The 57,157-nt window shown below is 62.2% G+C and carries 51 protein-coding genes (1 of these 51 cut by a window edge); 34 read left to right on the forward strand and 17 right to left on the reverse strand.

Features of this window, described 5'->3' with window-relative positions; translation table 11 throughout:
• Positions 1-93: 93 nt before the first annotated feature.
• Entirely contained in the window at positions 94-981 is an 888-nt protein-coding gene (locus ACO6VM_RS13425; RefSeq protein ID WP_153786817.1) for a LysR family transcriptional regulator, read from the forward strand.
• Here the strand turns inward: ACO6VM_RS13425 and ACO6VM_RS13430 are convergent.
• From ACO6VM_RS13430 to ACO6VM_RS13440, 3 genes are read right to left on the reverse strand one after another with little or no spacing between them, the layout of a single operon-like run.
• Positions 970-1,788 carry a sulfite exporter TauE/SafE family protein gene (locus ACO6VM_RS13430; RefSeq protein ID WP_422403414.1) on the reverse strand — a complete coding sequence of 273 codons (819 nt, stop codon included), beginning with the start codon at positions 1,786-1,788 and terminating at the stop codon, positions 970-972. The two genes, ACO6VM_RS13425 and ACO6VM_RS13430, sit on opposite strands and share 12 nt — an antisense overlap.
• Complete coding sequence (locus tag ACO6VM_RS13435) at positions 1,785-3,065, reverse strand: NAD(P)/FAD-dependent oxidoreductase (protein WP_422403415.1); 1,281 nt, start codon at positions 3,063-3,065, stop codon at positions 1,785-1,787. The genes ACO6VM_RS13430 and ACO6VM_RS13435 overlap by 4 nt, the downstream gene beginning before the upstream one ends.
• Positions 3,066-3,105: 40 nt before the next feature.
• Entirely contained in the window at positions 3,106-3,990 is an 885-nt protein-coding gene (locus tag ACO6VM_RS13440) for an MBL fold metallo-hydrolase (protein WP_422403416.1), read from the reverse strand.
• 246 nt (positions 3,991-4,236) lie between these two features.
• Here ACO6VM_RS13440 and ACO6VM_RS13445 point away from each other — a divergent pair, with 246 nt between their 5' ends.
• Positions 4,237-5,535, forward strand: coding sequence for a sigma-54 interaction domain-containing protein (locus tag ACO6VM_RS13445; protein WP_422403417.1), 1,299 nt, complete (start codon positions 4,237-4,239; stop codon positions 5,533-5,535).
• Between the two features lie 116 nt (positions 5,536-5,651).
• Here the strand turns inward: ACO6VM_RS13445 and gyrB are convergent, their stop codons facing one another.
• Genes gyrB through dnaA form a run of 4 tightly spaced genes read right to left on the reverse strand, consistent with a single transcriptional unit; the run spans position 5,652 to position 11,872 of the window.
• Positions 5,652-8,072, reverse strand: a complete 2,421-nt coding sequence (gyrB, locus tag ACO6VM_RS13450; RefSeq protein ID WP_422403418.1) for a DNA topoisomerase (ATP-hydrolyzing) subunit B — start codon at positions 8,070-8,072, stop codon at positions 5,652-5,654.
• Positions 8,073-8,076: 4 nt separating this feature from the next.
• Positions 8,077-9,180, reverse strand: coding sequence for a DNA replication/repair protein RecF (gene recF / locus ACO6VM_RS13455; RefSeq protein ID WP_110994061.1), 1,104 nt, complete (start codon positions 9,178-9,180; stop codon positions 8,077-8,079).
• Positions 9,181-9,195: 15 nt separating this feature from the next.
• Positions 9,196-10,299: a DNA polymerase III subunit beta gene (gene dnaN, locus ACO6VM_RS13460; RefSeq protein WP_153786809.1), complete on the reverse strand. Its 1,104-nt coding sequence runs from the start codon at positions 10,297-10,299 to the stop codon at positions 9,196-9,198.
• A gap of 40 nt (positions 10,300-10,339) precedes the next feature.
• Positions 10,340-11,872 (reverse strand): chromosomal replication initiator protein DnaA, encoded by a 1,533-nt coding sequence (dnaA, locus tag ACO6VM_RS13465; protein ID WP_347150385.1) that lies wholly within the window; start codon positions 11,870-11,872, stop codon positions 10,340-10,342.
• Positions 11,873-12,456: 584 nt separating this feature from the next.
• Here dnaA and rpmH point away from each other — a divergent pair.
• The 24 genes from rpmH (at position 12,457) to hcnC (ending at position 35,937) form a co-directional block, all read left to right on the forward strand.
• Positions 12,457-12,591: a 50S ribosomal protein L34 gene (gene rpmH, locus ACO6VM_RS13470; RefSeq protein WP_003253163.1), complete on the forward strand. Its 135-nt coding sequence runs from the start codon at positions 12,457-12,459 to the stop codon at positions 12,589-12,591.
• A 13-nt stretch (positions 12,592-12,604) separates the two neighbouring features.
• The gene (gene rnpA, locus ACO6VM_RS13475; RefSeq protein ID WP_110994058.1) at positions 12,605-13,009 is read left to right on the forward strand and encodes a ribonuclease P protein component; all 405 of its coding nucleotides are present in this window, start codon (positions 12,605-12,607) and stop codon (positions 13,007-13,009) included.
• Positions 13,002-13,247: a membrane protein insertion efficiency factor YidD gene (gene yidD, locus ACO6VM_RS13480; protein ID WP_101322785.1), complete on the forward strand. Its 246-nt coding sequence runs from the start codon at positions 13,002-13,004 to the stop codon at positions 13,245-13,247. Before rnpA ends, yidD begins: the two co-directional genes overlap by 8 nt.
• Before the next feature lie 2 nt (positions 13,248-13,249).
• Positions 13,250-14,932: a membrane protein insertase YidC gene (gene yidC, locus ACO6VM_RS13485; protein ID WP_401055958.1), complete on the forward strand. Its 1,683-nt coding sequence runs from the start codon at positions 13,250-13,252 to the stop codon at positions 14,930-14,932.
• Positions 14,933-15,022: 90 nt separating this feature from the next.
• Positions 15,023-16,393 carry a tRNA uridine-5-carboxymethylaminomethyl(34) synthesis GTPase MnmE gene (mnmE, locus tag ACO6VM_RS13490; protein ID WP_390970126.1) on the forward strand — a complete coding sequence of 457 codons (1,371 nt, stop codon included), beginning with the start codon at positions 15,023-15,025 and terminating at the stop codon, positions 16,391-16,393.
• A gap of 519 nt (positions 16,394-16,912) precedes the next feature.
• Entirely contained in the window at positions 16,913-18,805 is a 1,893-nt protein-coding gene (mnmG, locus tag ACO6VM_RS13495) for a tRNA uridine-5-carboxymethylaminomethyl(34) synthesis enzyme MnmG (protein WP_401055954.1), read from the forward strand.
• Positions 18,802-19,452, forward strand: coding sequence for a 16S rRNA (guanine(527)-N(7))-methyltransferase RsmG (gene rsmG, locus ACO6VM_RS13500; RefSeq protein ID WP_110994054.1), 651 nt, complete (start codon positions 18,802-18,804; stop codon positions 19,450-19,452). Before mnmG ends, rsmG begins: the two co-directional genes overlap by 4 nt.
• An 18-nt stretch (positions 19,453-19,470) precedes the next feature.
• Positions 19,471-20,262 (forward strand): ParA family protein, encoded by a 792-nt coding sequence (locus ACO6VM_RS13505; protein ID WP_110994053.1) that lies wholly within the window; start codon positions 19,471-19,473, stop codon positions 20,260-20,262.
• A gap of 9 nt (positions 20,263-20,271) precedes the next feature.
• A complete protein-coding gene (locus ACO6VM_RS13510) occupies positions 20,272-21,144 on the forward strand; it encodes a ParB/RepB/Spo0J family partition protein (RefSeq protein WP_125466131.1) in 873 nt (290 codons plus the stop codon).
• 149 nt (positions 21,145-21,293) lie between these two features.
• Positions 21,294-21,701, forward strand: a complete 408-nt coding sequence (locus ACO6VM_RS13515) for a F0F1 ATP synthase subunit I (RefSeq protein WP_110994051.1) — start codon at positions 21,294-21,296, stop codon at positions 21,699-21,701.
• Between the two features lie 16 nt (positions 21,702-21,717).
• On the forward strand, positions 21,718-22,587 hold the full coding sequence (gene atpB, locus ACO6VM_RS13520) for a F0F1 ATP synthase subunit A (protein WP_232885467.1): 870 nt from the start codon (positions 21,718-21,720) through the stop codon (positions 22,585-22,587).
• Positions 22,588-22,731: 144 nt separating this feature from the next.
• Entirely contained in the window at positions 22,732-22,989 is a 258-nt protein-coding gene (gene atpE, locus ACO6VM_RS13525; protein WP_003097235.1) for a F0F1 ATP synthase subunit C, read from the forward strand.
• Positions 22,990-23,047: 58 nt separating this feature from the next.
• Positions 23,048-23,518 carry a F0F1 ATP synthase subunit B gene (locus ACO6VM_RS13530; protein WP_110994049.1) on the forward strand — a complete coding sequence of 157 codons (471 nt, stop codon included), beginning with the start codon at positions 23,048-23,050 and terminating at the stop codon, positions 23,516-23,518.
• Positions 23,519-23,530: 12 nt separating this feature from the next.
• Positions 23,531-24,067: a F0F1 ATP synthase subunit delta gene (locus tag ACO6VM_RS13535; RefSeq protein ID WP_110994048.1), complete on the forward strand. Its 537-nt coding sequence runs from the start codon at positions 23,531-23,533 to the stop codon at positions 24,065-24,067.
• A 21-nt stretch (positions 24,068-24,088) separates the two neighbouring features.
• The gene (gene atpA / locus ACO6VM_RS13540) at positions 24,089-25,633 is read left to right on the forward strand and encodes a F0F1 ATP synthase subunit alpha (RefSeq protein ID WP_401055950.1); all 1,545 of its coding nucleotides are present in this window, start codon (positions 24,089-24,091) and stop codon (positions 25,631-25,633) included.
• Positions 25,634-25,681: 48 nt separating this feature from the next.
• On the forward strand, positions 25,682-26,542 hold the full coding sequence (gene atpG, locus ACO6VM_RS13545) for a F0F1 ATP synthase subunit gamma (RefSeq protein ID WP_401055948.1): 861 nt from the start codon (positions 25,682-25,684) through the stop codon (positions 26,540-26,542).
• 27 nt (positions 26,543-26,569) lie between these two features.
• Entirely contained in the window at positions 26,570-27,946 is a 1,377-nt protein-coding gene (gene atpD, locus ACO6VM_RS13550) for a F0F1 ATP synthase subunit beta (protein ID WP_016489910.1), read from the forward strand.
• A 43-nt stretch (positions 27,947-27,989) separates the two neighbouring features.
• Positions 27,990-28,409: a F0F1 ATP synthase subunit epsilon gene (locus ACO6VM_RS13555; protein WP_110994045.1), complete on the forward strand. Its 420-nt coding sequence runs from the start codon at positions 27,990-27,992 to the stop codon at positions 28,407-28,409.
• 123 nt (positions 28,410-28,532) lie between these two features.
• Positions 28,533-29,900 carry a bifunctional UDP-N-acetylglucosamine diphosphorylase/glucosamine-1-phosphate N-acetyltransferase GlmU gene (gene glmU, locus ACO6VM_RS13560; protein WP_401055946.1) on the forward strand — a complete coding sequence of 456 codons (1,368 nt, stop codon included), beginning with the start codon at positions 28,533-28,535 and terminating at the stop codon, positions 29,898-29,900.
• 223 nt (positions 29,901-30,123) lie between these two features.
• Positions 30,124-30,891 carry a DeoR/GlpR family DNA-binding transcription regulator gene (locus ACO6VM_RS13565; RefSeq protein ID WP_401055944.1) on the forward strand — a complete coding sequence of 256 codons (768 nt, stop codon included), beginning with the start codon at positions 30,124-30,126 and terminating at the stop codon, positions 30,889-30,891.
• Between the two features lie 12 nt (positions 30,892-30,903).
• On the forward strand, positions 30,904-32,739 hold the full coding sequence (gene glmS / locus ACO6VM_RS13570) for a glutamine--fructose-6-phosphate transaminase (isomerizing) (RefSeq protein ID WP_401055942.1): 1,836 nt from the start codon (positions 30,904-30,906) through the stop codon (positions 32,737-32,739).
• Between the two features lie 239 nt (positions 32,740-32,978).
• The gene (hcnA, locus tag ACO6VM_RS13575; RefSeq protein WP_110995060.1) at positions 32,979-33,293 is read left to right on the forward strand and encodes a cyanide-forming glycine dehydrogenase subunit HcnA; all 315 of its coding nucleotides are present in this window, start codon (positions 32,979-32,981) and stop codon (positions 33,291-33,293) included.
• Positions 33,290-34,684, forward strand: a complete 1,395-nt coding sequence (gene hcnB / locus ACO6VM_RS13580; RefSeq protein WP_401055940.1) for a cyanide-forming glycine dehydrogenase subunit HcnB — start codon at positions 33,290-33,292, stop codon at positions 34,682-34,684. Before hcnA ends, hcnB begins: the two co-directional genes overlap by 4 nt.
• Positions 34,685-34,686: 2 nt before the next feature.
• On the forward strand, positions 34,687-35,937 hold the full coding sequence (hcnC, locus tag ACO6VM_RS13585; RefSeq protein WP_401055938.1) for a cyanide-forming glycine dehydrogenase subunit HcnC: 1,251 nt from the start codon (positions 34,687-34,689) through the stop codon (positions 35,935-35,937).
• A 161-nt stretch (positions 35,938-36,098) separates the two neighbouring features.
• Here the strand turns inward: hcnC and lpdA are convergent, their stop codons facing one another.
• Positions 36,099-37,499, reverse strand: coding sequence for a dihydrolipoyl dehydrogenase (gene lpdA, locus ACO6VM_RS13590; protein ID WP_401055936.1), 1,401 nt, complete (start codon positions 37,497-37,499; stop codon positions 36,099-36,101).
• A 213-nt stretch (positions 37,500-37,712) separates the two neighbouring features.
• On the opposite strand from lpdA, the gene cfaB reads away from it, so the two are divergent.
• Complete coding sequence (gene cfaB, locus ACO6VM_RS13595; protein ID WP_390969644.1) at positions 37,713-38,897, forward strand: C17 cyclopropane fatty acid synthase CfaB; 1,185 nt, start codon at positions 37,713-37,715, stop codon at positions 38,895-38,897.
• 39 nt (positions 38,898-38,936) lie between these two features.
• On the opposite strand, the gene cls is transcribed toward cfaB, so the two are convergent.
• A complete protein-coding gene (gene cls, locus ACO6VM_RS13600) occupies positions 38,937-40,376 on the reverse strand; it encodes a cardiolipin synthase (RefSeq protein WP_401055932.1) in 1,440 nt (479 codons plus the stop codon).
• Positions 40,377-40,505: 129 nt separating this feature from the next.
• Between cls and ACO6VM_RS13605 the strand changes: the two genes are divergently transcribed.
• Positions 40,506-41,033, forward strand: coding sequence for a DUF3617 domain-containing protein (locus tag ACO6VM_RS13605; RefSeq protein WP_125466115.1), 528 nt, complete (start codon positions 40,506-40,508; stop codon positions 41,031-41,033).
• Here the strand turns inward: ACO6VM_RS13605 and folE2 are convergent, their stop codons facing one another.
• Entirely contained in the window at positions 41,034-41,921 is an 888-nt protein-coding gene (gene folE2 / locus ACO6VM_RS13610) for a GTP cyclohydrolase FolE2 (protein ID WP_401055930.1), read from the reverse strand.
• A 25-nt stretch (positions 41,922-41,946) separates the two neighbouring features.
• Positions 41,947-42,324 (reverse strand): glutamine synthetase, encoded by a 378-nt coding sequence (locus ACO6VM_RS13615; RefSeq protein WP_390969638.1) that lies wholly within the window; start codon positions 42,322-42,324, stop codon positions 41,947-41,949.
• A 114-nt stretch (positions 42,325-42,438) separates the two neighbouring features.
• Here ACO6VM_RS13615 and zigA point away from each other — a divergent pair, with 114 nt between their 5' ends.
• From zigA to ACO6VM_RS13630, 3 genes are read left to right on the forward strand one after another with little or no spacing between them, the layout of a single operon-like run.
• The gene (zigA, locus tag ACO6VM_RS13620) at positions 42,439-43,647 is read left to right on the forward strand and encodes a zinc metallochaperone GTPase ZigA (RefSeq protein ID WP_401055928.1); all 1,209 of its coding nucleotides are present in this window, start codon (positions 42,439-42,441) and stop codon (positions 43,645-43,647) included.
• On the forward strand, positions 43,644-44,276 hold the full coding sequence (locus ACO6VM_RS13625) for a DUF1826 domain-containing protein (protein WP_422403419.1): 633 nt from the start codon (positions 43,644-43,646) through the stop codon (positions 44,274-44,276). The genes zigA and ACO6VM_RS13625 overlap by 4 nt, the downstream gene beginning before the upstream one ends.
• Before the next feature lie 39 nt (positions 44,277-44,315).
• Positions 44,316-45,290 carry a CobW family GTP-binding protein gene (locus ACO6VM_RS13630; protein WP_422403420.1) on the forward strand — a complete coding sequence of 325 codons (975 nt, stop codon included), beginning with the start codon at positions 44,316-44,318 and terminating at the stop codon, positions 45,288-45,290.
• Here ACO6VM_RS13630 and ACO6VM_RS13635 read toward each other — a convergent pair whose 3' ends face one another.
• Entirely contained in the window at positions 45,291-45,683 is a 393-nt protein-coding gene (locus ACO6VM_RS13635; RefSeq protein WP_125466109.1) for a DUF3301 domain-containing protein, read from the reverse strand.
• 120 nt (positions 45,684-45,803) lie between these two features.
• Between ACO6VM_RS13635 and pdxY the strand changes: the two genes are divergently transcribed.
• Positions 45,804-46,676, forward strand: coding sequence for a pyridoxal kinase PdxY (gene pdxY, locus ACO6VM_RS13640; RefSeq protein WP_401055922.1), 873 nt, complete (start codon positions 45,804-45,806; stop codon positions 46,674-46,676).
• Here pdxY and ACO6VM_RS13645 read toward each other — a convergent pair.
• Positions 46,673-47,158, reverse strand: a complete 486-nt coding sequence (locus ACO6VM_RS13645; protein ID WP_125861185.1) for an acyl-CoA thioesterase — start codon at positions 47,156-47,158, stop codon at positions 46,673-46,675. The genes pdxY and ACO6VM_RS13645 overlap by 4 nt on opposite strands.
• A gap of 325 nt (positions 47,159-47,483) precedes the next feature.
• Between ACO6VM_RS13645 and ACO6VM_RS13650 the strand changes: the two genes are divergently transcribed.
• Positions 47,484-49,244, forward strand: a complete 1,761-nt coding sequence (locus ACO6VM_RS13650; protein ID WP_401055920.1) for a cation:proton antiporter — start codon at positions 47,484-47,486, stop codon at positions 49,242-49,244.
• Between the two features lie 140 nt (positions 49,245-49,384).
• Here ACO6VM_RS13650 and ACO6VM_RS13655 read toward each other — a convergent pair whose 3' ends face one another.
• The 3 genes from ACO6VM_RS13655 to uvrD all read right to left on the reverse strand — a co-directional run bounded on the left by ACO6VM_RS13655 (position 49,385) and on the right by uvrD (position 53,154).
• Entirely contained in the window at positions 49,385-49,792 is a 408-nt protein-coding gene (locus ACO6VM_RS13655) for an SMI1/KNR4 family protein (protein ID WP_390969628.1), read from the reverse strand.
• Positions 49,793-49,906: 114 nt separating this feature from the next.
• Complete coding sequence (locus ACO6VM_RS13660; protein ID WP_401055918.1) at positions 49,907-50,758, reverse strand: Tim44 domain-containing protein; 852 nt, start codon at positions 50,756-50,758, stop codon at positions 49,907-49,909.
• 212 nt (positions 50,759-50,970) lie between these two features.
• Positions 50,971-53,154 (reverse strand): DNA helicase II, encoded by a 2,184-nt coding sequence (gene uvrD / locus ACO6VM_RS13665; RefSeq protein ID WP_401055916.1) that lies wholly within the window; start codon positions 53,152-53,154, stop codon positions 50,971-50,973.
• A 240-nt stretch (positions 53,155-53,394) separates the two neighbouring features.
• Here uvrD and ACO6VM_RS13670 point away from each other — a divergent pair, with 240 nt between their 5' ends.
• Entirely contained in the window at positions 53,395-56,271 is a 2,877-nt protein-coding gene (locus ACO6VM_RS13670) for a putative bifunctional diguanylate cyclase/phosphodiesterase (RefSeq protein ID WP_401055914.1), read from the forward strand.
• 43 nt (positions 56,272-56,314) lie between these two features.
• Here the strand turns inward: ACO6VM_RS13670 and zwf are convergent, their stop codons facing one another.
• Positions 56,315-57,157 carry the 3' portion of a glucose-6-phosphate dehydrogenase gene (gene zwf, locus ACO6VM_RS13675; RefSeq protein ID WP_125466104.1) on the reverse strand. Its footprint extends 600 nt past the window's final position, so 843 of the gene's 1,443 nt are visible here — the last part of the coding sequence; the start codon falls outside the window, past its right edge — the gene reads right to left on this strand; the stop codon is at positions 56,315-56,317.

The following is a 57,157-nucleotide window of genomic DNA, read 5'->3' on the forward strand; positions in this document are numbered from 1 at the left end:
GAAGCCCCCCACCCTCCCCCGGGGGGGCGAGCAGAGCGTGGGATCGGGCTTGCCCCGCGATAGGGCCTCAGAATGCATGTACAAGGATGCTCGATGTTCGACTGGAACGATCTGCGGTTTTTCCTCGAGTTGCAGCGCAGCGGCCGGCTGCTGACCGCCGCCAAGCGCCTCAACACCACCCACAGCACCGTGGCCCGGCATATCGAGAGCATCGAGAAAAGCCTGGGCACGGCGCTGTTCGTCCAGCACGCCCAAGGCTACGACCTCACCCCCTCCGGCCAGGCACTGCTCAAGCACGCCGAGGCCATGGAGAACGTCGCCCTGCTGGCGCAGGAGGAAATCACCCAGGCCATCACCCCCCTGGGCAAGATTCGCCTGGGGGTCACCGAAGGCATCGGCATCATGTTCTTCACCCCGCGCATGAACGCGTTGTTCGAGCGCTACCCGGGGCTGGAAGTGGAGCTGGTGGCAGTGCCGCGCTTCGTCAGCATCCTCAATCGCGAGGCCGAAATCAGCATCCACCTGGAGCGCCCCAACGCCGACCTGCTGATCACCCGCAAGCTCACCGACTACCGCCTGGCGCTGTACGCCAGCCAAGCCTACCTGGACCGCGCACCGCCCTTGCGCAACCGCGAAGACCTGGCCCGGCACAGCTGGATCGGTTACGTCGACGACTTGTTGTTCAGCCAGGAACTGCTGTTCCTCAACAGCTTCTGCCGCACACCCAGCGTAGCGTTTCGCAGCACCAGCGTGATCGCCCAGCAGCATGCCGCCCAGGCCGGGCTGGGCATCGCCGTGCTGCCCAACTACATGGCCCGCCACGACCCGAAGCTGGTGCGGGTGCTGCCCAGCGAAACCATCCAGCGCAGCTACTGGATCTGCACCCGCCGCGAACTGCACAAGTCGGTGCGCCTGCGGGTGGTGTGGGATTACCTGCTGGCGCTGTGCGCCGCCGAGCAGGATGAGCTGCTAGCCGAGTAGCGCCTTGCCGGCCAGTAGCAGCGCAGCCGCCCAGCCCGCCACGGCGAAAAGCTGCTGCAGGCGTGGGCCGGCGATGCGGGCGGCGAGCGGCCGCGCCAGCAGCAGGCCGATGACCGCACCGATGGCGAAGGGCACACCCACCTGCCAGTGCATCACACCGGCCACGCTGGCGCTCACCACGCTACCGGTGGACACCAGGGCGATCACCGCCAGCGAGGTGGCGACGATGCTGGTCATGCGCAGGTTGGTGTAGCGGTTCAACGCCGGGATGATCACGAAACCACCGCCCACGCCCAGCAGGCCGGACAGCAACCCCGACATCAGCCCAGTAAAGGCCAGGGCCCTGGCGCAGGGCAGGGTCCAGCGCAAGCGGCCTTGCAAGGGGTTGAGCACGCAGGGCTCGATGAAACGATGGGCGTCATTGGCGTCGCCGCGCAGTTGCCTGGCCGCCTTGCGCCAGATGCGCAGGCAGGCGTAAACCAGCACCCCGGCGAACACCAGGGCCAAGGGTGTATTGGGCAATTGATGGGCGAGCATCAGGCCAAAGGGTGCGGCGGCGATGCCGATCAGGGCGATGAACAGGGCGGCGCGATAACGTACCAGCCCTTCGCGCAAGCCGAGCAGGGCGCCCACCGCCGCCGCCAGGCCAACGGCGAGCAGGCCGATCGGCGCCGCCTCGACCATGCTCAGGCCCAAGCCGAACACCAGCAGCGGCACCGCGAGGATGCCACCACCGGCGCCGGTCAGTGCCAGCACCGCGCCAATGATTGCGCCGAGCCCGGCGCCCAGCAGCTGCTGTTCGATCACTGCTGCGCCTCGACCACCAGCGGCTGCGGCCGCGCCATCCATTCACGGCCCTTGAGCATGGCCTTCCAGTACAGCGGCGGCAGGATCTGCGCTTTCAACAGCCAGGCCAGCCGGGTCGGCTTGCGCCCGTCGAGCAACCAGCGCGGGAAGCTCGGCGCCACTTTGCCGCCATAGGTGAACTCGGCCAGGACGATCTTGCCGCGCTCCACCGTCAGCGGGCAGGAACCATAGCCGTCGTATTGCGCCAAGGCCGGCAAGCGACCAAGGGCCACCAGCACGTTGTTGGCCACCACCGGTGCCTGCTTGCGGGCAGCGGCGGCAGTCTTGGCATTACTGGTGTTGGCCACGTCGCCCAAGGCGTGGATATTGCCGAACTGGCGGTGGCGCAGGGTGTTCGGGTCGACATCCACCCAGCCAGTGGCATCGGCCAGCGGGCTCTGGCGGATGAAGTCCGGCGCCACTTGCGGCGGCACCACGTGCAACATGTCGAAGGCTTCGACGCGGGTTTCGCTGCTGCCATCCGGCAGTGTGCGCACGAACGTGGCGCGCTTGTTCGGGCCATCTACCGCTGTCAGGCGATGCTGATAGTTGAGGTCGACGCCGTACTTGTCGATGTAGCTCATCAAGGCCGGCACGTAGTCCGGCACGCCGAACAGCACGGCGCCGGCGTTGAAGAAGCTGGCCCTGACATTGCCGAGCCGGCCATTGCGCAACCAGTGATCGCACGACAGGTACAGGGCCTTCTGTGGCGCACCCGCGCATTTGATCGGCATCGGCGGCTGGGTGAACAGGGCACGGCCTTGCTTGAGCGTCTGCACCAGCTCCCAGGTGTAGGGCGCCAGGTCGTAGCGGTAGTTGGACGTAACACCGTTGCGGCCGAGCGTCTCGCTCAGGCCTTCGATGGCGCTCCAGTCGAGCTTGAGGCCTGGGCACACCACCAGCTGTTCGTAACTGACGGCTCGACCACCTTCGAGCATGACCAGTTGCCCATGCGGGTCGAAGCCTTCGACCCGCGCCTTGATCCAGCGCACTCCACGGGGCAGGGTGGCGGCCATGGTGTGGGCGGTGCTCGGTGCCTTGAACACACCGGCGCCGACCATGGTCCAGCCAGGCTGGTAGTAGTGCACATCGGCAGGGTCGATCAAGGCGATATCCAGTGACGGGTCGCGGGCGATCAAGCTCGAGGCGGTGGCGATACCGGCGGCACCGGCACCGACGATCACCACTTTGTGATGGTCGGCAGGGGATGAATCAGCAGGGGACAGCAAGGCAGGCATGGCGGTGTTCCTTTGAATCTCGTTATGTAGGTGATGCGCTTTACAGTTTGTTCAGCGGGATCTTCAAGTAGCTCACGCCGTTTTCCTCGGGCTCGGGATACTGGCCGCTGCGCATGTTGATCTGTACCGATGGCAGGATCAGCACGGGCATGTCGAGGGTCTTGTCACGGGCTTCGCGCATCGCCACGAAGCTGTCCTTGCTGACGCCTTCATGAATATGAATGTTGTCGGCACGTTGCTCGGCCACCGTGGTGACGTAGCGCAGCTCACGGCCGCCCGGCAGGTAGTCGTGGCACATGAACAACTGCGTCTGGTCAGGGAAGGCCAGCAGCCGACGGATCGACTGGTACAAGGTGGTCGCGCTGGCGCCGGGGAAGTCGCAACGGGCAGTGCCGTAGTCGGGCGTGAACAGAGTGTCGCCAACGAACACGGCGGTCTCGCCGGCGTCCTGGACCATGTAGCTCATGCAGGCCGGCGTATGCCCGGGGGTGTGCAAGGCGCGGGCATGCAGGTTGCCGATGCGAAAGCCTTCCTCATCGACGAACAGCACATCGAACTGGCTGCCGTCGCGGGCGAACCCGGGCTCGGCGTTGAACAGGGTGCCGAACACTTTCTGCACCTGGGTGATCAGCGCACCGATGCCGGTATGGCCGCCAAGTTTTTCCTTGAGGTAGGCCGCCGCAGACAAGTGGTCGGCATGCACGTGGGTTTCCAGGATCCACTGAACCTTGGCGCCCAGCTCATTCACGCGGGCAATCAATTGGTCCGCGGACGCCGTGCAGGTGCGCCCGGACTTTGGGTCGTAGTCGAGCACGCTGTCGATCAACGCACACTGACGCGTCTCGCCGTCCATCACCAGGTAACTGATGGTCGAGGTGGTCTTGTCGAAGAATGCTTCAACATGAAGGTTGTTGCCGATGATCATTGCGCTCTCCAGTTATCCACCGTGCCTCCTTGAAGGCTTAGGCAGTGAACGGTGCTTTATCAAGATGCATGCCATGCCTTTCTGATAGGCGCGCTGCCCCGTAACTGCGGCGTTGCGTCGGGACAGCCTGCGCGAAAGCGGCGCGCCCCGCAGGCAAAGGTGACAGTTGCTGGCAGTCGACTGTCAGCCAATGGCAGTGATTGGCAGTCCTTGCTACGCTCGGCGGGTCTTTTATCTGGTGCTGTCATGCTTGCCGCTTCCCATCCCGCGATTCTCGCGCTGGTGTCCTACCTCGAACACGATGTGCTCCCTAGCATCATCCTGGACACCGACTACAACATCCTTGCCGCCAATGCTGCTTACCGACGTCAGTTCGGCAGCGACGATCATGCGCCTGTGGGCGAGAAATGCCACCGAGTCTCGCACCACTACGCAGTGCCCTGCGACCAGGCCGGTGAGCACTGCCCGCTGCGCAAATCGCTGGACAGCAAAGTCCCCGAGCGTGTGCTGCATATCCACCACACGCCTCGCGGACCGGAACATGTGGATGTGGAGCTGAGGCCGATCCTCGACGATCAGGGTAGGGTGGTGGCCTTCGTCGAGCGACTGACCAGCGTAACCCTGGCGTCGGCACAACCGCAGGAGCAGGGCCTGGTGGGTCGCGCAGCGGCTTTCAAAGCGGCGGTCGCCAGCTTGCAACGGGCGGCGCCGGCGCAGATCCCGGTGTTGCTGCAGGGTGAGTCTGGTACCGGCAAGGAGCTGTTCGCCCGCGCGTTACACCTGGGAAGCCCGCGAGCCAACGGGCCGTTGGTAGTGGTGGACTGTACGGGTTTGACCGAGTCTTTGTTCGAGAGCGAATTGTTCGGCTATGAGAAGGGCGCCTTCACAGGCGCTACTCAACGCAAGATCGGCCTGGCTGAAGCGGCCCATGGCGGCACCCTGTTCCTTGACGAAATCGGCGAAGTGCCGCTGGCCATGCAGGTGAAACTGCTGCGGTTGATCGAGTCCGGCAGTTTCCGCCCGGTCGGCAGCACGCGCACGGTGCATTCGGATTTTCGTCTGGTCTCGGCAACCCACAAGCCACTCAAGGAAATGGCTGCTAGTGGCACATTCCGGGAAGACCTGTATTACCGCATCAGCGGTTTCCCGATCCGGTTACCGGCCTTGCGCGAGCGGGCTGAAGACTTGCCTTTGCTCTGTGAAAGCCTGTTGCAAAGGATGGCGGGCAAGCAGTCGCCCAAGGTAACCGATGAAGCACTTGAACGACTCAGCCTGCATAGCTTCCCCGGTAATATTCGCGAGCTGCGAAATATCCTGGAGCGGGCTCGCCTGTTCGCCGATGACGGCCTGATCCGCCCCGAACATCTTCCCGAGGGCCTCCACCCGGTGGTTGATCACCAGGCTTTGCGTGGCCGCGGGAAACATGAAATGCCGCAGTTGGCCCATGCGCTGGAAACCTTCAGAGGGTCTCGAAGCGAGCTCGCAGCGCATCTGGGCATGAGCGAACGCACGCTTTATCGGCGTCTCAAAGCCTTGGGACTTTGAAGCGTTCCACGTGGAACACTGTCCAGGGATCAGAGCCGTAGGATCCTGTTCCACGGGGAACGAAAAAGGCCAACCCAAATGGGTTGGCCTTTTCGGATATCGCGCAGTCAGCTGGATCAGAAGTCCAGGTTGGACACCGACAGCGCGTTGCTCTCAATGAACTCACGACGCGGTTCGACCGCATCACCCATCAAGGTGTTGAACAGCTGGTCAGCGGCGATCGCATCTTCAATGGTGACCTTGAGCATGCGGCGCACGGTCGGGTCCATGGTGGTTTCCCACAGCTGGTCAGGGTTCATCTCACCCAGCCCTTTGTATCGCTGGATGGTGTGGCGCTTGGTGCTTTCGTTCATCAGCCAGTCGAGCGCTTCCTTGAACTCGGTGATCGACTTGCGACGCTCGCCACGTTTGACGTAGGCACCCTCACCCAACAAGGTACTGAGGTTTTCACCGAGGGTGACGACACTGCGGTAGTCATTGCTGCCGAAGAAATCACGGTTGAAGGTCACGTAGCTGGCCAGGCCGTGGGAGGTGGTTTCCACCACCGGCAGCCAGATATTACGTTCCTTGTCTTCGTGCAAGGCAGCCTTGTACGCCAAACCGGAACGCTGGCTGTTGTCCAGGCGCAGCTGGAATGCGTTCAACCACTCGTCCATCTGTGCCTTGTCAGCCAGTTGCTCGAGGGTGACTTTTGGCAGGTAGATGAAGTGCTCGGTCAGCTCTTCCGGGTACAGGCGCGACAGGCGCTTGAGTGTCTTCATCACGGCGCGGAATTCGTTCACCAGCGATTCGAGCTGTACGCCCGAAACGGCAGGTGCCGACTCGTCCAGGTGCAGGCTGGCATCTTCCAGGGCCGACTGGGTCATGTACTCTTCCATGGCCTCGTCGTCCTTGATGTACTGCTCCTGCTTGCCTTTCTTCACCTTGTACAGCGGCGGCTGGGCGATGTAGATGTAGCCACGCTCCACCAGCTCTGGCAGCTGACGGAAGAAGAAGGTCAGCAGCAGGGTACGGATGTGCGAACCGTCGACGTCAGCATCGGTCATGATGATGATGTTGTGATAGCGCAACTTGTCGATGTTGTACTCTTCGCGGCCGATGCCACAGCCCAGGGCGGTGATCAAGGTACCGACCTCTTGCGACGAGATCATCTTGTCGAAGCGAGCTTTCTCGACGTTGAGGATCTTGCCCTTGAGCGGCAGGATCGCCTGGGTGCGACGGTTGCGGCCTTGCTTGGCCGAACCACCTGCGGAGTCACCCTCCACCAGGTACAGTTCGGAGAGGGCAGGGTCCTTCTCCTGGCAGTCGGCCAGTTTGCCCGGCAGGCCGGCGATGTCCAGCGCGCCTTTGCGGCGGGTCATCTCACGGGCCTTGCGCGCGGCTTCACGGGCACGGGCAGCGTCGATCATCTTGCCGACAACGGCCTTGGCTTCGTTGGGGTTCTCCAACAGGAAGTCAGCGAAGTACTTGTTCATCTCTTGCTCCACGGCGGTTTTCACCTCCGAGGAAACCAGCTTGTCCTTGGTCTGCGAGCTGAACTTGGGGTCCGGCACCTTGACCGAGATGATCGCGGTCAGGCCTTCGCGGGCGTCGTCACCGGTGGTGGCGACCTTGTTCTTCTTGGCCAGGCCTTCCTGCTCGATGTAGCTGTTGAGGCTACGGGTGAGCGAGGAGCGGAAGCCGACCAGGTGGGTACCACCATCGCGCTGCGGGATGTTGTTGGTGAAGCACAGCAGGTTTTCGTTGAAGCTGTCGTTCCACTGCAGGGCGACTTCGACACCGACACCATCTTCACGCTGGACGTTGAAGTGGAAGACCTGGGAGTTGACCGGGGTCTTGTTGGTGTTCAGGTACTCGACGAATGCGCGCAGGCCGCCTTCGTATTTGAAGAACTCTTCCTTGCCGCTGCGTTCATCCTTGAGCAGGATGCCAACGCCGGAGTTCAGGAAGGACAGTTCGCGAATACGCTTGGCGAGAATGTCCCAGCTGAAGTGGATGTTCTTGAAGGTTTCAGCCGAAGGCTTGAAGTGGATGTGGGTACCGGTGGATTCGCTTTCACCGACCACGGCCATCGGTGCCTGTGGCACACCATGAACGTAGGTCTGTTCCCAGATCTTGCCGCTGCGGCGAACGGTGAGCACCAGTTTCTCGGACAGCGCGTTCACCACGGAAACACCTACACCGTGCAGACCGCCGGAGACCTTATAGGAGTTGTCGTCGAACTTACCGCCAGCGTGCAGCACGGTCATGATGACCTCGGCTGCCGACACGCCTTCTTCTTTGTGCACGTCGACCGGGATACCACGGCCGTTGTCGCGGACACTGATGGATTCGTCGGTGTGAATGATGACGGTGATGTCATCGCAGTGCCCGGCCAGGGCCTCGTCGATGGAGTTGTCGACCACCTCGAACACCATGTGGTGCAGGCCGCTGCCGTCATCGGTGTCGCCAATGTACATGCCGGGACGCTTGCGTACGGCATCCAGCCCTTTCAGCACTTTAATGCTGGAGGAGTCGTACGTTTGATTTTCGCTCATGCCTTCACTCCCGATGGTCGTGGGTCTGGGTGATACGGCCCTGTTCCACGTGGAACAAAGCGACTGGCGTTTCCGTTTGCCAGCCTTCCCTCAGAAATTCGTGGTCTACACAGGTGATGAACACCTGGCAGTTCAATTCTTCAAGCAAGCGGCACAGTGCGCGGCGGTGCTGCTCGTCCAGTTCGGACGGCAAGTCATCCACCAGATAAATACACTGACCGCGACGAGCCTGGCTAACCAGATGGCCCTGGGCAATTCGCAGGGCGCAGACAACCAGCTTCTGCTGCCCGCGCGAAAGGATGTCGGCAGCGTTGTTTGCCCCCAATCGAAGGCGCAGATCAGCACGCTGTGGCCCGGCCTGGGTATGGCCCATCTGCTGATCACGAAGGAGAGAGGTAGCGAGGACTTCGTTGAGTTCCCGGTCCTTGTCCCAGCCTCGGTAGTAGCTCAGGGTCAACCCTTCCAGCTCGACCAGTTCGCTCAGGGTTCGCTCGAAGACGGGCTTCAAGGCCTTGATATAGTTGCGACGGTATTCATCTATCTCCGCACTGGCGAGACACAACTCTCGATCCCAGGCGGCTTGCGAAACGGCGTCAAGTGTACCATGCCGCAGCCATGAGTTCCGCTGCCGCAGGGCCTTCTGCAGGCGTTGCCAGGTGGCCATGAAGCGTGGTTCCACGTGGAACACGCCCCAGTCGAGGAACTGCCGGCGTACCTTGGGAGCACCTTCGAGCAACCTGAAACTGTCGGGGTTGATCAACTGCAGGGGCAGCATTTCGGCAAGCTGCGCAGCGCTGCGTGCGTTCTGCCCGTCAATGCGGATGGTGAAATCACCTTGGCGTTCACGAGAAACACCCAGGTTGCTTGTGCCACCTTCAGCCAGTTCTACCTGGCCAAAGACCGTGCAGGTGGGCTGTTCGTATTGAATGACCGGGTTCAGCCGCGTGCTACGGAACGAGCGCGCCAGCCCAAGCAAGTGCACGGCTTCGAGCACGCTGGTTTTACCGCTGCCATTGTCGCCGTACAGGATGTTGATGCGGGGGGAGGGTGAGAGGGTCACCGGGTGCAGGTTGCGCACCGCGGTGACCGAAAGACGTAGAAGGGACATTTCGCCTGCTACGAGTTACAGACGCATCGGCATGACAACGTAGGACGAGTCATCATTGCCGGCTTCCTGTACCAGGGCGCTGCTGTTGGAGTCCGACAGAATCAGGCGCACCTGTTCAGTGGTCATGACACCCAGCACGTCCAGCAGGTAGCTGACGTTGAAACCGATCTCCAACGAGCTGCCGTTGTAGTCGACGCTGATCTCTTCTTCCGCTTCTTCCTGCTCAGGGTTGTTGGCCTGGATCTTCAACTGGCCAGCCGCCAGTTGCAGGCGAATACCACGGTACTTCTCGTTCGACAGGATCGCGGTGCGGCTGAACGCCTCGCGCAGAGCCTGACGATCGCCGACCACCAGCTTGTCGCCGCCTTTTGGCAACACGCGCTCGTAGTCCGGGAACTTGCCGTCGACCAGCTTGGAGGTGAAGGTGAACTCACCGGTGGTCGCGCGAATGTGGTGCTGGCCAAGGACGATGCTGACCATGCCTTCCGGGTCGGTGAGCAGGCGCGCCAGCTCAAGGATACCTTTGCGAGGCACGATGACCTGGTGACGCTCGGCCTGGCCGATCGGCGCCTGCATGGCGCACAGGGCCAGGCGGTGGCCATCGGTGGCTACCGCGCGCAGGGTGTCGGTCGACACTTCCAGCAGCATGCCGTTGAGGTAGTAGCGCACATCTTGCTGGGCCATGGCGAAGCTGGTGCGCTCGATGAGGCGACGCAGCTTGCTCTGTTCCAGGTTGCAGGTCAGCGAGCCCGGGCCTTCTTCCACGGTCGGGAAGTCATTGGCGGGCAGGGTGGACAGGGTGAAGCGGCTACGGCCGGCCTTGACCAGCAGCTTCTGCTCGTCGACCTTGATGTCGATCAGCGCATCGCTGGGCAGGCTCTTGCAGATGTCCATCAGCTTGCGCGCCGGGACAGTGATCTCGCCCGGCTCGGCAGGCTCTTCCAGCTGAACGCGGCCAACCAGTTCGACTTCCAGGTCGGTACCGGTCAACGACAGCTGCTGGCCTTGTACGACCAGCAGGACGTTGGACAGGACCGGCAAGGTCTGGCGGCGCTCGACGACGCCTGCGACCAGTTGCAGGGGTTTCAACAGGGCTTCGCGTTGAATGGTGAAATGCATGGTCTAGTCCCTTGCCTTCAATTAGCTACGCAGACGGTCATCAGGTCGTCAGTGTACGCAGCAGGTTCTTGTAGTCCTCGCGGATGTCCGCGTCGGATTCCTTCAATTCGTTGATCTTGCGGCAGGCGTGCAGCACGGTGGTATGGTCGCGGCCGCCAAACATGTCGCCGATTTCCGGCAAGCTGTGGTTGGTCAGCTCCTTCGACAGGGCCATGGCCACCTGGCGCGGGCGCGCTACCGAGCGCGAACGGCGCTTGGACAGCAGATCGGAGATTTTGATCTTGTAGTACTCGGCCACGGTGCGCTGGATGTTATCCACACTCACCAGTTTGTCCTGCAGCGCCAGCAGATCCTTGAGCGATTCACGAATCAGCTCGATGGTGATATCGCGGCCCATGAAGTGCGAGTGAGCGATCACCCGCTTCAAGGCGCCTTCGAGTTCACGCACGTTGGAACGGATGCGCTGGGCGATGAAGAACGCGGCATCATGCGGCAGCTCGACCTTGGCCTGGTCGGCCTTCTTCATCAGGATCGCCACACGGGTTTCCAGCTCTGGCGGCTCGACAGCCACCGTCAGGCCCCAACCGAAGCGCGATTTCAGGCGCTCTTCCAGGCCTTCGATCTCTTTAGGGTAGCGGTCGCTGGTGAGAATCACCTGCTGACCGCCCTCGAGCAGGGCATTGAAGGTGTGGAAAAACTCTTCCTGCGAACGCTCCTTGCGGGCGAAGAACTGGATGTCGTCGATCAGCAGCGCATCGACCGAACGGTAGAAGCGCTTGAATTCGTTGATCGCGTTCAGCTGCAAGGCCTTGACCATGTCGGCGACGAAGCGCTCGGAATGCAGGTAGACGACCTTGGCATTCGGGTTCTTCTTCAGCAGGTGGTTACCCACAGCATGCATCAAGTGCGTTTTACCCAGGCCGACACCGCCATACAGGAACAGTGGGTTGTAGCCGTGCTTGGGGTTGTCCGCGACCTGCCAGGCAGCCGCACGGGCCAACTGGTTCGACTTACCTTCCACGAAGGTTTCGAAGGTGAAGGTGCGGTTCAGGTAGCTGGTGTGCTTGAGCGCGCCTTCGACCTGCACCGTACGTTGCTCGGTGCGGCCCGTTGCAGCAGGCGCCGCGCTGGGCTCAGCCATGCTGTCGAAGCTGTTGCGCGAAGCGGACTCTTCAATACCGCTGGCAACCGGCTCGGCCACCTGCGCCATGACCGGCTCGCTCGGCAGCACGATCGGTGCGGCAGGCTGAACCTGAGCCTGCTGCGCCAAGGTTGCGGCGACGGCAGCGCTCACCGGCGCATTCGGGGCAGCCCGCGCAGCAGAACTACGACGGCTACCTATTAACAAGGAAAGCGCCGGCGCAATGCCGTTGCCGTGTTCGCCCAACAGCTCGAGCAGACGACCCAGGTACTTTTCATTGACCCAATCGAGCACGAAGCGGTTGGGCGCGTAGACGCGCAACTCGTCGCCTTCGGCTTCGACCTGTAGCGGACGGATCCAGGTGTTGAATTGCTGGGCAGGCAGTTCATCGCGCAGAAGCTCCACGCACTGCTGCCAAAGTTCCACTGACACGGATATCCCCTGAGTTGAAAGCCGGATGAGGCAAAACAAACCGCCATTGTACCGGGCGGGCGGTCAGTTATCCACATATGAGGCCCTATGCAGACCCGGTGAATAAGCCAAAATCCGACCAAAACATCATCTTGCGGTGTGAATAAGCCCTGTGGATAACGCTGCATGAGGGCTATGCACAACCCTGGGTCCTGCCCTGTGGATAATTCACCTGTGGATAAATGGTCTTTTGCTGCACAGGTTGTACGCAGGCCAGGCACAGACAAGACACCTGTTACCGACAAGGTTTCAAATCTCTGTACAGCTTGAAAATATTGGGCTGTGACGTGTTATCCACAGAAGGTTATCCACTTAAGATCTATAAGTTCTTCAGAAAAGCTTTTTATATGCCTTTCTTTTTTTTTACATTTTGAGCGTTGGTAGGAAGCCCTTCCTTTAACCTGGTCTGACCGCTGACCACTGGGCACCCTTCATAAGGAATGACTGGTTGGAAATTGACCTATGGGCTTGCTTTCTCTAGAATCGCCGATCTCTTAAAAAGGGGGCCCTTCCGGCCCGTTGTCGACCAACCCAGGTAACACGCCATGAAACGTACTTTCCAACCAAGCACCATCAAGCGCGCACGCACCCACGGTTTCCGTGCCCGTATGGCCACCAAGAACGGCCGCGCCGTTCTGTCGCGTCGTCGTGCCAAAGGCCGTAAGCGTCTGGCCATTTGATTTTTCGGCACAGGTGGTGAGTCAGGACTTCAGTCGGGAAAAGCGACTGCTTACACCCCGACACTTCAAAGCGGTCTTCGACTCCCCAACCGGCAAGGTTCCAGGGAAAAACCTGCTTATCCTTGCCCGCGAGAACGGCCTCGATCACCCACGCCTCGGCCTGGTGATCGGCAAAAAGAGCGTCAAGCTCGCCGTTCAACGCAATCGCCTGAAACGCCTGATGCGCGATTCGTTCCGCCTGAACCAGCAGCTGTTGGCGGGTTTGGATATCGTGATCGTCGCGCGCAAGGGGTTGGGCGAAGTGGAAAACCCAGAATTGCACCAACACTTTGGCAAGCTCTGGAAGCGACTGGCTCGCAGTCGGCCCTCTCCAGCGGTCAACGCCAATCCCGCAGGGGTAGACAGTCACAATGCGTAAACTGGCCCTCGTTCCGATCCAGTTCTACCGTTACGCCATCAGCCCCCTGATGGCCAGTCACTGTCGTTTCTATCCCAGCTGTTCCTGTTACGCATACGAAGCCATCGAAAACCATGGCCTGTTGCGTGGTGGGTGGCTGGCCGTTCGTCGCCTGGGGCGTTGTAATCCGTGGAACGACGGCGGTTTCGATCCCGTTCCACCAGCTCCTTCCTCCCGAACTTCTTCGATAGCCGAGTAATCATGGATATTAAACGCACGATCCTGATCGTCGCCCTGGCAATCGTGTCCTACGTCATGGTCCTGAAATGGAACCAGGACTATGGCCAGGCTGCCCTGCCGACTCAGAATACTGCTGCCAGCACTGCTGCCCCGGCCCTGCCGGATACCGTCCCGGCCGGAACCGCCGGCGCCAGCGCCGATGTGCCGAGCGCCAATGCTGAATCCAGCCCTGCGGAACTTGCTCCGGTTGCACTGAGCAAGGACCTGATCCGGATCAAGACCGACGTCCTGGACCTGGCTATCGACCCGGTCGGTGGTGACATCGTCCAGCTGACCCTGCCGAAATACCCACGCCGCCAGGACCATCCGGACATTCCGTTCCAGCTGTTCGACAACGGTGGCGAGCGTGTCTACCTGGCGCAAAGCGGCCTGACCGGCGCCAACGGCCCGGATGCCCGTGCCACCGGTCGCCCGCTGTATGCCGCGGAGCAGAAGAGCTTCCAGCTGGCCGACGGCCAGGATCAACTGGTAGTCGACCTGAAGTTCAGCGAGAACGGCGTCAACTACATCAAGCGCTTCAGCCTCAAGCGCGGTGAGTACGACCTGACCGTCAGCTACCTGATCGACAACCAGAGCGGCCAGGCGTGGAACGGCAACCTGTTTGCCCAGCTCAAGCGCGATGCCAGCGGCGACCCGTCGTCGAGCACTGCCACCGGCACCGCTACCTACCTGGGCGCCGCCCTGTGGACAGCTGCCGAGCCGTACAAGAAAGTGTCGATGAAAGACATCGACAAGGGCAGTTTGAAAGAAAATGTGACCGGCGGCTGGGTAGCCTGGCTGCAGCACTACTTCGTGACCGCCTGGATCCCGGCCAAGGGCGACAACAACGCCGTCCAGACCCGCAAGGACAGCCAGGGCAACTACATCATCGGTTACACCGGCCCGGCACTCAGCGTTCCTGCTGGCGGCAAGGTCGAAACCAGCGCCATGCTGTACGCCGGCCCGAAGATCCAGTCCAAGCTCAAAGAGTTGTCCCCAGGCCTGGAACTGACCGTCGACTACGGCTTCCTGTGGTTCATTGCCCAGCCGATCTTCTGGCTGCTGCAACATATCCACAGCCTGCTGGGTAACTGGGGCTGGTCGATCATCGTCCTGACCATGCTCATCAAGGGCCTGTTCTTCCCGCTGTCGGCTGCCAGCTATCGCTCGATGGCGCGCATGCGTGCCGTGGCGCCGAAGCTTGCCGCACTGAAGGAACGCTTCGGTGACGATCGCCAGAAGATGTCCCAGGCGATGATGGAGCTGTACAAGAAAGAGAAGATCAACCCGCTGGGCGGCTGCCTGCCGATCCTGGTGCAGATGCCGGTGTTCCTGGCCCTGTACTGGGTACTGCTGGAAAGCGTCGAGATGCGCCAGGCCCCATGGCTGCTGTGGATCACCGACCTGTCGATCAAGGATCCGTTCTTCATCCTGCCGATCATCATGGGCGCGACCATGTTCATCCAGCAGCGCCTGAACCCGACGCCGCCGGATCCGATGCAGGCCAAGGTGATGAAAATGATGCCGATCATCTTCACCTTCTTCTTCCTGTGGTTCCCGGCTGGCCTGGTGCTGTACTGGGTTGTGAACAACTGCCTGTCGATCAGCCAGCAGTGGTACATCACTCGCCGTATCGAGGCCGCGGCCAAAAACGCAGCCGCTTGACAGGCCGCTACGCTAGCCTGTGAATAAAAACGCCCCCTCGTGGGGCGTTTTTGCTATCTGTCATTCGAATTCGTTGTAGAGGCTTCGAGCATGAATACTGTGCGTGAAACCATCGCCGCCATCGCCACTGCCCAGGGCCGCGGCGGTGTCGGTATCGTCCGCTTGTCCGGCCCGTTGGCCAGCCAGGCCGGGCAGACCATCACCGGCCGCAGCCTGACCCCGCGCCACGCCCACTACGGCCCGTTCCGCGATGCCGATGGCCTGGTGCTGGACGAGGGCATCGCGTTGTTCTTCCCCGGGCCGAATTCGTTCACCGGCGAGGATGTGCTGGAGCTGCAGGGCCATGGCGGCCCCGTGGTAATGGACATGCTGCTGCAGCGCTGCCTGCAACTGGGCTGCCGCCTGGCGCGGCCGGGCGAGTTCAGCGAGCGTGCTTTCCTCAATGACAAGCTCGACCTGGCCCAGGCCGAGGCCATTGCCGACCTGATCGAGGCGAGCTCTACCCAGGCCGCGCGCAACGCCTTGCGCTCGCTGCAGGGGGCGTTCTCCAAGCGTGTGCATGGGCTGACCGAGGCGCTGATTGCCTTGCGTATCTATGTCGAAGCCGCCATCGACTTTCCGGAAGAGGAAATCGACTTCCTCGCCGATGGCCATGTGTTGCGCATGCTCGATGATGTGCGCAGCGAGTTGTCCACAGTGCAGCGCGAAGCCGGGCAGGGCGCCTTGCTGCGCGATGGCATGACCGTGGTCATCGCTGGCCGGCCGAACGCCGGCAAGTCCAGCCTGCTCAACCAGCTGGCCGGCCGTGAAGCGGCGATCGTCACCGATATCGCCGGCACCACCCGGGACATCCTGCGTGAACATATCCACATCGACGGCATGCCGCTGCACGTGGTCGACACCGCAGGCCTGCGCGATACCGATGACCATGTGGAAAAGATCGGTGTAGAGAGGGCGTTGAAGGCCATCAACGAGGCCGATCGGGTGCTGTTGGTGGTCGACTCCACGGCGCCTGAAGCCAGCGATCCTTTTGCCCTGTGGCCAGAATTCCTCGATCAGCGCCCGGATCCATCCAAGGTCACGCTGATCCGCAACAAGGCCGACCTCAGTGGCGAGCAGGTTGGCCTGGAGCTGAGCGACGACGGGCATGCAACCATCACCCTGAGTGCCAATGACAGCGACATGGGCCTGGACTTGCTGCGTGATCATCTCAAGGCCTGCATGGGCTACGAACAGACTGCGGAAAGCAGCTTCAGCGCACGCCGTCGCCACCTGGAAGCGCTGCGCCACGCCAGTAGCCATCTTGAACATGGCCGTGCTCAGCTGACCCTTGCCGGCGCTGGTGAGTTGCTGGCCGAAGATCTGCGTCAGGCTCAGCAAGCCCTGGGTGAAATCACCGGGGCATTCAGCTCGGACGATCTGCTGGGGCGAATCTTCTCCAGCTTCTGCATCGGCAAGTAATCCCTTCCCGGCTCCCCCGGCAAGCGCTGCCTGGCGCTTGTTGCGGGGGACCCTGCGGTAATCCCCCTTCCTCATCCCTCGCTGTACGACCGTTCGTCGCCTGAACTTTTCATCAACAGGCAGGCGAACGCTCGCCTGTGCTCTGTGGAAAACTCGCCTTCAGCTCCGTTGATAACCGCGCTTTTTTGTTGAGGAAAACGCGGCCTGTGGGTAACCACTACTTTAATCCACAGGTTAAACAACCTTGTCCAGACCCCACAGGGCTACTTAGACCCAGGGTTATGAATCGCTGTACAGTACGTAGTTAAAGGCCTACAGGTAGTTATCAACAGACAGGTAGGCCCCTAAACATAAACATAAAAACAAAGCTTTTATAAATTTTTCTTCTTTGATTTCTATTGCCTGCCACTCATCCACAGCCTGGTCAAAATTTGCTCAGACGGTTTCTTTGAAGGGGGGTAAGTCCCTATACTTGTCCGCTTACCTTCTCTATTCGTAAAAACAGGCACGAGGTGCGTGGTGGATTTCCCTTCCCGTTTTGAAGTGATCGTCATCGGCGGCGGCCATGCCGGTACCGAGGCTGCGCTTGCGTCTGCACGCATGGGTGTGAAAACCCTGCTGTTGACCCATAACGTGGAAACCCTCGGTCACATGAGCTGCAACCCGGCCATCGGTGGCATCGGTAAAAGCCATCTGGTCAAAGAGATCGACGCGCTCGGCGGCGCCATGGCGCTGGCCACCGACAAGAGCGGCATCCAGTTCCGCATCCTGAACAACCGCAAGGGCCCGGCCGTACGCGCCACTCGGGCACAGGCCGACCGCGCCATCTACAAGGCGGTGGTGCGCGAAATCCTGGAAAACCAGCCGAACCTGTGGATATTCCAGCAGTCCTGCGATGACCTGATCGTCGAGCAGGACCAGGTGAAGGGCGTGGTCACGCAAATGGGCCTGCGTTTCTTCGCCGAGAGCGTGGTACTGACCACCGGTACTTTCCTAGGTGGACTTATCCACATCGGCCTGCAGAATCATTCCGGCGGTCGCGCCGGCGACCCGCCTTCGATTGCCCTGGCCCATCGCATGCGCGAATTGCCGCTGCGCGTCGGCCGGCTGAAAACCGGCACACCGCCGCGCATCGATGGCCGCTCCGTGGATTTCTCGGTAATGACCGAGCAGCCCGGCGACACGCCGATCCCGGTGATGTCGTTCATGGGCAATGCCCAGATGCACCCGCGCCAGGTGAGCTGCTGGATTACCCACACCAATGCGCGCACCCACGAAATCATTGCCTCGAACCTCGACCGCTCGCCGATGTACTCGGGTGTGATCGAAGGCATCGGCCCGCGCTATTGCCCGTCGATCGAAGACAAGATCCACCGCTTCGCCGACAAGGAAAGCCACCAGGTGTTCATCGAGCCGGAAGGCCTGACCACCCATGAGCTGTACCCCAACGGCATCTCGACTTCGCTGCCGTTCGACGTGCAGCTGGAGCTGGTGCGCTCGATCCGCGGCATGGAAAACGCCCACATCGTTCGCCCGGGCTACGCCATCGAGTACGACTACTTCGACCCGCGCGACCTCAAGTACAGCCTCGAGACCAAGGTCATCGGCGGCCTGTTCTTCGCGGGCCAGATCAACGGCACCACCGGTTACGAAGAGGCCGGCGCCCAGGGCCTGTTGGCCGGGACCAACGCCGCGTTGCGCGCGCAGGGCCGCGAAAGCTGGTGCCCGCGCCGTGATGAGGCCTACATCGGTGTGCTGGTCGACGACCTGATCACCCTCGGTACCCAAGAGCCCTACCGCATGTTCACTTCGCGCGCCGAATACCGGCTGATCCTGCGCGAAGACAACGCCGACCTGCGCCTGACCGAGAAAGGCCGCGAGCTGGGTTTGATCGACGACGAGCGCTGGGCCGCCTTCAGCGCCAAGCGCGAAGGCATCGAGCGCGAAGAGCAGCGCCTGAAAAGCACCTGGGTACGCCCGGGCACGCCACAAGGCCAGGCCATTGTGGATAAGTTCGCGACCCCACTGACCCATGAGTACAGCCTGCTCAACCTGCTGGCTCGCCCGGAAGTCGACTACGCTGGCCTGATCGAAGCCACCGGCGGCGAAGTGATCGATCCACAGGTTGCCGAGCAGGTCGAGATCAAGACCAAGTACGCCGGCTACATCGACCGTCAGCAGGACGAGATCGCCCGGCTGCGTGCCAGCGAAGACACCCGCCTGCCTGTGGATATCGACTACACCTCGATTTCCGGCTTGTCCAAGGAGATCCAGGGCAAGCTTGGCGAAACCCGTCCAGAAACGCTTGGCCAGGCTTCACGTATCCCGGGTGTCACGCCTGCGGCGATTTCCCTGTTGCTGATTCACTTGAAAAAACGCGGCGCAGGCCGCGAATTGGAGCAAAGCGCTTGAGTTCCCTGGTCACCCCGCAACACGCCGAAGAGTTGTCCACAGGTGCGCGCCAGCTCGGTGTCGAGCTGAGCGCGCAGCAGCACGAACTGCTGTTGGGCTACCTGGCCCTGTTGATCAAATGGAACAAGGCCTACAACCTCACCGCTGTGCGTAACCCGGACGAGATGGTGTCGCGCCACCTGCTCGACAGCCTCAGCGTCATGCCGTTTATCCACAATGACACCCAGCGTTGGCTGGATGTCGGCAGCGGTGGCGGCATGCCCGGCATCCCGTTGGCTATCCTGCATCCGCACAAGCAAGTGACGGTGCTCGACAGCAACGGCAAGAAGACCCGCTTCCTGACCCAGGTGAAAATGGAGCTGAAGCTGGACAACCTCACGGTTATCCACAGCCGGGTCGAAGAGGTTCAGCCCGAGCAGCCGTTCTGCGGGATCGTCTCGCGCGCTTTCAGCAGCATGGAAAATTTCACCAACTGGACCCGCCACCTGGGTGACGCCCGCACGCAATGGCTTGCAATGAAAGGGCTGCATCCTGCCGATGAACTGGTAGCATTGCCCGCAGACTTCACAGTGGAAAGCGAGCAGGCCCTGACCGTTCCAGGTTGCCAGGGCCAGCGCCATCTGCTGATACTGCGCCGCAAGGCATGACTGGGAACACACGCAACAATGGCTAAGGTATTCGCAATCGCGAACCAGAAAGGTGGTGTGGGCAAGACCACCACCTGTATCAATCTCGCCGCATCGCTGGCCGCGACCAAGCGCCGCGTGCTGCTGATCGACCTCGATCCGCAGGGCAACGCCACCATGGGCAGCGGTGTGGATAAACACGAGCTCGAACATTCGGTGTACGACCTGCTGATCGGGGAGTGCGACCTGACCCAGGCCATGCACTACTCCGAGCACGGTGGTTACCAGCTGCTGCCGGCCAACCGCGACCTGACCGCCGCCGAGGTGGTACTGCTCGAGATGCAGATGAAGGAAAGCCGCCTGCGCAACGCCCTGGCGCCGATCCGCGAGAGCTACGACTACATCCTCATCGACTGCCCGCCGTCGCTGTCGATGCTGACCCTCAACGCCCTGGTCGCCTCCGATGGCGTGATCATCCCCATGCAGTGCGAGTACTACGCACTGGAAGGTCTCAGCGACCTTGTGGATAACATCAAGCGCATCGCCGCACGGTTGAACCCGGCGCTGAAGATCGAAGGCCTGTTGCGGACGATGTATGACCCGCGCCTGAGCCTGAACAACGATGTTTCGGCGCAGCTCAAGGAGCACTTCGGCGACCAGCTGTACGACACGGTGATCCCTCGCAACATCCGCCTGGCCGAGGCGCCGAGCTTCGGCATGCCGGCGCTGGCCTACGACAAGCAATCCCGTGGCGCGCTCGCCTATCTTGCGCTTGCCGGGGAACTGGTTCGCCGTCAGCGCCGTCCATCACGCACTGCACAAACAACTTAAGGAATCCGCATGGCCATCAAGAAACGAGGTCTCGGACGTGGGTTGGATGCACTGCTCAGTGGTCCTTCCGTCAGCGCGCTCGAAGAGCAGGCTGTCAAGATCGACCAGAAAGAACTGCAACATCTGCCGGTCGAGCTGATCCAGCGCGGCAAGTACCAGCCTCGCCGTGACATGGATCCCGAAGCGCTGGAAGAACTGGCGCACTCGATCCGCAACCACGGCGTCATGCAACCGATCGTGGTCCGCCCGATCGGCGACAACCGTTACGAGATCATCGCCGGTGAGCGCCGCTGGCGCGCCACCCAGCAGGCCGGCCTGGACAGCATCCCGGCCATGGTCCGCGAGGTGCCCGACGAAGCCGCCATCGCCATGGCGCTGATCGAGAACATCCAGCGTGAAGACCTCAACCCGCTGGAGGAGGCGATTGCCCTGCAGCGCCTGCAGCACGAGTTCGAACTCACCCAGCAGCAAGTGGCCGATGCCGTCGGCAAGTCGCGGGTGACCGTGGCCAACTTGCTGCGCCTGATCTCGCTGCCCGAGGCGATCAAGACCATGCTCGCCCATGGCGATCTGGAGATGGGCCATGCCCGTGCCTTGCTCGGCCTGGACGAAGCCCGTCAGGAAGAAGGGGCGCGTCATGTTGTCGCACGTGGCCTTACCGTGCGCCAAACCGAGGCACTGGTGCGCCAGTGGCTCAACGGCAAACCTGATCCGGTCGAACCGAGCAAACCTGATCCGGATATCGCTCGCCTCGAACAGCGTCTGGCAGAGCGCCTGGGCTCGGCGGTGCAAATCCGCCATGGCAACAAGGGCAAGGGCCAGTTGGTCATCCGTTACAACTCGCTTGATGAGTTGCAAGGTGTGCTTGCTCACATCCGCTGAAACAATTCCCGTTGTAGCGCGCAGTCGGAAATCACTACCCAATAGTTGAATAGGGGTTAATCCGCCCCTATACTCTGCGCGCATTTTGTCGGCACAAATTATGCCAAGTCATTGCTGACCAGGTAGTCGACTTCCGAGGAGCAGTTGTGATGGAAATCCGCACGCCAAACCGCCTGCCTTTCCATCGCTGGGCGGTTTTTCCGGTACTGCTGGCTCAATTTGTTGTACTGCTGCTGGCAACATTGGTGTTGTGGCAGTGGAAAGGGGGAGTCAGTGGATATTCAGGCCTCTGCGGGGGACTGATTGCCTGGCTGCCCAATATGTATTTCGCCTGGAAGGCTTTTCGCTTCAGCGGAGCCCGAGCGGCGCAGGCCATCGTCAAGTCGTTTTACGCTGGCGAGGCAGGCAAGATGATTTTGACGGCAGTGCTGTTCGCACTGACCTTCGCAGGAGTGAAGCCATTGGCGCCGTTGGCAGTATTCGGCGTCTTCGTGCTGACCCTTATGGTCAGCTGGTTCGCGCCCCTGCTGATGAATAAAAGACTTTCGAGACCTTAGGGCGTTTGAGGCAACCATGGCAGCAGAAACCGCTTCGGGCTATATCCAGCACCACTTGCAGAACCTGACCTACGGTCAACTACCAGACGGCAGCTGGGGCTTCGCCCATTCGGCTGCAGAAGCCAAGGCAATGGGCTTCTGGGCGTTCCACGTGGACACCCTTGGCTGGTCCGTTGCGCTGGGTCTGATCTTCCTGTTCATCTTCCGCATGGCGGCGAAGAAGGCGACCTCCGGCCAGCCTGGCGGACTGCAGAACTTCGTCGAAGTGATGGTCGATTTCGTTCACGGCAGCGTGAAGGACTCCTTCCACGGCCGCAGCCCGGTGATCGCACCGCTGGCGCTGACCATTTTCGTCTGGGTATTCCTGATGAACGCCGTCGACCTGGTACCGGTCGACTGGATTCCTCAGCTGGCGATCCTGATCTCCGGTGATCCGCACATTCCGTTCCGCGCGGTTTCGACCACCGACCCGAACGCCACGCTGGCCATGGCCTTCAGCGTGTTCGCCCTGATCATCTTCTACAGCATCAAGGTCAAGGGCCTCGGCGGCTTCATCGGCGAGCTGACCCTGCACCCGTTCGGCAGCAAGAACATCTTCGTTCAGATCCTGCTGATCCCGGTGAACTTCCTGCTCGAATTCGTCACCCTGATCGCCAAGCCGATCTCGCTGGCACTGCGTCTGTTCGGCAACATGTACGCCGGCGAACTGGTGTTCATCCTGATCGCGGTGATGTTCGGTTCCGGCCTGCTGTGGCTGTCCGGCCTGGGTGTGGTGCTGCAATGGGCGTGGGCGGTGTTCCACATCCTGATCATCACCCTGCAAGCCTTCATCTTCATGATGCTGACCATCGTCTACCTGTCGATGGCGCACGAAGATAACCATTAAGACCGCCTGGCGTGTCTGATAGCCTTCCCCGCAAGCGTTGGGGGAGGGCTTAAAAAGTCCGCAAGGGCATGCTGTACCAAACGATTTGTTTTACCGCTTCAAACTAAAAACCTAACCAATACGACGTAAAAGTCGGGAGGAAAGATGGAAACTGTAGTTGGTCTGACCGCTATCGCTGTTGCTCTGCTGATCGGCCTGGGTGCTCTGGGTACCGCCATTGGTTTCGGCCTGCTGGGCGGCAAATTCCTGGAAGGCGCTGCTCGCCAGCCAGAAATGGTTCCAATGCTGCAGGTCAAAATGTTCATCGTTGCCGGTCTGCTCGACGCCGTAACCATGATCGGTGTTGGTATCGCTCTGTTCTTCACCTTCGCAAACCCCTTCGTTGGTCAGATCGCCGGCTAATCACTCGTTTTTTACGAGTTGATTGCTGTGATGAACAAAGACCGAGCGAGGTGTTGGCGTGAACATTAATGCAACCCTGATTGGCCAATCCGTTGCTTTCCTGATTTTTGTACTCTTCTGCATGAAGTACGTATGGCCTCCGGTCATCACTGCTCTGCAAGAGCGTCAAAAGAAGATTGCCGACGGCTTGGACGCTGCCAACCGCGCAGCTCGCGACCTGGAGCTGGCCCAAGAGAAAGCGGGTCAGCAACTGCGTGAAGCGAAGGCACAGGCAGCTGAAATCATTGAGCAAAGCAAGAAACGCGCTGCTCAGCTTGTCGAGGAAGCCCGTGAACAGGCCCGCGTCGAAGCTGACCGTGTGAAGGCCCAGGCTCTAGCCGAGATCGAACAGGAAATTAACAGCGTCAAAGACGCCCTGCGTGCCCAAGTGGGTGCCCTGGCTGTTGGCGGTGCTGAAAAAATCCTTGGCGCCACAATCGATCAAAACGCGCATGCGGAGCTGGTTAACAAACTGGCCGCTGAAATTTAAGCGAGGGCGATCATGGCAGAACTGACCACGTTGGCCCGACCTTACGCTAAGGCTGCCTTCGAGCACGCCCAGGCCCATCAGCAACTGGCCAATTGGTCAGCCATGCTCGGCCTGGCTGCTGCGGTGTCGCAAGACGACACCATGCAGCGCCTGCTCAAGGCCCCGCAACTGACTAGCGCAAACAAGGCCGCCGCATTCATCGAAGTGTGCGGTGACAAGTTCGACACTCAGGCACAGAATTTCATTCATGTTGCCGCGGAAAACGACCGTCTCCTGCTTCTGCCGGAGATTGCCGCTCTGTTCGACCTGTACAAGGCCGAGCAAGAGAAATCCGTGGACGTGGAAGTCACCAGTGCTTTTGCGTTGAACCAAGAACAGCAAGACAAACTCGCCAAGGTTCTCAGTGCACGGCTCAGCCGGGAAGTGCGCCTGCACGCGACGGAGGATGCCAGCCTGATCGGTGGCGTCGTTATCCGCGCCGGCGACCTGGTAATCGATGGCTCGGTTCGCGGCAAAATCGCGAAACTGGCCGAAGCATTGAAATCTTGAGTTTGAAGGGGCAGCAGAGCAATGCAGCAACTCAATCCTTCCGAAATTAGTGAAATCATCAAGGGTCGCATCGAGAAACTCGATGTCGGCTCCCAAGCCCGTAACGAAGGTACCGTTGTTTCGGTTTCCGACGGTATCGTGCGGATCCACGGTCTGGCCGACGTCATGTACGGCGAAATGATCGAGTTCCCGGGCAGCGTCTTCGGTATGGCACTGAACCTGGAGCAAGACTCCGTAGGTGCAGTGATCCTGGGTGCCTATGACACCCTCGCCGAAGGCATGAGCGCCAAGTGCACCGGCCGCATCCTGGAAGTTCCGGTTGGTAAGGAACTGCTGGGTCGCGTCGTTGACGCACTGGGCAACCCGATCGACGGTAAAGGTCCTCTGGGCAACACCGAGACCGACGCTGTCGAGAAAGTGGCACCAGGCGTGATCTGGCGTAAGTCGGTAGACCAGCCTGTACAGACTGGCTACAAGTCCGTCGACGCCATGATCCCTGTCGGCCGTGGCCAGCGCGAGCTGATCATCGGTGACCGCCAGATCGGCAAGACCGCCATGGCCATCGACGCCATCATCAACCAGAAAGACTCCGGTATTTTCTGCGTTTATGTTGCAGTCGGCCAAAAGCGTTCCACCGTTGCCAACATCGTTCGCAAGCTGGAAGAAGCCGGCGCCCTGGCCAACACCATCGTGGTCGTTGCCAGTGCTTCGGAATCCGCCGCACTGCAGTTCCTGGCGCCATACGCCGGCTGCACCATGGGCGAGTTCTTCCGTGACCGCGGTGAAGATGCCCTGATCGTCTACGATGACCTGTCCAAGCAGGCCGTTGCCTACCGTCAGATCTCCCTGCTGCTGCGCCGTCCACCAGGACGTGAAGCGTACCCAGGCGACGTGTTCTACCTCCACTCCCGTCTGCTGGAGCGTGCATCGCGCGTTTCGGAAGAGTACGTAGAGAAGTTCACCAACGGCGCAGTCACCGGCAAAACCGGTTCCCTGACCGCTCTGCCGATCATCGAAACCCAGGCTGGCGACGTTTCCGCGTTCGTTCCGACCAACGTGATCTCGATCACCGACGGTCAGATCTTCCTGGAATCGGCCATGTTCAACTCGGGCATCCGCCCTGCAGTGAACGCCGGTGTTTCGGTATCCCGCGTAGGTGGTGCCGCTCAGACCAAGATCATCAAGAAACTGTCCGGTGGTATCCGTACCGCTCTGGCTCAGTACCGTGAACTGGCTGCATTCGCCCAGTTCGCTTCCGATCTGGACGAAGCGACCCGCAAGCAGCTGGAGCATGGTCAGCGCGTAACCGAGCTGATGAAGCAGAAGCAGTACGCGCCAATGTCGATCGCCGACATGGCCCTGTCGCTGTACGCCGCTGAGCGTGGTTTCCTGACTGACGTAGAAGTCTCCAAGGTCGGCAGCTTCGAGCAAGCGCTGATCGCCTTCTTCAACCGTGATCACGCCGAACTGATGGCCAAGATCAACGTGAAGGGTGACTTCAACGACGAAATCGACGCTGGCATGAAAGCCGGTATCGAGAAGTTCAAGGCCACCCAGACCTGGTAAGCCGCAGCGGGGGCTCCGGCCCCCGCTTGCTAACCTGATAGGTGATACATGGCAGGCGCAAAAGAGATTCGCAGTAAGATTGCGAGCATCAAAAGCACGCAAAAAATTACCAGCGCCATGGAGAAAGTGGCGGTAAGCAAGATGCGCAAGGCACAAATGCGCATGGCTGCTAGCCGTCCTTACGCGGAGCGTATCCGCCAGGTGATCGGTCATCTGGCCAACGCCAACCCGGAATACCGCCACCCGTTCATGATCGAGCGCCCTGTAAAGCGCGTTGGTTATGTCGTGGTGTCGAGTGACCGTGGTCTGTGCGGTGGCTTGAACACCAACCTGTTCAAGGCCCTGGTCAAGGACATGAGCGCAAACCGCGAACAGGGCGTGGAAATCGACCTGTGCGTGATCGGCAGCAAGGGTGCGACTTTCTTCCGCATCTTTGGCGGCAACGTCGTAGCAGCGATCAGCCACCTGGGCGAAGAGCCATCGATCAACGATCTGATCGGCTCCGTCAAAGTGATGCTGGACGCCTACCTGGACGGCCGTATCGATCGCCTTTCGGTGGTTTCGAACAAGTTCATCAACACCATGACCCAAAAACCGACGGTCGAGCAATTGGTACCGTTGGTGGCAACCCCGGATCAGGATCTCAAGCATCACTGGGATTACCTGTACGAACCCGACGCAAAAGAGCTGCTGGACGGCTTGATGGTGCGTTACGTGGAGTCGCAGGTATACCAGGCGGTGGTCGAGAACAACGCTGCTGAACAAGCGGCCCGGATGATCGCCATGAAGAACGCCACAGACAACGCCGGTGATTTGATCAAAGAGCTGCAGTTGATCTACAACAAGGCGCGTCAGGCTGCGATCACCCAGGAGATCTCGGAAATCGTCGGCGGCGCTGCCGCGGTTTAACGGTTCAAAAATTCAGAGGATCCAGCTATGAGTAGCGGACGTATCGTTCAAATCATCGGCGCCGTCATCGACGTGGAATTCCCACGTGACGTCGTGCCGAGTGTTTACAACGCGCTGAAAGTACAAGGCGCGGAAACCACCCTGGAAGTTCAGCAGCAGCTGGGCGACGGCGTGGTTCGTACCATTGCGATGGGCTCGACCGAAGGCCTGAAGCGCGGTCTGGATGTCGTCGACACCGGCGCTGCCATTTCCGTTCCAGTTGGTAAGGCCACTCTGGGCCGTATCATGGACGTTCTGGGCAACCCAATCGACGAAGCCGGCCCGATCGGCGAAGAAGAGCGTCGCGGTATCCACCAGCCAGCGCCTTCGTTCGCTGACCAGGCAGGCGGCAACGACCTGCTGGAAACCGGCATCAAGGTTATCGACCTGGTTTGCCCGTTCGCCAAGGGTGGTAAGGTTGGTCTGTTCGGTGGTGCCGGTGTTGGCAAGACCGTAAACATGATGGAACTGATCCGTAACATCGCCATGGAACACAGCGGTTACTCCGTGTTCGCTGGTGTGGGTGAGCGTACTCGTGAGGGTAACGACTTCTACCACGAGATGAAGGACTCCAACGTTCTCGACAAAGTAGCCTTGGTCTACGGTCAGATGAACGAGCCACCAGGAAACCGTCTGCGCGTAGCGCTGACCGGCCTGACCATGGCTGAGAAGTTCCGTGACGAAGGTAACGACGTTCTGCTGTTCGTCGACAACATCTATCGTTACACCCTGGCCGGTACCGAAGTATCCGCACTGCTGGGCCGTATGCCTTCGGCAGTAGGTTACCAGCCGACCCTGGCTGAAGAGATGGGCGTTCTGCAAGAGCGCATCACCTCCACCAAGGAAGGTTCGATCACCTCCGTCCAGGCCGTATACGTACCTGCGGACGACTTGACCGACCCGTCGCCAGCGACCACCTTCGCCCACTTGGACGCCACCGTCGTTCTGTCCCGTGACATCGCCTCCCTGGGTATCTACCCAGCGGTCGACCCACTGGACTCGACTTCGCGCCAGCTGGACCCGAACGTGATCGGCAACGAGCACTACGACACCGCTCGTGGCGTTCAGTATGTTCTGCAGCGCTACAAAGAGCTGAAAGACATCATCGCGATCCTGGGTATGGACGAACTGTCCGAGACCGACAAGCAACTGGTAGCCCGCGCTCGTAAGATCCAGCGCTTCCTGTCGCAGCCGTTCTTCGTGGCCGAAGTCTTCACCGGCTCGCCAGGCAAGTACGTTTCGCTCAAGGACACCATCGCTGGCTTCAGCGGCATCCTCAAAGGTGACTACGACCACCTGCCAGAACAAGCGTTCTACATGGTCGGCAGCATCGACGAAGCGATCGAGAAAGCCAAGAAACTGTAATTCATGCGCCCCGCAAGGGGCGCTATCAGGTTGAGGCAAGCAGATGGCTATGACAGTCCATTGCGACATCGTCAGCGCGGAAGGAGAGATCTTCTCCGGCCTGGTCGAGATGGTAGTTGCGCACGGTAACCTGGGTGATCTTGGTATCGCTCCGGGCCACGCGCCGCTGATCACCAATCTCAAGCCTGGTCCGATCACGCTGACCAAGCAGGGTGGCACTCAAGAGGTGTTCTACATCTCCGGTGGCTTCCTCGAAGTGCAGCCGAACATGGTCAAGGTTCTTGCCGACACCGTGCAGCGCGCTGCCGACCTGGACGAAGCTCAGGCTCAGGAAGCCCTCAAGGCTGCTGAGAACGCGCTGAACACTAAAGGCTCGGACTTCGACTACGGCGCTGCTGCCGCACGTCTGGCCGAGGCTGCAGCTCAGCTGCGTACTGTCCAGCAAATGCGCAAAGGCAAGTAACCTGGCTTTTGCCGGTCACTTCCGCTGCGATTGAGTTAAAGGGTAGCCTCGGCTACCCTTTTTCTTTTTCAAGAATTTGGTCCCCGGTCATTTCCCTGACCGCCCAGGATTGGTAGCCAGTCAATGTCCCTCGATATCGTCATTCTCGCCGCAGGCCAAGGCACCCGTATGCGCTCGGCACTGCCCAAGGTGCTGCACCCGGTAGCCGGCAACTCCATGCTTGGCCATGTTATCCACAGCGCTCGCCAACTGCAGCCCACGGGCATCCACGTGGTCATTGGCCACGGTGCGGAGCTTGTGCGTGAACGCCTGGCCGCGGACGACCTGAACTTCGTCATGCAGGACCAGCAGCTGGGCACTGGCCACGCTGTCGCCCAGGCCCTGCCGGCAGTCACCGCCGATACCGTGCTGGTGCTGTATGGCGATGTGCCGCTGATCGAGGTGGAAACCCTGCAGCGTTTGCTGGCCAAGGTCAGCGCCAGCCAGCTGGGCCTGCTGACGGTCAACCTCGCCGACCCGACCGGCTATGGCCGCATTGTGCGTAACGAGCAAGGCGCGGTCACCGCAATCGTCGAGCACAAGGATGCCAGCGACGCGCAGAAGGCGATCAAAGAGGGCAACACCGGTATTCTCGCCATGCCGGCGGCGCGCCTGGCCGACTGGATGGGCCGCCTGTCCAACAACAACGCCCAGGGCGAGTACTACCTCACCGACGTGATCGCCATGGCTGTGGCCGATGGCCTGGTGGTAGCCACCGAGCAGCCCCACGACCCGATGGAAGTGCAGGGTGCCAACGACCGCCGCCAGTTGGCGGAGCTCGAGCGTCACTATCAACTGCGCGCTGGTCACCGCCTGATGGCCCAGGGCGTCACCCTGCGTGACCCGGCACGTTTCGATGTGCGTGGTGAGGTCAGCGTCGGGCGCGATGTGCTGATCGACATCAACGTCATCCTCGAGGGCAAGGTGGTCATCGAGGACAACGTGCAGATCGGCCCCAACTGCGTGATCAAGGACAGCACCCTGCGCAAGGGCGTGGTGATCAAGGCCAACAGCCATCTTGACGGTGCGGTGATGGGCGAAGGCAGCGATGCCGGCCCGTTCGCTCGCCTGCGCCCGGGCAGCGTGCTGGAGGCCAAGGCCCATGTGGGTAACTTTGTCGAGCTGAAGAACGCCCACCTGGGTGAAGGTGCGAAGGCTGGCCACCTGACTTACCTGGGCGATGCCGAGATCGGCGCGCGTACCAACATCGGTGCGGGCACCATCACCTGCAACTACGACGGCGCCAACAAGTTCCGCACTGTGATGGGCGAGGACGTGTTCATCGGCTCCAACAACTCGCTGGTGGCGCCTGTGGAAATCCAGGCCGGTGCCACCACTGCCGCAGGCTCGACCATCACCCAGACGGTCCCCGCCGGCCAGTTGGGCGTGGCGCGTGCACGGCAACGCAACATCGAAGGCTGGAAACGGCCGGAGAAGATCAAGAAGAACTGAGTTATCCACAGCGATTTCGATCGAAAGCCGGCTTATGTGAATAAGCCGGCTTTTTTGTCGATCCTTGCCCAATCATAGTGGGAGCGGGCTTGCCCCGCGATAACGTCGATGCCTATTCGCGGAGCAAGCCAGCGCTCACGATGTGTGCCCCGTGTCTTGACTAAACATCGATTTTAGGTTTTGATTGCGCCACTTAACTTTCGAATCGAAACTTAAAACAGCCATGTCGAAACGAAACACCCCCCAGCGTCGCCACAACATCCTGGCTTTGCTCGCCGAGCAGGGCGAGGTGAGCGTCGACGCCCTGGCCAAACGTTTCGAAACTTCGGAAGTGACCATCCGCAAGGACCTCGCTGCCCTGGAAGCCAACGGCCTGCTGTTGCGCCGTTACGGTGGTGCCGTGACCATGCCCCAGGAGCTGCTGGCGGAGACGGTACAGCCGGTGTCCCAGTACAAGCAGGCCATCGCCCGGGCCGCAGTCGAACGCATCCGTGAGCACGCGCGCATCATCATCGACAGTGGCAGCACCACTGCGGCGATGATTCCCCAGCTCGGGCGCCAGCCTGGCCTGGTGGTGATGACCAACTCGCTCAACGTGGCCCGCGCCATCAGCGAGCAGGAACACGAGCCGGTGCTGCTGATGACCGGCGGCACCTGGGACCCTCATTCGGAGTCGTTCCAGGGCCAGGTGGCCGAGCAGGTTCTACGCTCATACGATTTCGACCAGCTGTTCATCGGCGCCGACGGCATCGACCTGGAACGTGGCACCACCACCTTCAACGAACTGCTGGGCCTGAGCCGGGTCATGGCCGAGGTGGCCCGCGAGGTGATCGTGATGGTCGAGTCGGACAAGGTCGGCCGCAAGATCCCCAACCTGGAGCTGCCCTGGAGCAGCGTCAGCACCCTTATTACCGATGATCGCCTGCCCGCCGAGGCACGCGACCGCATTCAAGCCCGCGGCATCAATCTGATCTGCGCCGCTATCAGCTAGGAGCAACAACTTATGTGTGGAATCGTTGGTGCCGTTGCCGAGCGCAATATCACAGCAATCCTCATCGAAGGCCTCAAGCGCCTCGAGTACCGTGGCTATGACAGTGCCGGCCTGGCCGTCTACAGCCAGCAGGGCGGCCTTGAGCGCCGTCGCCGTATCGGCAAGGTCAGCGAGCTGCAAGCCGCCGTCAGCGCCGAACCGCTGGCCGGGCAGCTGGGTATCGCCCACACCCGTTGGGCCACCCACGGTGCACCGACCGAGGGCAACGCCCACCCGCACTTCTCTGGCCATGACGTGGCCGTGGTGCACAACGGCATCATCGAAAACCACGAAGCCCTGCGCGAAGAGCTCAAGCAGCTGGGTTACGTGTTCACCTCGCAAACCGACACCGAGGTGATCGTTCACCTGATCCACCACCTGCTCAAGACCATCCCGGACCTGACCGACGCCCTCAAGGCTGCGGTCAAGCGCCTGCATGGCGCCTATGGCCTGGCCGTGATCAGCGCCAGCCAGCCGGACCGCCTGGTCGCTGCCCGCAGCGGCAGCCCGCTGGTGATCGGCCTGGGCCTTGGCGAGAACTTCCTGGCGTCCGACCAGTTGGCCCTGCGCCAGGTCACCGACCGCTTCATGTACCTGGAAGAGGGTGACATCGCCGAGATCCGCCGTGACCAGGTACAGATCTGGGACCAGGCCGGCCAGCCGGTTCAGCGCGAGACGGTGCAGTACCACGAAGGCGCCGAAGCCGCTGAGAAGGGCAACTATCGCCACTTCATGCTCAAGGAAATCCACGAGCAACCGACCGTGGTGCAGCGCACCCTCGAAGGCCGTCTGGCCAAGGACCACGTGATGGTCCAGGCTTTCGGCCCCCAGGCCGCCGAGTTGTTCGCCAAGGTGCGCAACGTGCAGATCGTCGCCTGTGGTACCAGCTACCACGCCGGCATGGTCGCCCGTTACTGGCTCGAAGAGCTGGCCGGTATTCCCTGCCAGGTGGAAGTGGCCAGCGAGTTCCGCTACCGCAAGGTGGTGGTGCAGCAGGACACCCTGTTCGTCTCGATCTCGCAGTCCGGCGAAACCGCCGATACCCTGGCCGCCCTGCGCAATGCCAAGGAACTGGGCTTCCTCGGCAGCCTGGCGATCTGCAACAAGGGCATCAGCTCGCTGGTGCGCGAATCCGACCTGACCCTGCTGACCCTGGCCGGCCCGGAAATCGGCGTCGCTTCCACCAAGGCCTTCACCACCCAGCTGGTGTCGCTGATGCTGCTGACCCTGGCCCTGGGCCAGGTGCGCGGCACGCTGCAGGACGGCGTCGAAGCCGAACTGGTTGAAGAACTGCGCCGCCTGCCGGCCCGCCTGAGCGAAGCCCTGGCGATGGACGGCGTGGTGGAGAAGATCGCCGAGCTGTTCGCCGACAAGCACCACACCCTGTTCCTTGGCCGTGGCGCGCAGTACCCGGTGGCCATGGAAGGTGCGCTCAAGCTCAAGGAAATTTCCTATATCCACGCCGAAGCCTACCCGGCCGGTGAGCTCAAGCACGGCCCCTTGGCGCTGGTCGACAACGACATGCCGGTGGTCACCGTGGCGCCGAACAACGAGCTGCTGGAAAAGCTCAAGTCCAACCTGCAGGAAGTGCGCGCCCGTGGCGGCGAGCTGGTGGTGTTCGCGGACGAGAACGCCGGCATGAGCAACGGCGAGGGCACCCACGTGATCAAGGTGCCGCACATCGCTGACGCCCTGGCACCGATCCTCTACACCATCCCGCTGCAACTGCTGTCGTACTACGTTGCCGTGCTCAAGGGCACCGACGTCGACCAGCCGCGCAACCTGGCCAAGTCGGTGACGGTGGAGTAACAGACAGGCTCTGTGCTCATGCCAAACAGTTAACGTTTCATCGCCACTAATGGGGCCGCAAAGCGGCCCCATTTGTCTTTTCCAGGATCGCGTTCTCGAATCCCACGACTTACGTGAAGTCCGTCGCACGTCCGTCGCCCCGGAACTTTCCTACATCATGCGTCTGGCATGGATCAATGTTTTCACCCAGCGTTTGCCCTAACGTCCCTCGACCCACCAGTCATCAAGGACGACAGGAAATGCAGACGTTGCAACGAAAGCACGATATCCAGCCATTGGAAGGCGCGGAAATGACCCTGCTGGTCAATGGCCTGCCCGCAGTGGCCAGCGCGGGGGAGACCGTCCTCAGCGTGCTCAATGCCATTGGCCTGCGCCAGTTGGCGCGCAATGACCACGACCAGCTCAGCGGCGCCTTTTGCGGCATGGGTGTGTGCCACTGCTGCCTGGTGCAGATCGACGGGCGGCCCAAGCGCCGGGCGTGCCAGACGGTGGTCAAGCCGGGCATGCAGATCGAGACCGAAGTGAATCGCGTACACGGGGAGGCCCGCTCATGAGCCTTCGCCCAGTGATCGTCGGTGCTGGCTCTGCTGGCATGGGGGCGGCCATCGAGCTGGCCGCCCACGGCGTCGACAGCCTGCTGTTCGATGAAGCCTCGCGCCCAGGCGGGGTGGTTTACCGTGGCCCGTTGCGTGCCGGCATCGACCTCGGTTACCTCGGCCCTCGTTACGCCAAGGCCCTGAACACCCTGCACGAGGACTTTGCCGTCAGCGCCAGCCATATCGACCTGCGCCTCAACCACCGCGTGGTGGGCGGCGATGACCAGCGCCTGATGGTGCTCGATGGCGACGAGCAACTGCACGAGATCGACTATTCCCACCTGCTGCTGGCCGCCGGCTGCCACGAGCGCAATGTGCCGTTCCCCGGCTGGACCCTGCCGGGGGTGATCCTGCTGGGCGGGCTGCAACTGCAGATCAAGAGCGGCGTGGTCAAGCCGCTGGGCAGCACCTTGATCGCCGGCACCGGGCCGTTGTTGCCCTTGGTTGCGTGCCAGCTGCATGCCGCCGGGGCCAAGGTCAGCGGGGTATATGAAGCCTGCGCGTTCAACCGCATCGCCAAGGAAAGCCTGGCGCTGATGAACAAACCGCAGCTGTTCCTCGATGGCCTGAGCATGCTCGCCTACATGAAGCTCAACGGCATCCCCATGCACTACGGTTGGGGCGTGGTGGGGGCCACGGGCGAGGATGAGCTGTGCGAGGTCAGCGTTGCGCCCTACACCCAGGACTGGAAGCCGGACATGACCCGCGTCCAGCGCGAGACGGTGCAGACGCTGGCGGTGGGCTACGGCTTCATCCCACGCACCCAGCTCAGCCAGCAACTGGGCCTGGAACACGGTTTCAGCGAAGACGGCTACCTGCGCGCGGTGTGCAACGTGTGGCAGCAGAGCAGCCGCCCGAACACCCACCTGGCGGGTGACATGGCCGGTATCCGTGGCGGCGAGGCGGCGATGCTGACCGGGCGTATCGCTGCGCTGTCGATGCTCCTGCAGATGGGCAAGCTCGATGCCGAACAGGCCATCGAACGGCGCGAGCTGTACCTGGGCAAGCTCGCCGCGATCAAGCGTTTCCGCGCGGGCGTGGAACGCTTCACCGCACGGGGGGCGGCGCAGGTCGAACTGCCCCAGGCCGACACGGTGATCTGCCGTTGCGAACACGTCACCCGCGAGCAGATCGACCTGGCGCTGGAACAGGGCGTGCAGGACATGGCCAGCCTGAAGATGCGCACCCGGGTGAGCATGGGCGACTGCCAGGGGCGCATGTGCGTCGGATACTGCAGCGATCGCCTGCGCAGCGCCACCGGGCGCCAGGATGTCGGCTGGCTGCGCCCACGCTTCCCGGTGGACCCGATCCCGTTTTCCGCATTCGCACACCTCGGCACGGAGGCCTGAGCATGGCCAAGCATTACGACATCATCATCGCCGGCGGCGGCGTGATCGGCGCGTCCTGCGCCTACCAGCTGTCCAAACGCAGCAACCTGAAAATCGCCCTGATCGACAGCAAGCGCCCGGGCAACGCCACGCGCGCGTCGGCGGGCGGCCTGTGGGCCATCGGCGAATCGGTGGGGCTGGGCTGCGGTGTGATCTTCTTTCGCATGATGTCCTCGCGCAGCAAGCGCGAGGCCAATGGCGCAGCGGTGGTGGTCGACTCCAGTACCCCGCATATCCTGCCGCCGTGCTTCTTCGACTTCGCCCTGCAGTCCAACGCGATTTATCCACAACTGCACCGCGAGCTGATCGAGCGTCACGGCATGGACTTCAAGTTCGAGCGAACCGGGCTCAAGTACATCATCCAGGATGACGAGGACCAGCTGTACGCCGAGCACATCGTCAAGCAGATCCCCCACCTGGCCGACCAGGTGCGCTGGCTCGACCGCGACGCGCTGCGGGCCTCGGAGCCGGCGGTGACGCAGCAGGCCAATGGCGCGCTGGAGTTCCTCTGCGATCACCAGGTGAGCCCGTTCCGACTGGGCGACGCTTTCCTGGAGGCGGCGCGGCAGAACGGTGTCGACCTGTACCCCAACGTGAATGTCACCGGGGTGCTGCATGAAGGCTCGCGGATCAAGGGCGTGCGCACTGCCGAAGCCGGCGAGTTCCACTGCCACACACTGATCAACGCTGCGGGCGCCTGGGCTGCCGAGCTGAGCGAGTGGGCGACGGGCCTGAGCATTCCGGTCAAGCCGGTAAAGGGCCAGATCGTGCTGACCGAGCGCCTGCCCAAGCTGCTCGATGGCTGCATCACCACCAGCGATTGCTACATGGCGCAGAAGGACAATGGCGAGATCCTGATCGGCAGTACCACTGAAGAGAAAGGCTTCGATGTCAGCAACACCTTCCCGGAGATCAGTGGGCTGGTGCAGGGAGCCATTCGTTGCGTGCCGGAGCTGGCGCAGGTGAACCTCAAGCGCACCTGGGCCGGGCTACGCCCGGGGTCGCCGGATGAGCTGCCGATCCTCGGGCCTGTGGATAACGTCGAGGGGTACTTCAATGCCTGTGGACACTTCCGCACCGGGATCCTGACGTCGGCGATCACCGGGGTGCTGCTGGACAAGGTTGTCCACAACGAGGCGTTGCCGCTGGATATCACGCCGTTCCTGGCGTCGCGGTTCCGGGAGGGTGTGGACCAGAAGCTGGCGCACGGCTGATGGGCGGATGTCAGTGCAACTGTCTTGCTCGCTATTCAAACAGCTGAGCGATCCTTGTGGGAGCGGGTTCACCCGCGAACACGGGCATAGCCCGTGCCAGGCACCGAGTTGTCATCTTCGCGGGTAAACCCGCTCCCACAGGGGTACAACAGACCTGCCGATCAGATCTGCATCGCCATCCCATCCACATTCATCGCCGCCTGGCGCAGGGCCTCGGAACGGGTCGGGTGCGGGTGGCAGGTGAGGGCGATGTCTTCGGCCGAGGCCGAGAACTCCATGGCCACGCAGAACTCGCCGATCATCTCGCTGACGCTCGGGCCGACCAGGTGCACACCCAGCACCTCGTCGGTGTTGGCGTCGGCGAGAACCTTGGCGAAGCCTTCGGTCTCATGGTTGATCTTGGCGCGGCTGTTGGCCGTGAAGGGGAACTTGCCGACCTTGTAGGCGCGGCCTTCGGCCTTGAGCTGCTCTTCGGTCTTGCCGACACTGGCCAGCTCCGGGCGGGTATAGATGACGCCCGGGATCAGGTTGTAATTGACCTCGTGCGGCTTGCCGTGGATGCGTTCGATGCAGGCCACGGCTTCATCCTCGGCCTTGTGCGCCAGCATCGGGCCGGAGGTAACGTCGCCGATCACCCAGATGCCCGGGACCGAACTGCGGTGGTGGTCGTTGACCAGCATGCCGCGCTTGTCGGTTTGCAGCCCCACGCTTTCCAGGTTCAGGCCCTGGGTATACGGGCGACGGCCGATAGCCACCAGCACGTAGTCGGCCTGCAGGGTTTCGGCGCTGCCGCCAGCGGCCGGCTCCAGGGTCAGGCTGACGCCATCGGCCGAAGCGCTGGCCTGGGTGACCTTGCTGCCGAGCTTGAAGGCCATGCCTTGCTTGGCCAGGGCCTTTTGCAGGGTCTTGGCGGTTTCTTCATCGGTGCCTGGGCAGATGCGGTCGAGGTACTCGATCACCGTCACCTCGGCGCCGAGGCGGCGCCACACCGAACCCAGCTCCAGGCCGATCACGCCGGCGCCGATCACGATCAGGTGCTTGGGCACCTGGGGCAGGGAGAGGGCACCGGTGGAGTCGATGATGCGCTGGTTGTCGATGGTCACGCCCGGCAGCGGGGTCGGTTCGGAGCCGGTGGCGATGACGATGTCCTTGGCCTGCAAGGTAGTTTCGCTGCCGTCCTCGGCCTTGACGACGACCTTGCCGACGCCGTCCAGGCGGCCCCAGCCCTTGACCCAGTCGACCTTGTTCTTGCGGAACAGGTACTCGATGCCCTTGGTCAGGCCGGTCACGCTTTCATCCTTCTGTTTCATCATCTGCGCCAGGTTCAGGCTTGGCTTGACCTCGATGCCCAGGTGCGCGAACTCGTCACCGCTGGCCGCCTCGAACAGCTCGGAGGCGTGCAGCAATGCCTTGGAGGGCATGCAACCGACGTTCAGGCAGGTGCCGCCGAGGGTCGAACGGCCTTCCACGCAGGCCACGCTCATACCCAGCTGGCCGGCCCGGATCGCTGCGTTGTAGCCGCCGGGGCCGCCGCCGATGATCACCACGTCATAGGATTTCATGGGTTAGTTACTCCAAGGGTGAGGAAGCGAAGAGGGGCATAAGGTTAGTCTGAGTGCGGCGGATTGTATACAATCTGCAGCGTTTGCCGTGCCAGATAGTTCTAGACCATGGTCGCGGCTAACGGAAACTTCGCACGAATGAACTACCCTCATGCGGTAGCGTCCGACTTGATAAGACGTGGCGTTCCGAATCCGTGAAAGGGAGGGTCATGAATGCTTGCGCAACTTCCACCCGTTTTGCAGAGCCTGGACATACCGTTGCGGGTCAAGCTGTGGGACGGCAACCAGTTCGATCTGGGGCCCAGTCCGCAGGTCACCATCGTGGTCAAGGACCCCCAGCTGATCGCCCAGTTGACCCATCCCAACCTGGAAGCACTGGGTTCGGCTTTCGTCGAAGGCCAACTGGAGCTCGAAGGCGATATCGGCGAAGTGATCCGGGTGTGTGACGAGCTTAGCCAAACGCTGCTCAAGGACGAGGACGACGTGCTGCCGCAGCGCACCTCTCACGACAAGAGCACCGACGCCGAAGCCATCTCCTACCACTACGACCTGTCCAATGCGTTCTACCAGCTGTGGCTGGACCCGGACATGGTCTATTCCTGTGCCTATTTCAAAGAGCCGGACAACACTCTGGCCCAGGCCCAGCAGGACAAGTTCGATCACCTGTGCCGCAAGTTGCGCCTGCAGGGCGGTGACTACCTGCTGGACGTCGGTTGCGGTTGGGGTGGGCTGGCGCGTTTTGCCGCCCGTGAGTATGGCGCCAAGGTGTACGGCATCACCCTGAGCAAAGAGCAGCTGAAACTGGGCCGACAGCGGGTCAAGGAGGAGGGGCTGGGCGACAAGGTCGACCTGCACATTCTCGATTACCGTGACCTGCCCGAGGATGGCCGCTTCGACAAGGTGGTCAGCGTCGGCATGTTCGAGCACGTCGGCCACGCCAACCTCGAACTCTATTGCCGCAAGCTGTTCAGTGCGGTGCGCGAGGGCGGGTTGGTGATGAATCACGGCATCACCGCCAAGCATGTGGACGGTCGCCCGGTGGGCCGTGGCGCGGGTGCGTTCATCGACCGCTACGTATTCCCCCACGGCGAGTTGCCGCACATCTCGATGATCAGCGCGCGCATCTGCGAAGCGGGGTTGGAGGTGGTGGACGTGGAGAGCCTGCGCCTGCACTACGCCAAGACCCTCAACCACTGGAGCGAGAACCTTGAGAACCAGCTGCACCGCGCCGCCGCGCTGGTGCCGGAGAAGACCCTGCGGATCTGGCGCCTGTACCTGGCCGGCTGCGCCTACGCCTTCAGCAAGGGCTGGATGAACCTGCACCAGATCCTCGCCGTGAAACCTTTCGCCGATGGCCATCACGACCTGCCGTGGACGCGTGAGGACATCTATCGCTGACGGGCTGCCCGGCGTGCCCCTGCAAGGCACGCCGAGGCGCTACAGGATCGGCGAAATCAAACGCGCGATACGCATCCCCAGTTGCTGCAGGCGATGGGTGTCGCGGCTGTCCTCGGCGGTGATCTCCCTGGCCTGTTCGAAGTCGTTCACCAGCATCTGTTCGACCTGGTCGGCGAAGGCGCGGTCCACGGTGAGCAGGGTGATCTCGAAGTTCAGGCGGAAGGAACGGTTATCCAGGTTGGCGCTGCCAATGGCCGTGACCTCATCATCTACCAACACCACTTTCTGATGCAGGAACCCCGGTTGATAGCGGAACATCCGCACGCCCGCGCGCACCGCCTCGAAGGCAAACAGGCTGGAGGCGGCATAGACGATACGGTGGTCGGGGCGTGCGGGGATGAGGATGCGTACATCGACGCCGCGCAGCACGGCCAGGCGCAGGGCGGCAAAGATCGCTTCGTCGGGGATGAAATACGGGCTGGTGATCCAGACCCGGCGAGTGGCCGAGTGGATGGCTTCGAGGAAGAACAGCGCGCAGGTTTCCTGGGGGTCGGCCGGGCCACTGGCCAGGGCCTGGCACAGCACGCCATCTTCAGGGTAGGTGTCGGGCAGGATCAGCGGAGGCAGCTGGCGCGTGGCCCAGTACCAGTCCTCGGCGAACGATTCCTGCAGGCAAGCCAGTACCGGGCCGCTGATCTGCACATGGGTGTCGCGCCACGGCGACAGGCGCGGGTGCGCGCCGAGGTACTCGTCGCCCACGTTGTGCCCGCCGAGAAAGCCCAGCAGCCCATCCACCACGACGATCTTGCGGTGGTTGCGAAAGTTGACCTGGAAGCGGTTGAACAAGCCGCGGCGGGTGGCGAATGCCTGTATCTGTACACCGCCGTCGCGCAGCACCTGGCTGTAGCTGGCCGGCAGCGCGTGGCTGCCGACCCGGTCGTAAAGCACGAAGACCCTTACCCCTTCTGCCGCCTTGCGCAACAGCAACTGCTGGAGATCTCGGCCGAGCGTGTCGTCGTGGATGATGAAGAACTGCACCAGTACGGTGTCACGGGCCTTGTCGATGGCGGCGAAGATCGCCTTGAAGGTGGCTTCGCCATCGATAAGCAGCTTCACCTCGTTGTTGGCCAGGCATGGCATGCGCCCCAGCTTGGGCATGGCGCGCAGGGCTGCATAGCTGTCGGACTCGCGGGCGGTCAGGGCTTCCTCCACCCACGGCCGCCAGTTGAGATTGGCCATGGCCACGTGCATCTCCTGGTTGGCATGCCGGCGCGCGTTGATGTATGCATAGAACGAGCGGGCACCGAAGATCAGGTAGGGGATGAGCGCAAAGTAGGGGATGAAGAACAGGGGCATGGCCCAGGCGATCGCACCTTGGGCGGTACGCACGGTGAACACGGCATGCAGCGCCGCGATGATACCGAGCAGATGAATCAGGCCGAGCACGTAACCGAAGAAGTAGGGGCTGTGGTAATCCATACGCATCCTGCTTGCCGTTAGCACTGTCGCTAACAGACCACGATCGAGGGGGTGGCTGCAACCTGCAAGGGAAAATGACGTCTAACGGCACAGTCCGGCCAGAGCCGGTAATTCGAGGAGCTTTCATCCATGAAGATTCGTCTGCCACTGCTCGCCCTGGTCGTGGGCCTGGGTAGCCCGTTGGTTCACGCGCAGATGCTGCAACCCGGCCTGTGGGAGCTGACCACCAGCAACATGCAGGTCGATGGCAAGCCGTTACCCGACATGCAGTTCATGCTCGGCCAGTTGAAGAACTTGCCGCCAGAGCAGCGGGCGATGATGGAAGGCGCCTTGGCCAAGCAAGGTATCAGCGTGGGTGGCAAGGGCGTGCGTTCGTGTCTGACCCCGGAGCAGGTCAAGACCAACGACATCCCGCTGCAAGACCCTCAATCGGGCTGCACCCAGAAGATCACCGACCGCACCGGCAATGTCTGGAAGTTCCAGTTCAGCTGCCCGAAAGCCCAGGGGCAAGGCCAGGCCACCTTCCTCAGCGACAAGGAGTTCCTGACCAAGGTCAACGGCACCTTCAACGCATCGGGTGTGCAGCAGCAGGGCAGCATGGACACGCGGGCGGTATGGTTGGGCAACGACTGCGGCACCGTGAAACCCCGCAGCTGATCACCACCGCCAGCGGCTGACAGCAACTGCGTCGTGGGCATGCAGGCTCTCTGCATGTTCCACGCGCACGCTGAACGCGCTCACCCACGACAACTGGCGCAACGCCAGGTGCAAGCGCCGCGCGGCATCCTCACAGAACATCAGGTTCTGCCCGTTCGCCAGGGCGAAGGCCTGTTCGTCGGCACGCTTCACGGCGGTTTGCACGGCGGTGCCCAAGGCTTGCTCAGCCTGGTCGATCAGCTCAGTCAGCGGCCACGCATCAGTGCCTGGCCGCACCTGTAGCTTGGCCATGCTCCGTTGGCTGTGAGGTGTGGCGACGATGCCACTGCTGCTGCCCAGCCATTGGCGCACGCTGTCCCGGTCCAGCGGTTGGCTGGCGAAATCCTGGTCGAACTGCGCCTGGATGAGTTGCCTGGCCAGTGCGGCCGAGCAGGGGCACGTGGAGGAATAGGGAATATCCACGGATAGTTCCACGTGGAACATTTCATCTTTCAGCTGTGCATCGAGCCGCACCGGATAGCGTTTCCAGCCGGCCAGAGGGCTGATCAAGGCTGGGCGTTTGAGCAGATGATCGAATTCCAGCTGAAGGTATGCGCTCCTGGAAAGGCCCTGGTGGCTGGAGAGAAACTGCTCGAGGGTCTGGCGAATCAGCGGCAGGCTCAAGGGCTGGTGTTCGAGCGCTTCCAACGCCAGGTACAAGCGCGACATGTGAATACCGCGCGTAGCCCCGTCGTCCAGGCTGACGCCTGCGCTGGCATGGGCGCTCAGGCTGCGACCTTCCACCTGCAGCGGCAGGGCGATACCGCACATGCCTACCCAGTCCAGCGGCAAGCTGTGTTGGCTGCTTTGCGTGGCGATGTCGGGCAGGGAAAGGCTAAGGCTGGTCATGAATGGTGTCCTGAAAAAGTAGGGCTCAACGGCAACCACCGAGCAGGCTGCAGTGCAGATCGAAGCGCTGGCCGCTAGAGCTCGAGACGCGATTGAGGGTGGTCCAGCCGATACGCCGGCTGTAACCGACCCAGGCTTCGCCATCGCTGGCAAGGCCCGTGAAGAAGGTGAGCGCGCCGTAGCGGCTGTTGGTTTGTGCCCACAGCCGTTTGCCCTGCACTTCATAACCGCGCAGGTAGAAGGTGCTGCCGGCGCTGCGCACGCTGTAGTAGTTGCCCTTGCTGTCCTGGCAGGCCAACAGCGTGGCGCTGCGCGTACACAGCGCCAGGTCGGTGCGGGGCATGGCCAGTAAAGAGGCCGGCAGGGCAATCAGCAACAATGCGCTGGCGCGGGGCAATTTCATCGATGAGGCACTCCAGGCAACCCTTCGGTCGAGACGGCTTGGCGAAATTGTATTGTTATAATATAACATGACGCAATGCATCGTTTCGAATGCGCCTGCCCGATGAGGTCCGTCATGCCCAACCGTCTTCCTGTCACCGTGCTGTCCGGCTTCCTCGGCGCCGGCAAGAGCACGCTGCTCAATCACGTTTTGCGCAACCGCGATAACCTGCGGGTTGCCGTGATCGTCAACGACATGAGCGAAATCAACATCGACGCCAGCGAAGTACAGCGCAACGTCAGCCTCAACCGCGCCGAAGAAAAACTGGTGGAGATGAGCAACGGCTGCATCTGCTGCACCCTGCGCGAAGACCTGCTGGAAGAGGTTGCGCGCCTGGCGCGTGAGGGCCGCTTCGATTACCTGTTGATCGAGTCGACCGGGATCTCCGAACCGCTGCCGGTGGCCGAGACCTTCACCTTCCGTGACGAACAAGGCCGCAGCCTGTCGGACATGGCGCGGCTGGACACCATGGTCACCGTGGTCGACGGGCTCAACTTCCTGCGTGATTACCAGGCTGCCGACAGCCTGGCCAGCCGCGGCGAGACCCTGGGTGAAGAGGATGAACGTTCGATCAGCGACCTGCTGATCGAGCAGGTCGAGTTCGCCGACGTGTTGCTGCTGAGCAAGATCGACCTGATCGGCCAGCACGAACGTGAAGAGCTGATCGCCATCCTGCGCAGCCTCAATGCCCGGGCGCAGATCGTGCCGATGGTCATGGGCCAGGTTGCCTTGTCGCGAATCCTCGATACTGGCCTGTTCGACTTCGATCAGGCGGCGCAAGCGCCGGGCTGGCTGCAGGAGCTGCGCGGTGAACACGTGCCGGAAACCGAGGAATACGGCATTGCCGCGACCACCTGGCAGGCTCGCCGGCCGTTTCACCCGCAGCGCTTCTTCGACTTTATCCACACGCCCTGGAGCAATGGGCGGCTGCTGCGCTCAAAAGGGTTTTTCTGGCTGGCCAGCAAGTACCAGGAGGCCGGTAGCTGGTCACAGGCGGGCGGCATGATGCGCCATGGCCTGGCCGGGCGCTGGTGGCGTTTCGTCCCGCGCGAGCAATGGCCGCAAGACGAAGCGGATATGGCGGCGATCCTCAAGCAATGGTCGGTGGACACCGGTGACTGCCGTCAGGAGCTGGTATTCATCGGGCAGAACATCGACTTTGCGCAGTTATCCACAGCGTTGGACGCCTGCCTGCTGAGCGAGGAAGAAATGGCCCTGGGGCCTATGGCTTGGCTACGGCTGGCAGATCCGTTCGGCCCTTGGATCGAGGAGCAGGCGGCATGAAGCTGGCGGCTCAGGTTGTGGATATCTGCCAGGTCTTCGGGCCGTCACCCAGAGTGATGACGGACATGCTCAAGGATGGCGTCAACCTGGCCGTCTGGCAGCGCCAGTTGCCCGCCCAGGTCGAGGATTTCTGTGCGCTGGTGCTGAGCCTCGGCCAGACACTGGCGGACGAGCGGGTGATCGATGTCGACGAGCAGCAGCCGCCACGGCTGCCGGGGCTGCTCAGGGAAGCGGCCGATCTGCATGGCTACGAAGGTTTCGTCGCCGATGTGGCGTGGCTGGTGGCGGCCTACACCTGCCTGCTCGGTGCACGGCGCATCGGCTTGCGCCTGCGGGTACTGGATGGCGCGATGTGCCCGCGTTTCCATGTGGATAACGTGCCGGTGCGCCTGCTCACCACCTATGTCGGTAGCGGCAGCCAATGGTTGGAGGAGGGCGCAATAGACCGTTCAAGGTTGCAATTCGACCAACCTGCTGTGGATAACATCCGCCAGCTGGCGGCGGGTGACGTGGCGCTGCTCAAGGGCGAGAAATGGATTGGCAATGAAGGTGCAGGCCTTATCCACCGTTCGCCGCTGACGGCGCCGGGCGAGCGGCGCCTGCTGCTCAGCCTTGACTGGCTGGCCTGACGGGGCATAGTGGGCCACGCACTTGCCTGATACCTACCTATGTTGCAGAACATTCCCACCCATGTAATCGCAGGCCCGCTGGGCGCCGGCAAGACCAGCCTGATCCGCCAGCTGCTGGCGCAGCGCCCGGCCAACGAGCGCTGGGCGGTGCTGGTCAACGAGTTCGGGCAGATCGGCCTGGACGCGGCACTGCTGGCGCGTGATGACGATGGCATTGCCATCGGTGAAGTGGCGGGGGGCTGCCTGTGTTGTGTCAACGGCATGCCGTTCCAGGTTGGTCTTGGCCGCTTGCTGCGCAAGGCGCGCCCGGACCGGCTGTTCATCGAGCCCTCTGGGCTGGGCCATCCTCGGCAATTGCTGCAGCAGCTGGGGCAGACGCCGTGGCAGGCTGTGCTGGCCGTGCAGCCTCTGCTGATGGTGCTGGATGCCCAGGCACTGGCCAGGGAAGAACCGCTGCCTGAGGCGCAGCAGGCGGCTTTATCGGCAACCGCACTATTGGTTTTCAATAAGTCGGCATCTGTGGATGAAGCCAAGCGCCTGTTGATAACTGCGCGATTCCCCGGCTTGCCTGCGGTCTGGACGGATCACGGGGCATTGCCATTGGGCCGCTTGCCAGGTTTGTCCACAGTCGCTGACGTCGACGCGGCTTTGCAGCGGCTGGCTGTGGGCAACTCGATCGCCGCACCATCAGCGCTGTGGACAGATCCATCCGAGCCGATCTGCCAGGCCAGTGAGGGTGAAGGGGGTTGGAGTGTGGGTTGGCGCTGGCACCCCAGTCAGCGTTTCGATCCCGCCCAATTGAAGGCCTTTTTGCATGCCTGGCCATGGCGCCGGGCCAAAGGGGTTATCCACAGCCCACAGGGCTGGCAGTCATTCAACGGCCTTGAAGGCCAACAGCCCGAGTGGCAGCCAAGCGAGTGGCGCAGGGATTCACGGCTGGAGTTGATCTTCGCCGAGGCCCAGCCATTTGCCGAGCTGCAGGCCGCGCTGGCGGCGTGCAGCCTGGATGGCTGATCAGTTGTGCCAGCGGTTGTGCTCCTGGCGCCACTGCTGCATCTCGATGACGTTATCGGTGCGTGGCGGGGTCTTGATCTCGAAGGGGTAGGGCGCCAGCTCGATCTGCACGCTGTGCGCGCCGAACTGTGTGACGGTACCCGGGTGGCGTTGCTCGCCGGTGACGGTGAACTCGAAGTTGTAGATGCGTGCCAGGCGTTTGCGGCCATTGGCGTCACGCACGAATGCGATGCGTTTAAGCGCCACGGCGTCGTCCAGCAGCTCCAGGTCGAGCTTTGCGCAATGCTGCTTGACCCGGGCCAGGGCTTTTTCGCGCAGCCCGTGGTTGTGCCATAGCCAGGCGCCGGCGGTCGCCACCAGCATCAGGACGAAGACGTTTTCTAGGGTCAGCATTTGCGTAAGCTCCAGACAGGTCGAGCCAGCTTAACTGTGCCGCTGGCCTGTCGTACAGATGGCATTCGGGTTCATACTGCGGGCCGCACATTTGTTCACACAGTTTCGGAATCGTCCTGCATGAAACGTACACCGCATCTGCTCGCCATTCAGTCCCACGTGGTCTTTGGACATGCCGGCAACAGCGCCGCGGTGTTTCCGATGCAACGGGTCGGGGTCAACGTCTGGCCACTCAACACCGTGCAATTCTCCAATCACACTCAGTATGGACAGTGGTCGGGGGAAGTGCTTGCTCCAGCGCAAATTCCTGCGTTGGTGGAAGGCATTTCCAATATCGGCGAACTGGGCCATTGCGATGCGGTGCTGTCGGGTTACCTGGGCAGTGCCGAGCAAGGGCGGGCAATCCTGGCCGGTGTCGCGCGGATCAAGGCGGTCAACCCCAAGGCGCTGTACCTGTGCGACCCGGTCATGGGCCACGCCGAGAAAGGCTGCATCGTGCCCGCCGAGGTGAGCGAATTCCTGCTCGAGCAGGCCGCCGCCCAGGCCGACATCCTCTGCCCCAACCAGCTGGAGCTGGACAGCTTCTGCGGGCGCAAGGCGCAGTCCCTTGAAGATTGCGTCGGCATGGCCCGTGGGCTGCTGGAGCGTGGGCCGCAGGTGGTGCTGGTCAAGCACCTGAGTTATCCGGGGCGCGCGGAGGATGCGTTCGAGATGCTGTTGGTGACGGCCAAGGAAAGCTGGCACCTGCGTCGCCCGCTGCTGGCCTTCCCGCGTCAGCCGGTGGGGGTGGGCGACCTCACCTCAGGGCTGTTCCTGGCCCGGGTGCTGCTCGGCGACAACTGGGTGCAGGCGTTCGAGTTCGCCGCGGCCGCGGTGCATGAGGTGCTGCTGGAAACCCAGGCCTGCGCCAGCTACGAACTGCAGCTGGTGCGGGCCCAGGACCGCATTGCCCACCCGCGCGTGCGCTTCGAGGCGCAGCGCCTGGCCTATTAGTTGGCGTCGGTCTTCAGGTCCTGATAGCGCTGCTCCAGCTCCTGGCGGATCTGGCGGCGCTGCTGGCCCTGCAGGAAGCGGCGCTTCTCTTCGCTGTTGAGCGGCTGGCGCGGCGGCACCTTCACCGGGCGGCGATCATCGTCCACGGCGACCATGGTGAAGAAGCAGCTGTTGGAATGGCGTACCGAACGCTCGCGGATGTTTTCGGTGACCACCTTGATGCCCACCTCCATCGAGGTATTGCCGGTGTAGTTGACCGATGCCAGGAAGGTCACCAGCTCACCGACGTGCACCGGCTCGCGGAAAATCACCTGGTCCACCGACAAGGTGACCACGTAAGTGCCGGCATAACGGCTGGCGCAGGCGTAGGCGACTTCGTCGAGGTACTTGAGCAGGGTGCCGCCGTGTACGTTGCCAGAGAAGTTGGCCATGTCCGGTGTCATCAGGACGGTCATAGTCAACTGGGCGTTTCCAGGTTCCATAGTGAGCTCACGGTGAAGTTGCGCTGAAGCGGGGCTGGTATCTGCTGACACTTCTGTTCCCCTCATAGAGGTTTCCCATCCTGGTACGGGACGTCGGCTGACGCTCCATCGTCACGCCGATCTTGCCATCAGCGGCGCCGGTTCGGCCGATCTGTTTCTGCATATTGCATCGGCATTTTGCGGCAAGGCGCGATGTTAACCTGACGGGGCCCATGCAACGTGGGCTTTTCCATCTATTAAATCAGTATGTGCCTGCTTTCTGCGTCAGTCGTTTCCGACGGAGGAGTGGTCCGCCACGTGCATTGACACAAGGAGTACTCGCGCCATGCATGCCATCAGCTTCATCCAGGATCTGGCGGTGATCATGCTGGTCGCCGGGGTTGTGACCATCCTCTTCCATCGTCTCAAGCAGCCCGTGGTGCTGGGCTACATCGTTGCCGGCTTCATCATCGGCCCGCACACGCCTCCCTTCGGCCTGATCCACGACGAAGACACCATCAAGACCCTCGCCGAACTGGGGGTGATCTTCCTGATGTTCTGCCTGGGGCTTGAGTTCAGCCTGCGCAAGCTGTTCAAGGTCGGGGCCACGGCGTTCATCGCCGCGTTCCTCGAGATCGTGCTGATGATCTGGATCGGCTTCGAGATCGGCCGCTGGTTCGGCTGGAACACCATGGATTCGCTGTTCCTCGGGGCCATCCTGGCCATTTCCTCGACCACCATCATCGTCAAGGCGCTCAACGACCTGAAGATGAAGAACGAGCGCTTCGCACAGCTGATCTTCGGCGTGCTGATCGTCGAGGACATCCTGGGCATCGGCATCATCGCGTTGCTGTCGGGCATCGCCGTCAGTGGCACGGTCAGTTCCGGGGAAGTGTTCTCGACGGTGGGCAAGCTGTCGCTGTTCATGATCGTCGCGCTGGTCATCGGCATCCTGCTGGTGCCGCGGCTGCTGGCCTATGTGGCGAAATTCGAAAGCAACGAAATGCTGCTGATCACCGTGCTGGGGCTGTGCTTCGGTTTCTGCCTGTTGGTGGTGAAGCTCGAGTACAGCATGGTGCTGGGGGCCTTCCTGATCGGCGCGATCATGGCCGAATCGCGCCAGTTGTTGAAGATCGAGCGGCTGATCGAGCCGGTTCGCGACCTGTTCAGCGCCATTTTCTTCGTTGCCATCGGCCTGATGATCGACCCCTCGATTCTGCTCGAATACGCCTGGCCTATCGTGGTGATCACCCTGGCAGTGGTGCTGGGCAAGATGCTCTCCTGCGGCATGGGCGCATTCATCGCCGGCAATGATGGGCGCACCTCGCTACGGGTGGGCATGGGCCTTTCGCAGATCGGTGAGTTCTCGTTCATCATCGCGGCGCTGGGCATGACCCTGCAGGTCACCAGCGACTTCCTGTACCCGGTCGCGGTGGCGGTGTCGGCCATCACTACGCTGCTCACGCCCTACCTGATCCGTGCGGCCGACCCGCTGTCGATCAAGTTGGGCAAGGTAATGCCGAGCCGCCTGTCACGGGTGCTGTCGCTATATGGCGAGTGGTTGCGCAGCATCCAGCCTCAGGGCGAGGGCGCGATGCTGGCGGCGATGATCCGGCGGATCCTGTTGCAGGTCGGGGTCAACCTGGCGTTGGTGATCGCGATCTTCTTCAGTGGCGGCTATTTCGCCGGGCGCATCGGCGAATGGCTCAGCGAGTGGGTGGCGGATGTCAGCCAGCAGAAGGCACTGATCTGGGGTGCGGCGCTGCTGCTGTCGCTGCCGTTCCTGATTGCGGCGTACCGCAAGCTCAAGGCGCTGTCGATGTTGCTGGCGGAGATGGGGGTCAAGCCGGAGATGGCCGGGCGTCACACGCAACGTGTGCGCAGGGTGGTCGCCGAAGTGATCCCGCTGCTGTCGTTGCTGGTGATTTTCCTGCTGCTGTCGGCATTGTCGGCAAGCATTCTGCCAACCAGCGAGCTGCTGTTGATCATTGCGGTGGTGGCGGCTGGGGTGGTGGCGCTGCTGTGGCGCTGGTTCATCCGCGTTCATACGCGGATGCAGATCGCCTTGCTGGAGACGCTGGAGAACAATCGCGATCATTCGCACTGAGCGAGGGAATGCTCTCTGCGCGAGATTTCATCGTCGTCCGAGGGGATGGAGCGGTAGCGATGTCGCCAGGCGCAGAAAGCCTGGCGATTTTACGGGTATTCAATGGCTATGAGCCATTACTTTATGCGGGTATTTCTCATTCAGCTTTCCAGCCAGACATCCCGTGCCCAGTGCCACACCGATTCCCAGCTGTCTTCACCAATGGCTTCTTCTTCCGCTTCCCAGAGCACAACGGTGCCGTCTTCTTCGACGCAGTAGTAGTTTTCACCGTCCTGGCACAGTGGGATCAGGTCACGCGGTACACCGGCGTCCCAGGCATTGGAGGCAACGTCCGGCAGGTAAGTGTGGGACTGCGGGTCGGTGACGGTCACAGGTTCCAGCGAGCCGTACACGACATCGCTGACGGTCAGCAGGAACTCCTTGAACACGAACGGAATGTTGATGAACAGCTGTTCCTCGATTTCGACCAGTTGGTCTTCGTCGGGCAGCTCCAGCGGCACCGGTACCGGCTCGTTGGCTTCACGCAGTTGTTCGATCACTTCTTCCACGGTTCACATCCTCTGACCTTTATGACAACGCTGCGCGTTATACCCTAGTAGCCGACTCCGGCAAAAGCAAAAACCCCGGGACAGGCCCGGGGTTTTTTGTGCAACGTGCGCGGGTTAACCGTTTTGGCGGATACCGGCGAGCATCCAAGGCTGGTTTTCGCCCTGGGCGCGTTCCATGTGCCAGCTCTCGTTGAAAGCCTCGCCCTGGTCGAAGCGCGAGGTCTTCGACACGCCACGGAAGGTCAGAGTGGCGATGGTCTTGTCGGCGCGGTCCTCGACGCCTTCCAGCTGTACATCGAGGTCGTCGATGTAGGTGGACTGGAAGCCTTCACCCTGTTCGGCGCGCTCACGCTTGAGGAAGTCGAGCATTTGCGGGGTGACGAACTCGGCGATCTTGTCCATCTCGTTGGCGTCCCAGTGCTGCTGCAGCGACTGGAAGTGCGAACGGGCGGCGGCCAGGAAGCTGGCTTCGTTGAACCAGGCCGGGGCGTTGATGGCCGGTGCGGCGGCGACTGGCGCGGCGGAACCACCGAAGATCGACTGCGGGGCGGCCTGCGGCTGGGCTTCGCGCTGGTACGGGGCGTGGCCGGCAGCAGCGTGTTGCGGCTGTTGCTGGCGACGGCGCGCGGCGATGAAGCGGAACACCAGGAAGGCGATTAGGCCCATGATCAGGAAGTCCATGATCTGCATGCCCTGGAAACCGTCACCCATGAACATGGAAGCCAGCAGGCCACCGGCGGCGAGGCCGGCCAGAGGGCCCAGCCAGCGCGAAGCGCCGCTGGCGGCGGCCGGTGCACGGCCTGGAGCGGTCGGTGCGGCGGCAGGTGTGGTCGGTGCGGCCTGGCGAGTCTGGTGCATGGGCGCTGCGCCCGAGCTCTTGCCGCCACCGAAGCGCTTGGCGTTGGCGTCGAGGCTCAGCGTCAGGCCGACGCAGAGCGCCAGAGCGATGCTAAGAAAACGTTGCATAAGTTGGGGGTTCCCATTTTGTGGATTGCACGCGCGTCATGGTGCACATGAAGCTGTGGACATGGCTAGCGACAAGATGTTTCGAGCTTTTGCCTGACAGATATCGAGTTTTGCTGTTCCAGGCCTGGTAGATCATCGCGGGGCACGCCCGCTCCCACGCTGTACAACGTGGGAGCGGCGGTGCGCCGATGCGACTTGCCCCGCGATCTGGCTCAGATAGCCTCGAGCTTCGCATACCCCAGCATCAACCACTTGCTGCCTTCGGCGAAGTTCACCTGCACCCGTGCCTGGGCGCCGGAGCCCTCGAAGTTGAGGATCACGCCCTCACCGAACACCGCGTGCTGCACGCGCTGGCCGAGGTTGAAGGCGGTCTCGGGGATGCTGGCGTTGGCGAACAGGTTGCTGACCGGGGCCTTGGCGCCGCCGAACGGGCGGCTGACCGAATTCGACAGGCGTACTTCCTGAACCAGACCGGCCGGAATCTCGCGTACGAAACGCGACACCTTGTTGTAGGTTTCGCTGCCGTACAGGCGACGGGTCTCGGCGTAGGTCATGATCAGCTGGCGCATGGCCCGGGTGATGCCCACGTAGGCCAGGCGGCGCTCCTCTTCCAGACGGCCAGGCTCTTCCAGGCTCATCTTGTGCGGGAACAGCCCTTCTTCCATGCCTACCAGGAACACGTAGGGGAATTCCAGGCCCTTGGCACTGTGCAGGGTCATCAGCTGGACGCTGTCCTCGTGCTCGTCGGCCTGGGTGTCGCCGGCCTCCAGCGAAGCGTGGCCGAGGAACGCCGACAACGGTGTCAGGTCGGCGTCTTCGTCGCTGGTCTCGAAGTTGCGTGCGGCGCTGACCAGTTCCTCAAGGTTTTCTACCCGTGCCTGGCCCTTTTCGCCTTTTTCTTCCTGGTGATAGATGATCAACCCGGACTGCTCGATGACCGTCTGGGTCATCAGGTGCAGCGGCATGTCCAGCACCTTGGCGGCAAGCTGCTCGATCAGCTCGATGAACGCGCCCAGGGCGCTGGCGGCGCGGCCCTTCAGCGCTTTGCCGGCGAGCAGTTGGCACATCGCTTCCCACATCGACACCTGGCTGTGGCGGGCATGGTCGCGGATGGCCTCGACGGTTTTTTCACCGATGCCGCGCGGCGGCACGTTGATCACCCGTTCCAGGGCGGCGTCGTTGCCGCGGCCCTCGAGCAGGCGCAGGTAGGCCATGGCGTTCTTGATCTCGGCGCGTTCGAAGAAGCGCTGGCCGCCGTAGATGCGATAAGGAATACGCTCGCGCAGCAGGGCCTCTTCCAGCACCCGCGACTGGGCGTTGGAGCGGTACAGGATGGCGATTTCGTTGCGCGCATTGCCCTGCTTGATCAGGCCTTCGATGGTCTCGACCACGTAACGCGCTTCGTCGTGCTCGTTGTACGCGGCGTAGAGGGTGATCGGCTCGCCCTCGCCCATGTCGGTCCACAGCTCCTTGCCCAGGCGCCCGCTGTTGTTGGCGATCAGGGCGTTGGCGGCCTTGAGGATGCCACCGGTGGAGCGGTAGTTCTGCTCCAGGCGGATCATCTCGGCGTCAGGGAAGTCGCTGGTGTACTGGTGGATGTTCTCGATTTTCGCGCCGCGCCAGCCGTAGATCGACTGGTCGTCGTCGCCCACCGCCATCAGGCTGTCGCCACCGGCGCCGAGCAGGCGCAACCAGGCATACTGCACGGCGTTGGTATCCTGGAACTCGTCCACCAGGATGTGCCGGAAGCGGCGCTGGTAGTGCTCGAGCAGGCCGGGCTGGTCACGCCACAGGTCGAGGGCGCGCAGCAGCAGCTCGGCGAAGTCGATGACCCCGGCGCGCTCGCAGGCTTGTTCGTAGGCGCTATAGATGTCGCGCATGGTGGTCAGGTACAGGTCGCCGCCCGCCTGGATGTGGCGCGGGCGCAAGCCCTCGTCCTTCTGGCCGTTGATGAACCACTGGACCTGGCGCGCCGGCCACTTCTGCTCGTCGAAGCCGAGCTCGCGGATCACCCGCTTGATCAGGCGCTGCTGGTCGTCGCTGTCGAGAATCTGGAAGTTCTGCACCAGCCCCGCTTCCTGCCAGTGCGCCCGCAACAGGCGGTGGGCCAGGCCGTGGAACGTGCCGACCCACATGCCGGCCGGGTTGATGCCCAGCAGTTGCTCGATCCGCTGGCGCATTTCCGCCGCCGCCTTGTTGGTGAAGGTCACCGACAGGATCGAATGTGGGGAGGCCCCTACAACCTGGATCAGCCAGGCGATACGGTGCACCAGCACCCGGGTCTTGCCCGAGCCGGCACCGGCCAGGACCAATTGCCGCCCGACCTGGGCCGCTACGGCCTGGCGTTGAGCGTCGTTGAGGGAGTTCAGCAGGAGGGAGAGGTCATCATTGCGCATCCGGCCATTCTAGGGCCGGGCAGGGGGCAGGGGCAAACGCCGCCGACGCAAATCACCAGGCGGGCGATTTACCGTTCATCGGCATGGCTCGCCAGCCTGCGTGGTTGAGCGGTCGCATTTGGACGGGCGGGACAATTTCAAAATCATGACCTGGAGCAGTTTGGTCCGACGCGGCGCTTGTGTATTCTCCCTGCACATTTGTGGTCTGCCATAACAAAAACACAACAAGAAACCAGCCCTATGACCCAGGATTGCATGGCGATCGGAGCATCGCCAGAGACGACACGGAGCGTTCGCAGGCAATTCGCCACTCAGCTGTCTATCGAGCGCACCCGCCTGCTGTACCAGGGCTCCCTGTTGCCCACGCTGTTCATGCTGCTGACCGGTACGCTCTGCGCCTGGCTGTTGTGGAGCCCTGCGCGCTATCTGCTGGTGAGCGTATGGCTGGCCTGGCTGCTGGCGCTGGTCGCCCTGCGGGTGATCCAGGTGGCGGCGTTCGAGGCGGCGACCCCCTCGCGGCAGGCCAGGCCAAACTGGCGACGCATGTTCCTCGCCGGCTCCGCCTTCAGCGGGCTGACACTGGCCAGTGCGGCGATTGCCCTGGTGCCTGTGGATAACTTCGAGCAACAGGCCTGGGTGTTCGGCCTGCTGGGCACTGCGGTGTTGTCGGCCAGCGTTGCTTATGCCGTCAGCCTGCCGGCATTTCTGAGTTTCGCCTTGCCCTGCCTGTTGCCGCCGACCCTTTTCCTGTTCGCTTATGACGCCGGCCACCAGCGTGGCTGGGGTTGGCTGGGGCTGATCCTGCTGGGCGCCCTGATGGTGGTGGCCTGGCAGGTCAATCGGCTGATCGAGCGCGGCCTGCTGCGGCGCTTCCAGAACCAGGCATTGATCGAGCACCTGCAAAGCACCCAGCGCCACGCCGAGGACCTCAACCACCAGCTCAGCGCCGAAGTTCGCCAACGCCGCCAGGCCGAGGACGAGTTGCGCCTGGCCCATGACGGCCTCGAACAGCGCGTGGCCCAGCGCAGCCATGAGCTGGACCTGGCCAACCAGGCGCTGAGCAAGAGCGAGCAACGCCTGGCCCTGGCGCTGCAGGCCAGCGAGCTGGGCCTTTGGGACTGGAACCTGGAAAGCGACGAGGTTCATCACACCCAGTTGCACGCCCTGTTCGGCCTCGATGGCGACCAGGTCCGCTCGGTCCGCGCCGACCTCAAGCCCCGGCTGCACCCCGATGACCTGCCGCTGCTGCGGCGCACCTTGGTCGAGCATCTCAAAGGGCGCACCGAGGACTACCGGGTCGAGTACCGGGTACGCCATGTGCAGGGCCACTGGTGCTGGATCGAGGACCGCGGCCGGGCGGTAGAGCGCGATGTCGACGGCAAGGTCGTGCGCATGCTCGGCACCCGTCGTGACATCTCGGCGCACAAGGAGCAGGAAGAACAGCAACGCCTGGCTGCCACGGTTTTCGAGGCCGCCAGCGAAGGCATCGCGATCCTCGACGCAAGCTTCCAGTTGCTGGCGGTCAACCAGGCGTTCTGCGACGTTACCGGCTACGGCCGTGCCGAGCTGATCGCTCGCAACGCCCTGGAGCTGCCCTGCAGCCGTGATGCGCGGCGGCACAGCCAGGCCATCGATCAGGCGTTGGAGCAACAGGGGCGCTGGCAGGGCGAACTGGTCGAGGCGCGCAAGAACGGCGAGCTCTACCCGCAGTGGTTGCAGCTCAACAGCGTGCGTGATGCGCGCGGCCGCATCGCCAACATCGTCGGCTTCTACACCGATCTATCGGCCCGCCGCGAGTCAGAGGAGCGCCTGCGCTACCTGGCGCACTACGACGATCTGACCGGGCTTGCCAACCGGGCGTTGTTCCGCCTGCGTCTGCACGAGGCCACCCAGCGCATCCGTCTGAACGGGCGCAGCCTGGCCTTGCTGCACGTCGACCTGGATCGCTTCAAGCTGCTCAACGAGAGCCTCGGCCATGAGTTGGCCGACCAGTTGCTCAAGAAGACGGCCCAGCGGATCGCCAACGCGGTACCGGAGGCCGATACCGTGGCGCGGCTGTCGGGTGACGAGTTCGCCATCCTGTTCGACGGCTACACCAACCTTTCCAGCCTGGTGCGGGTCACCACGCGCCTGCTCGACAAGCTGCGGGTGCCGCAGCGCTTGGGTGGGCATGAAGTAGTGATCAGCGCGTCGGTGGGTATCAGCGTGCTGTCGGATGCCACCTTCGACCTCAATGCGCTGGTCAGCCAGGCCGACATGGCCAAGCAGCACGCCAAGCACCTGGGCGGCGACAATTTCCAGTTCTACACCGAGAGCCTGCGCGCCAGCACCCTGGAGCGCCTGCAACTGGAGAACCAGCTGCGCAAGGCCATCGACGAAGGCCAACTGCTGGTCTACTACCAGCCCAAGTTGTGCCTGCGCACCGGCCAGTTGCATGCTGCCGAGGCGCTGGTGCGTTGGCAGCACCCGGAGTGGGGCATGGTGCCGCCGGGCGAATTCATCGGTTTGGCCGAAGAGACCGGGCTGATCGCGCCGATGGGCGAGTTCGTGTTGCGCCAGGCCTGCTGGCAGGCCTGTGAGTGGTTGAGCCAGGGGCTGGAAGTGCGGGTCTCGGTCAACCTGTCGGTGTACCAGCTGCGCCAGGGCAAGCTGGTCAGCCTGGTGCGCCAGGTGCTGCAGGAGTCGGGGCTGGCGCCACACCTGCTGGAGTTGGAACTCACCGAAAGCCAGTTGCTGGACAGCGTCGAGCACATCATCGCCACTTTCGAGCAGCTCCATGAACTGGGGGTCAAACTGGCGATCGACGACTTCGGCACCGGCTATTCGTCGCTCAGCTACCTGAAACGCTTCCCGGTGGACTACGTGAAGATCGACCAGGCATTCATCCGTGGCCTGCACGACGGCAACCAGGATGCGGCGATCACCCGGGCGATCATCGCCATGGCCAAGAGCCTGCAACTGCAAGTGGTGGCCGAGGGTGTGGAAACCCGCGAGCAGCTGCAGTTCCTGCGCGAGCAGGGTTGCGACGAGGTGCAGGGCTACCTGATCAGCCGGCCGGTGGACGCGGCCTCGTTCCAGGCATTGCTTGAGCGTCCGACCGCCGACCTGTTGCGCTAGCCTGGGAGCGGCGCTGCCGTTGTCCAGGCGATTGCAGCGCCGTTTACAGGTGCCAGGCCTGGCCATGGCGCGCGAGCAGGCTGTTGGCCTGCTCCGGCCCGTTGCTGCCCGCGGGGTAAGGGCGTGGCGCCTGGAAGTGTTCTTCCCAGCCCTGCAGGATCGGGTCGATCCAGGCCCAGGCGGCCTCCACCTCGTCACGGCGCATGAACAGCGTGGAGTCACCTTCCATTACATCCAGCAGCAAGCGCTCGTAGGCGTCCCAGCGGCGGGTCTGGGCGAACGCCTGGGCGAGGTTGAGGTCGAGCTCGACGGGCGCCAGGCGCATGCCTTTGCCGGGGCTCTTGGTCATCATGCGCAGGCTGATGTGCTCGTCCGGCTGTAGCTGGATCAGCAACTGGTTGACCTGGCCGCCGCTGAACAGCTCGTGGGGCACCGGCTTGAACTGGATGACGATCTGCGACGAACGCCGTGCCATGCGTTTGCCGGTGCGCAGGTAGAACGGCACCCCAGCCCAGCGCCAGTTGTCGACGTGCGCCTGGACGGCGACGAAGGTCTCGGTGTCGCTGTCGTTGTCGACATCTTTCTCGAAGTAGTAGGCGGGTACTTCCTGGCCGCCGATCTTGCCGGCGCCATACTGGCCGCGCACCGTCTTGTCCTGCACGTCCTGGCCAGTGATCGGTTTGAGGGCACGCAGGATCTTCACCTTCTCGTCCCGCACGGCTTCGGCGTCGAACTGCGCCGGCGGCTCCATGGCCACCAGGCACAGCAGCTGCAGCAGGTGGTTCTGCAGCATGTCGCGGGTGGCGCCAGCGCGGTCGTAGTAGGCGCCGCGGCTCTCCACGCCGAGGGTTTCGCAGACGCTGATTTGCACATGGTCCACCTGGCT

It is taken from the genome of Pseudomonas sp. GZD-209, from assembly GCF_049310485.1.
Taxonomy (GTDB): domain Bacteria; phylum Pseudomonadota; class Gammaproteobacteria; order Pseudomonadales; family Pseudomonadaceae; genus Aquipseudomonas; species Aquipseudomonas sichuanensis.

What these genes read in the sequence shown, in the direction of transcription:
- dnaN (WP_153786809.1), bottom strand. Translation starts at nt 10,299, where the DNA reads ATGCATTTCACCATTCAACGCGAAGCCCTGTTGAAACCCCTGCAACTG.
- gyrB (WP_422403418.1), bottom strand. Translation starts at nt 8,072, where the DNA reads ATGAGCGAAAATCAAACGTACGACTCCTCCAGCATTAAAGTGCTGAAA.
- atpA (WP_401055950.1), top strand. Translation starts at nt 24,089, where the DNA reads ATGCAGCAACTCAATCCTTCCGAAATTAGTGAAATCATCAAGGGTCGC.
- lpdA (WP_401055936.1), bottom strand. Translation starts at nt 37,499, where the DNA reads ATGAAATCCTATGACGTGGTGATCATCGGCGGCGGCCCCGGCGGCTAC.
- ACO6VM_RS13555 (WP_110994045.1), top strand. Translation starts at nt 27,990, where the DNA reads ATGGCTATGACAGTCCATTGCGACATCGTCAGCGCGGAAGGAGAGATC.
- atpB (WP_232885467.1), top strand. Translation starts at nt 21,718, where the DNA reads ATGGCAGCAGAAACCGCTTCGGGCTATATCCAGCACCACTTGCAGAAC.
- ACO6VM_RS13645 (WP_125861185.1), bottom strand. Translation starts at nt 47,158, where the DNA reads ATGGAACCTGGAAACGCCCAGTTGACTATGACCGTCCTGATGACACCG.
- ACO6VM_RS13515 (WP_110994051.1), top strand. Translation starts at nt 21,294, where the DNA reads ATGGAAATCCGCACGCCAAACCGCCTGCCTTTCCATCGCTGGGCGGTT.
- cls (WP_401055932.1), bottom strand. Translation starts at nt 40,376, where the DNA reads ATGGATTACCACAGCCCCTACTTCTTCGGTTACGTGCTCGGCCTGATT.
- yidC (WP_401055958.1), top strand. Translation starts at nt 13,250, where the DNA reads ATGGATATTAAACGCACGATCCTGATCGTCGCCCTGGCAATCGTGTCC.
- ACO6VM_RS13615 (WP_390969638.1), bottom strand. Translation starts at nt 42,324, where the DNA reads ATGAAATTGCCCCGCGCCAGCGCATTGTTGCTGATTGCCCTGCCGGCC.
- zigA (WP_401055928.1), top strand. Translation starts at nt 42,439, where the DNA reads ATGCCCAACCGTCTTCCTGTCACCGTGCTGTCCGGCTTCCTCGGCGCC.
- rpmH (WP_003253163.1), top strand. Translation starts at nt 12,457, where the DNA reads ATGAAACGTACTTTCCAACCAAGCACCATCAAGCGCGCACGCACCCAC.
- ACO6VM_RS13425 (WP_153786817.1), top strand. Translation starts at nt 94, where the DNA reads ATGTTCGACTGGAACGATCTGCGGTTTTTCCTCGAGTTGCAGCGCAGC.
- hcnC (WP_401055938.1), top strand. Translation starts at nt 34,687, where the DNA reads ATGGCCAAGCATTACGACATCATCATCGCCGGCGGCGGCGTGATCGGC.
- ACO6VM_RS13535 (WP_110994048.1), top strand. Translation starts at nt 23,531, where the DNA reads ATGGCAGAACTGACCACGTTGGCCCGACCTTACGCTAAGGCTGCCTTC.
- glmS (WP_401055942.1), top strand. Translation starts at nt 30,904, where the DNA reads ATGTGTGGAATCGTTGGTGCCGTTGCCGAGCGCAATATCACAGCAATC.
- glmU (WP_401055946.1), top strand. Translation starts at nt 28,533, where the DNA reads ATGTCCCTCGATATCGTCATTCTCGCCGCAGGCCAAGGCACCCGTATG.
- ACO6VM_RS13630 (WP_422403420.1), top strand. Translation starts at nt 44,316, where the DNA reads ATGTTGCAGAACATTCCCACCCATGTAATCGCAGGCCCGCTGGGCGCC.
- pdxY (WP_401055922.1), top strand. Translation starts at nt 45,804, where the DNA reads ATGAAACGTACACCGCATCTGCTCGCCATTCAGTCCCACGTGGTCTTT.
- ACO6VM_RS13670 (WP_401055914.1), top strand. Translation starts at nt 53,395, where the DNA reads ATGACCCAGGATTGCATGGCGATCGGAGCATCGCCAGAGACGACACGG.
- ACO6VM_RS13635 (WP_125466109.1), bottom strand. Translation starts at nt 45,683, where the DNA reads ATGCTGACCCTAGAAAACGTCTTCGTCCTGATGCTGGTGGCGACCGCC.
- recF (WP_110994061.1), bottom strand. Translation starts at nt 9,180, where the DNA reads ATGTCCCTTCTACGTCTTTCGGTCACCGCGGTGCGCAACCTGCACCCG.
- ACO6VM_RS13510 (WP_125466131.1), top strand. Translation starts at nt 20,272, where the DNA reads ATGGCCATCAAGAAACGAGGTCTCGGACGTGGGTTGGATGCACTGCTC.
- hcnB (WP_401055940.1), top strand. Translation starts at nt 33,290, where the DNA reads ATGAGCCTTCGCCCAGTGATCGTCGGTGCTGGCTCTGCTGGCATGGGG.
- uvrD (WP_401055916.1), bottom strand. Translation starts at nt 53,154, where the DNA reads ATGCGCAATGATGACCTCTCCCTCCTGCTGAACTCCCTCAACGACGCT.
- atpG (WP_401055948.1), top strand. Translation starts at nt 25,682, where the DNA reads ATGGCAGGCGCAAAAGAGATTCGCAGTAAGATTGCGAGCATCAAAAGC.
- yidD (WP_101322785.1), top strand. Translation starts at nt 13,002, where the DNA reads ATGCGTAAACTGGCCCTCGTTCCGATCCAGTTCTACCGTTACGCCATC.
- ACO6VM_RS13625 (WP_422403419.1), top strand. Translation starts at nt 43,644, where the DNA reads ATGAAGCTGGCGGCTCAGGTTGTGGATATCTGCCAGGTCTTCGGGCCG.
- ACO6VM_RS13660 (WP_401055918.1), bottom strand. Translation starts at nt 50,758, where the DNA reads ATGCAACGTTTTCTTAGCATCGCTCTGGCGCTCTGCGTCGGCCTGACG.
- atpD (WP_016489910.1), top strand. Translation starts at nt 26,570, where the DNA reads ATGAGTAGCGGACGTATCGTTCAAATCATCGGCGCCGTCATCGACGTG.
- cfaB (WP_390969644.1), top strand. Translation starts at nt 37,713, where the DNA reads ATGCTTGCGCAACTTCCACCCGTTTTGCAGAGCCTGGACATACCGTTG.
- mnmE (WP_390970126.1), top strand. Translation starts at nt 15,023, where the DNA reads ATGAATACTGTGCGTGAAACCATCGCCGCCATCGCCACTGCCCAGGGC.
- ACO6VM_RS13445 (WP_422403417.1), top strand. Translation starts at nt 4,237, where the DNA reads ATGCTTGCCGCTTCCCATCCCGCGATTCTCGCGCTGGTGTCCTACCTC.
- ACO6VM_RS13440 (WP_422403416.1), bottom strand. Translation starts at nt 3,990, where the DNA reads ATGATCATCGGCAACAACCTTCATGTTGAAGCATTCTTCGACAAGACC.
- hcnA (WP_110995060.1), top strand. Translation starts at nt 32,979, where the DNA reads ATGCAGACGTTGCAACGAAAGCACGATATCCAGCCATTGGAAGGCGCG.
- ACO6VM_RS13505 (WP_110994053.1), top strand. Translation starts at nt 19,471, where the DNA reads ATGGCTAAGGTATTCGCAATCGCGAACCAGAAAGGTGGTGTGGGCAAG.
- atpE (WP_003097235.1), top strand. Translation starts at nt 22,732, where the DNA reads ATGGAAACTGTAGTTGGTCTGACCGCTATCGCTGTTGCTCTGCTGATC.
- ACO6VM_RS13650 (WP_401055920.1), top strand. Translation starts at nt 47,484, where the DNA reads ATGCATGCCATCAGCTTCATCCAGGATCTGGCGGTGATCATGCTGGTC.
- ACO6VM_RS13605 (WP_125466115.1), top strand. Translation starts at nt 40,506, where the DNA reads ATGAAGATTCGTCTGCCACTGCTCGCCCTGGTCGTGGGCCTGGGTAGC.
- ACO6VM_RS13435 (WP_422403415.1), bottom strand. Translation starts at nt 3,065, where the DNA reads ATGCCTGCCTTGCTGTCCCCTGCTGATTCATCCCCTGCCGACCATCAC.
- folE2 (WP_401055930.1), bottom strand. Translation starts at nt 41,921, where the DNA reads ATGACCAGCCTTAGCCTTTCCCTGCCCGACATCGCCACGCAAAGCAGC.
- ACO6VM_RS13565 (WP_401055944.1), top strand. Translation starts at nt 30,124, where the DNA reads ATGTCGAAACGAAACACCCCCCAGCGTCGCCACAACATCCTGGCTTTG.